General features: G+C 72.3%; 47 protein-coding genes and 1 pseudogene (1 of these 48 cut by a window edge). 32 read left to right on the forward strand and 16 right to left on the reverse strand.

Annotated features, from left to right (window positions below):
• Positions 1–576 carry the 3' portion of a metalloregulator ArsR/SmtB family transcription factor gene (locus tag ACFZB3_RS40120; protein ID WP_391385849.1) on the forward strand. Its footprint begins 192 nt before the window's first position, so the window shows 576 of its 768 coding nt (coding positions 193–768); its start codon lies off the left edge, out of view; the stop codon is at positions 574–576.
• Between the two features lie 76 nt (positions 577–652).
• On the opposite strand, the gene ACFZB3_RS40125 is transcribed toward ACFZB3_RS40120, so the two are convergent.
• On the reverse strand, positions 653–1093 hold the full coding sequence (locus ACFZB3_RS40125) for an SPW repeat protein (RefSeq protein WP_391385853.1): 441 nt from the start codon (positions 1091–1093) through the stop codon (positions 653–655).
• 89 nt (positions 1094–1182) lie between these two features.
• Positions 1183–2574: an FAD-binding domain-containing protein gene (locus ACFZB3_RS40130; protein WP_391385856.1), complete on the reverse strand. Its 1392-nt coding sequence runs from the start codon at positions 2572–2574 to the stop codon at positions 1183–1185.
• A 172-nt stretch (positions 2575–2746) separates the two neighbouring features.
• On the opposite strand from ACFZB3_RS40130, the gene ACFZB3_RS40135 reads away from it, so the two are divergent.
• Positions 2747–2950: a hypothetical protein gene (locus ACFZB3_RS40135; protein ID WP_391385859.1), complete on the forward strand. Its 204-nt coding sequence runs from the start codon at positions 2747–2749 to the stop codon at positions 2948–2950.
• Here the strand turns inward: ACFZB3_RS40135 and ACFZB3_RS40140 are convergent.
• Complete coding sequence (locus ACFZB3_RS40140; protein ID WP_391385862.1) at positions 2936–5422, reverse strand: SpoIIE family protein phosphatase; 2487 nt, start codon at positions 5420–5422, stop codon at positions 2936–2938. The genes ACFZB3_RS40135 and ACFZB3_RS40140 overlap by 15 nt on opposite strands.
• A gap of 280 nt (positions 5423–5702) precedes the next feature.
• On the opposite strand from ACFZB3_RS40140, the gene ACFZB3_RS40145 reads away from it, so the two are divergent.
• The 4 genes from ACFZB3_RS40145 to ACFZB3_RS40160 all read left to right on the forward strand — a co-directional run bounded on the left by ACFZB3_RS40145 (position 5703) and on the right by ACFZB3_RS40160 (position 9761).
• Positions 5703–6791 carry an S-(hydroxymethyl)mycothiol dehydrogenase gene (locus tag ACFZB3_RS40145; RefSeq protein ID WP_391385864.1) on the forward strand — a complete coding sequence of 363 codons (1089 nt, stop codon included), beginning with the start codon at positions 5703–5705 and terminating at the stop codon, positions 6789–6791.
• A gap of 261 nt (positions 6792–7052) precedes the next feature.
• A complete protein-coding gene (locus ACFZB3_RS40150) occupies positions 7053–7415 on the forward strand; it encodes a bifunctional 3-phenylpropionate/cinnamic acid dioxygenase ferredoxin subunit (RefSeq protein ID WP_361302361.1) in 363 nt (120 codons plus the stop codon).
• Positions 7412–8575 carry an FAD-dependent oxidoreductase gene (locus ACFZB3_RS40155; protein ID WP_391385867.1) on the forward strand — a complete coding sequence of 388 codons (1164 nt, stop codon included), beginning with the start codon at positions 7412–7414 and terminating at the stop codon, positions 8573–8575. Before ACFZB3_RS40150 ends, ACFZB3_RS40155 begins: the two co-directional genes overlap by 4 nt.
• A 52-nt stretch (positions 8576–8627) precedes the next feature.
• Positions 8628–9761: an SRPBCC family protein gene (locus ACFZB3_RS40160; protein WP_391385870.1), complete on the forward strand. Its 1134-nt coding sequence runs from the start codon at positions 8628–8630 to the stop codon at positions 9759–9761.
• 123 nt (positions 9762–9884) lie between these two features.
• On the opposite strand, the gene ACFZB3_RS40165 is transcribed toward ACFZB3_RS40160, so the two are convergent.
• Entirely contained in the window at positions 9885–10682 is a 798-nt protein-coding gene (locus ACFZB3_RS40165; RefSeq protein WP_391385873.1) for an IclR family transcriptional regulator C-terminal domain-containing protein, read from the reverse strand.
• A gap of 149 nt (positions 10683–10831) precedes the next feature.
• Here ACFZB3_RS40165 and betA point away from each other — a divergent pair, with 149 nt between their 5' ends.
• The 11 genes from betA (at position 10832) to ACFZB3_RS40220 (ending at position 28132) form a co-directional block, all read left to right on the forward strand.
• Positions 10832–12502 (forward strand): choline dehydrogenase, encoded by a 1671-nt coding sequence (gene betA / locus ACFZB3_RS40170; protein WP_391385876.1) that lies wholly within the window; start codon positions 10832–10834, stop codon positions 12500–12502.
• A gap of 3 nt (positions 12503–12505) precedes the next feature.
• Entirely contained in the window at positions 12506–13342 is an 837-nt protein-coding gene (locus tag ACFZB3_RS40175) for a 5,10-methylenetetrahydrofolate reductase (protein ID WP_391385879.1), read from the forward strand.
• Positions 13343–13484: 142 nt separating this feature from the next.
• Positions 13485–14954 (forward strand): aldehyde dehydrogenase family protein, encoded by a 1470-nt coding sequence (locus ACFZB3_RS40180; protein WP_391385883.1) that lies wholly within the window; start codon positions 13485–13487, stop codon positions 14952–14954.
• A gap of 21 nt (positions 14955–14975) precedes the next feature.
• Entirely contained in the window at positions 14976–16067 is a 1092-nt protein-coding gene (locus ACFZB3_RS40185) for a betaine/proline/choline family ABC transporter ATP-binding protein (protein WP_391385886.1), read from the forward strand.
• Complete coding sequence (locus ACFZB3_RS40190; RefSeq protein WP_391385889.1) at positions 16067–18040, forward strand: ABC transporter permease subunit; 1974 nt, start codon at positions 16067–16069, stop codon at positions 18038–18040. The genes ACFZB3_RS40185 and ACFZB3_RS40190 overlap by 1 nt, the downstream gene beginning before the upstream one ends.
• A gap of 13 nt (positions 18041–18053) precedes the next feature.
• Positions 18054–19019 (forward strand): glycine betaine ABC transporter substrate-binding protein, encoded by a 966-nt coding sequence (locus ACFZB3_RS40195; RefSeq protein ID WP_391385892.1) that lies wholly within the window; start codon positions 18054–18056, stop codon positions 19017–19019.
• 222 nt (positions 19020–19241) lie between these two features.
• Positions 19242–21680 (forward strand): FAD-dependent oxidoreductase, encoded by a 2439-nt coding sequence (locus tag ACFZB3_RS40200; protein ID WP_391385895.1) that lies wholly within the window; start codon positions 19242–19244, stop codon positions 21678–21680.
• 117 nt (positions 21681–21797) lie between these two features.
• Complete coding sequence (glyA, locus tag ACFZB3_RS40205) at positions 21798–23081, forward strand: serine hydroxymethyltransferase (RefSeq protein WP_391385898.1); 1284 nt, start codon at positions 21798–21800, stop codon at positions 23079–23081.
• Positions 23078–24310, forward strand: coding sequence for a sarcosine oxidase subunit beta family protein (locus ACFZB3_RS40210; RefSeq protein ID WP_391385901.1), 1233 nt, complete (start codon positions 23078–23080; stop codon positions 24308–24310). The genes glyA and ACFZB3_RS40210 overlap by 4 nt, the downstream gene beginning before the upstream one ends.
• A gap of 11 nt (positions 24311–24321) precedes the next feature.
• Entirely contained in the window at positions 24322–27537 is a 3216-nt protein-coding gene (locus tag ACFZB3_RS40215) for a sarcosine oxidase subunit alpha family protein (protein ID WP_391385904.1), read from the forward strand.
• Complete coding sequence (locus ACFZB3_RS40220) at positions 27530–28132, forward strand: sarcosine oxidase subunit gamma family protein (protein WP_391385907.1); 603 nt, start codon at positions 27530–27532, stop codon at positions 28130–28132. The genes ACFZB3_RS40215 and ACFZB3_RS40220 overlap by 8 nt, the downstream gene beginning before the upstream one ends.
• Positions 28133–28190: 58 nt before the next feature.
• Here ACFZB3_RS40220 and purU read toward each other — a convergent pair whose 3' ends face one another.
• Positions 28191–29063, reverse strand: a complete 873-nt coding sequence (gene purU, locus ACFZB3_RS40225) for a formyltetrahydrofolate deformylase (RefSeq protein WP_391385910.1) — start codon at positions 29061–29063, stop codon at positions 28191–28193.
• 144 nt (positions 29064–29207) lie between these two features.
• The gene (locus tag ACFZB3_RS40230; protein ID WP_391385912.1) at positions 29208–30257 is read right to left on the reverse strand and encodes an acyl-CoA dehydrogenase family protein; all 1050 of its coding nucleotides are present in this window, start codon (positions 30255–30257) and stop codon (positions 29208–29210) included.
• A gap of 228 nt (positions 30258–30485) precedes the next feature.
• On the opposite strand from ACFZB3_RS40230, the gene ACFZB3_RS40235 reads away from it, so the two are divergent.
• The 7 genes from ACFZB3_RS40235 (at position 30486) to ACFZB3_RS40265 (ending at position 37501) form a co-directional block, all read left to right on the forward strand.
• On the forward strand, positions 30486–31940 hold the full coding sequence (locus ACFZB3_RS40235) for an aldehyde dehydrogenase family protein (RefSeq protein ID WP_391386158.1): 1455 nt from the start codon (positions 30486–30488) through the stop codon (positions 31938–31940).
• Between the two features lie 221 nt (positions 31941–32161).
• Positions 32162–32872 carry a glycoside hydrolase family 19 protein gene (locus ACFZB3_RS40240; RefSeq protein WP_391385915.1) on the forward strand — a complete coding sequence of 237 codons (711 nt, stop codon included), beginning with the start codon at positions 32162–32164 and terminating at the stop codon, positions 32870–32872.
• Between the two features lie 58 nt (positions 32873–32930).
• The gene (locus tag ACFZB3_RS40245) at positions 32931–33836 is read left to right on the forward strand and encodes an oxidoreductase (protein WP_391385918.1); all 906 of its coding nucleotides are present in this window, start codon (positions 32931–32933) and stop codon (positions 33834–33836) included.
• 692 nt (positions 33837–34528) lie between these two features.
• Entirely contained in the window at positions 34529–34909 is a 381-nt protein-coding gene (locus ACFZB3_RS40250; RefSeq protein ID WP_391385920.1) for a BlaI/MecI/CopY family transcriptional regulator, read from the forward strand.
• The gene (locus ACFZB3_RS40255; RefSeq protein ID WP_391386161.1) at positions 34909–35841 is read left to right on the forward strand and encodes a M48 family metalloprotease; all 933 of its coding nucleotides are present in this window, start codon (positions 34909–34911) and stop codon (positions 35839–35841) included. The genes ACFZB3_RS40250 and ACFZB3_RS40255 overlap by 1 nt, the downstream gene beginning before the upstream one ends.
• 158 nt (positions 35842–35999) lie before the next feature.
• Complete coding sequence (locus tag ACFZB3_RS40260; RefSeq protein WP_391385922.1) at positions 36000–36392, forward strand: VOC family protein; 393 nt, start codon at positions 36000–36002, stop codon at positions 36390–36392.
• A 38-nt stretch (positions 36393–36430) separates the two neighbouring features.
• Positions 36431–37501 (forward strand): adenosine deaminase, encoded by a 1071-nt coding sequence (locus ACFZB3_RS40265; protein WP_391385925.1) that lies wholly within the window; start codon positions 36431–36433, stop codon positions 37499–37501.
• On the opposite strand, the gene ACFZB3_RS40270 is transcribed toward ACFZB3_RS40265, so the two are convergent.
• Both ACFZB3_RS40270 and ACFZB3_RS40275 read right to left on the reverse strand, forming a co-directional pair.
• Positions 37483–37998, reverse strand: a complete 516-nt coding sequence (locus tag ACFZB3_RS40270) for a DinB family protein (RefSeq protein WP_391385928.1) — start codon at positions 37996–37998, stop codon at positions 37483–37485. The two genes, ACFZB3_RS40265 and ACFZB3_RS40270, sit on opposite strands and share 19 nt — an antisense overlap.
• Before the next feature lie 145 nt (positions 37999–38143).
• Positions 38144–39058, reverse strand: coding sequence for a LysR substrate-binding domain-containing protein (locus tag ACFZB3_RS40275; RefSeq protein WP_391385932.1), 915 nt, complete (start codon positions 39056–39058; stop codon positions 38144–38146).
• A 110-nt stretch (positions 39059–39168) separates the two neighbouring features.
• Here ACFZB3_RS40275 and mgrA point away from each other — a divergent pair, with 110 nt between their 5' ends.
• Entirely contained in the window at positions 39169–40161 is a 993-nt protein-coding gene (gene mgrA, locus ACFZB3_RS40280) for an L-glyceraldehyde 3-phosphate reductase (protein ID WP_391385936.1), read from the forward strand.
• A gap of 59 nt (positions 40162–40220) precedes the next feature.
• On the opposite strand, the gene ACFZB3_RS40285 is transcribed toward mgrA, so the two are convergent.
• Complete coding sequence (locus ACFZB3_RS40285) at positions 40221–40388, reverse strand: DUF1905 domain-containing protein (protein WP_391385939.1); 168 nt, start codon at positions 40386–40388, stop codon at positions 40221–40223.
• 749 nt (positions 40389–41137) lie between these two features.
• On the opposite strand from ACFZB3_RS40285, the gene ACFZB3_RS40290 reads away from it, so the two are divergent.
• The 4 genes from ACFZB3_RS40290 (at position 41138) to ACFZB3_RS40305 (ending at position 45442) form a co-directional block, all read left to right on the forward strand.
• The gene (locus tag ACFZB3_RS40290) at positions 41138–41548 is read left to right on the forward strand and encodes a hypothetical protein (RefSeq protein ID WP_391385941.1); all 411 of its coding nucleotides are present in this window, start codon (positions 41138–41140) and stop codon (positions 41546–41548) included.
• A 69-nt stretch (positions 41549–41617) separates the two neighbouring features.
• Complete coding sequence (locus ACFZB3_RS40295; RefSeq protein ID WP_391385945.1) at positions 41618–43957, forward strand: FHA domain-containing protein; 2340 nt, start codon at positions 41618–41620, stop codon at positions 43955–43957.
• Between the two features lie 7 nt (positions 43958–43964).
• Positions 43965–44513: a hypothetical protein gene (locus ACFZB3_RS40300; protein ID WP_391385949.1), complete on the forward strand. Its 549-nt coding sequence runs from the start codon at positions 43965–43967 to the stop codon at positions 44511–44513.
• Positions 44513–45442 (forward strand): protein kinase, encoded by a 930-nt coding sequence (locus tag ACFZB3_RS40305; RefSeq protein ID WP_391385950.1) that lies wholly within the window; start codon positions 44513–44515, stop codon positions 45440–45442. The genes ACFZB3_RS40300 and ACFZB3_RS40305 overlap by 1 nt, the downstream gene beginning before the upstream one ends.
• A gap of 25 nt (positions 45443–45467) precedes the next feature.
• Here ACFZB3_RS40305 and ACFZB3_RS40310 read toward each other — a convergent pair whose 3' ends face one another.
• A complete protein-coding gene (locus tag ACFZB3_RS40310) occupies positions 45468–46760 on the reverse strand; it encodes a streptophobe family protein (RefSeq protein WP_391385953.1) in 1293 nt (430 codons plus the stop codon).
• A 195-nt stretch (positions 46761–46955) separates the two neighbouring features.
• Here ACFZB3_RS40310 and ACFZB3_RS40315 point away from each other — a divergent pair.
• Both ACFZB3_RS40315 and ACFZB3_RS40320 read left to right on the forward strand, forming a co-directional pair.
• Positions 46956–48197 (forward strand): annotated as a pseudogene (locus ACFZB3_RS40315) (DUF6777 domain-containing protein); the annotation flags it as partial.
• Between the two features lie 440 nt (positions 48198–48637).
• Positions 48638–49090: an ATP-binding protein gene (locus tag ACFZB3_RS40320; protein WP_391385956.1), complete on the forward strand. Its 453-nt coding sequence runs from the start codon at positions 48638–48640 to the stop codon at positions 49088–49090.
• A gap of 89 nt (positions 49091–49179) precedes the next feature.
• Here the strand turns inward: ACFZB3_RS40320 and ACFZB3_RS40325 are convergent, their stop codons facing one another.
• From ACFZB3_RS40325 to ACFZB3_RS40335, 3 genes are all read right to left on the reverse strand, one after another.
• Positions 49180–50067 (reverse strand): SigB/SigF/SigG family RNA polymerase sigma factor, encoded by an 888-nt coding sequence (locus ACFZB3_RS40325; RefSeq protein ID WP_391386166.1) that lies wholly within the window; start codon positions 50065–50067, stop codon positions 49180–49182.
• A 206-nt stretch (positions 50068–50273) separates the two neighbouring features.
• Positions 50274–51086: a methyltransferase domain-containing protein gene (locus ACFZB3_RS40330; protein WP_391385960.1), complete on the reverse strand. Its 813-nt coding sequence runs from the start codon at positions 51084–51086 to the stop codon at positions 50274–50276.
• Between the two features lie 54 nt (positions 51087–51140).
• Entirely contained in the window at positions 51141–52346 is a 1206-nt protein-coding gene (locus ACFZB3_RS40335; protein WP_391385963.1) for an alpha/beta fold hydrolase, read from the reverse strand.
• A 190-nt stretch (positions 52347–52536) separates the two neighbouring features.
• Here ACFZB3_RS40335 and ACFZB3_RS40340 point away from each other — a divergent pair, with 190 nt between their 5' ends.
• On the forward strand, positions 52537–53019 hold the full coding sequence (locus ACFZB3_RS40340) for a VOC family protein (protein WP_391385965.1): 483 nt from the start codon (positions 52537–52539) through the stop codon (positions 53017–53019).
• 60 nt (positions 53020–53079) lie between these two features.
• Here the strand turns inward: ACFZB3_RS40340 and ACFZB3_RS40345 are convergent, their stop codons facing one another.
• Genes ACFZB3_RS40345 through ACFZB3_RS40355 form a run of 3 tightly spaced genes read right to left on the reverse strand, consistent with a single transcriptional unit; the run spans position 53080 to position 56526 of the window.
• Positions 53080–53964: a geranyl diphosphate 2-C-methyltransferase gene (locus ACFZB3_RS40345; protein ID WP_391385968.1), complete on the reverse strand. Its 885-nt coding sequence runs from the start codon at positions 53962–53964 to the stop codon at positions 53080–53082.
• 49 nt (positions 53965–54013) lie between these two features.
• Positions 54014–55066 (reverse strand): family 2 encapsulin nanocompartment cargo protein terpene cyclase, encoded by a 1053-nt coding sequence (locus tag ACFZB3_RS40350; RefSeq protein WP_391385971.1) that lies wholly within the window; start codon positions 55064–55066, stop codon positions 54014–54016.
• 17 nt (positions 55067–55083) lie between these two features.
• Positions 55084–56526: a family 2B encapsulin nanocompartment shell protein gene (locus tag ACFZB3_RS40355; RefSeq protein ID WP_391385974.1), complete on the reverse strand. Its 1443-nt coding sequence runs from the start codon at positions 56524–56526 to the stop codon at positions 55084–55086.
• Positions 56527–56710 lie beyond the last annotated feature (184 nt).

The following is a 56710-nucleotide window of genomic DNA, read 5'->3' on the forward strand; positions in this document are numbered from 1 at the left end:
CTGCACTACCTCAACCCGGTGCCGCTCCACGAGATCCAGGAGCGGTGGATCGACAAGTTCGAGCGCCCGCGCCTGCGTGCGCTCGGCGACCTGAAGCGACGAGCCGAGGAAGCCATGAGCGACCAGCCCAGCTATGTCTACGTCACCTACATCGCCAGCACCCCCGAGAAGGTCTGGGACGCCCTCACGGACGCCGACCTGACCGCCGTCTACTGGGGGCACTCCAACGTCTCCGACTGGCGGCCGGGCTCCCGCTGGGAGCACCGGCGCACCGACGGCTCCGGGATCGCCGACGTGGTCGGCACCGTCGTCGAGAGCGACCGCCCGACCAGACTGGTCACCACCTGGGCCGCGCCCGCGGACGAGGGCGACCGGAGCAGGCACTCCCGGGTCACCTTCGACATCCGCCCGCACGCCGACATCGTCAAGCTCACCGTCACCCACGAGGACCTCAACGACGAGGGCGAGCTCCGGGACATCTCGTCCGGCTGGCCGGCCGTGCTCTCCAACCTGAAGTCCCTCATCGAGACCGGCAGCCCGCTCCCGCAGGAGCCCTGGCTGGTCCCCGGCCGCTGAGCGGGCACGCGGCGGGGCCGGTCCGCCGTCACCGGACCGGCCCCGCGTCCTCCCTTCCAGGGGAAGTCCGGTGTGCCTAGGTCACAGGCGTCCGCTTGGCCGCCGAAGCGGCGCACACCAGCCCGAGGCAGAGGGCCAGTGCGCCGATGATGACGTTGTTGATGATGACGCCCTTGTCCGGGCTGGTGCCGACCACCCAGGGGGCGATGATCATCCAGATGCCCAGCGCGCACATGGCCCAGCTGAGGCCGTACATGCGCTCCGGTGCCCTGGTGAAGCCCAGTGCCAGCAGGCCTATCGCTATGCCCATGATCAGGTTGTGGGTCACGAGCGCCGGCTGGCTCGCCGTGTAGTGGAGGATCCACGGGGACGCCGCGCAGTACAGACCGAGCAGGAACACCGGTCCGTCCACGAGCGCCACATCACGGCCGCCGAGCATGCGGGCGTAGCGCTCCCGCATCTCGGAGACATCAGGGTGGCTGGATATGTCACTTCTGCCGTGCGAGACGTTGGCCATGACTCGTCTCCTTCTCGACTTGCAGGCCTGACCGCGTCTGGTGCGTGCGGTTATACGCCGCTAGACAGCATTCTGCTCTTATTTCTTCTTTATGTGTAGTTCTCGGCCCGGTCGCGCTCCCGGGCCTGCCGGAACCGGGCGAGACCGTCCGCCAGGTCGACGACCGGCTCCGGATAGCCGAGCGCCGCCCGGTCCGGGCCGCCGAGCTTCCACGGCTCGTGCGCCCGGGCCCCCGGCAGCGCCGCCAACTCCGGCACCCAGCGCCGGACGTACGCGCCGTCGGGGTCGTAACGCTTCGCCTGGGCCACCGGGTTGAGGACCCGGTTGGGGCGGGTGTCGGTGCCGGTGCCCGCCACCCACTGCCAGTTGAGCTGGTTGTTCGCCACGTCCCCGTCCACCAGCAGCTCCAGGAAGTGCCGGGCGCCCACCCGCCAGTCGACGTACAGCGTCTTGGCCAGGAAGCTCGCCGCCAGCAGCCGGCCCCGGTTGTGCATCCAGCCCTCGTGGCGCAGCTGGCGCATCGCCGCGTCCACGACCGGGTAGCCGGTGCGCCCCGCCCGCCACGCCTCGGCGTCCTCGTCCGCGGCGCGCCCGGTGCGCCAACGGTCGTGCTTCGTCCGGTAGTCGGCCGAGGCCGCCGCCGGCCGCGCGGCCAGCACCTGCCGGTGGAAGTCCCGCCAGGCGAGCTGCCGTACGAACGCCTCGGCGCCCGGACCGCCCGCCTGCCGGGCGCGGTGGACCAGCTCGACGGTGGAGAGCGTCCCGAAGTGGAGGTGCGGCGAGAGCCGGGAGGTCGCGTCGCCCGCCAGGTCGTCGTGGCGGTCCTCGTACGACTCGATGCCCGCGCGCAGCCAGGCCGCCAGCCGCCTGCGGCCCTCCGCCTCGCCACCGGCGGCCAGGCCCGCCGAGACACCGGACAGCCGGTCCCGGACCGGCAGCGGCTCGGACCCGACCCCGTCCGGCACCCGGACCCGGCGCGGCGCGGCCACCGCCTCCCGCAACGGCTGTCGCGACCACTGCCGGAAGTACGGCGTGAACACCGCGTAGTGGTCCGAGGCGGCCGGGGTCACCGCACCGGCCGGGACCGCCGAGGTCACCGCGTCGTGGACGTGCAGCCGCCGGCCGTCCGCCTCCAGGGCACGGCGCAGCCGCTCCTCCCGGCGCTGCGCGAGCCCGCTCACGTCGGCCGCCAGGTGCACCGCACCGGCGTCCGCCTCGGCCGCCGCCTTGCACACCTCCTCGACGAGGTCACCCGAACGCACCACCAGCCGGCCGCCGCGCTCGCGCAGCCCCGCGTCCAGCTCGCTCAGGCAGTCGGCGAGGAACGCCAGCCGGTTGGGCACGGCGAACCCGGCCCGGTCCACCGCGCGGTCCCGCACGAACAGCGGCACCACCTCGTCCGATCCGTCCAGGGCCGCCCGCAGCGGCGGATGGTCGTGCAGACGCAGGTCGGCGGTGAACAGGACGACCGAGACGTTCATGGGGCGGCTCCGGGGCGGTGCGACGGCATGCTGCAAAGTCCCCACGCTCCCACTTCCCCGGGCCCGCGCGACGGACCGGCGGCCCGCGCCCTTCCGGCGTTTCCGGCATGTCCGCGTCGATCGGGGGCAGCCGTGTGGAAAGGCGAGAACCGGCTCGGGAGGTGCGGGACCTATGTGCGCGAGGGTGCTGGAGCGATTTCCCGCCGGGGCTCCCCGGGGCTCGTGGCCGGCCGAGGAGTACGCGGCGCGGTGCCGGGCCGAGGGCGGCCGGGCGACCGTGGTGATGGACCTCGGCTCGGACGCCTTCCTGGTCGTCGAACCGGGCCCGGACGACGACCGGCCCCGCTCCGCGGCGGGCGCCTCAGCCGGGAAGTGACTGCTCGGCCCAGATGGTCTTGCCCCGCGCGTTGTACCGCGTCCCCCAGTTCTGGGCGAGCTGGGTGATGAGGTAGAGACCGCGGCCGCCCTCGTCCGTGTCCCGGGCGCGCCGTACGTGCGGCGAGGTGCTGCTGCCGTCGGAGACCTCGCAGATCAGGCTCCGGTCCCGGATCAGGCGCAGCGTGATCGGCGCACCGCCGTACCGCAGCGCGTTCGTCACCAGCTCGCTCACGATGAGCTCGGTGGTGAACGACTCCTCAGCGAGCCCCCACCGCGCCAGCTGGCGCGCCGTCAGCTCCCGCGCCCGGCCGACCATTCTCTCCCGTGCCTCGATCTCCCAGGTGACATGGGAGTCCGGGGCCAGACCGCTCATCCGGGCCACCAGGACGGCCACGTCGTCCTGGTGGCCCGGCGGCAGCAGCTCGCTGACCAGCGTGTCGCACACCTCCTGCGGAGCGGCGGACGCGGGGGTGCGGGAGAGCGTGGCGCGCATCCGGCGCAGCCCGGTGTCGAAGTCCTGCGCACGTGACTCCAGCAGCCCGTCCGTGTAGAGGACCAGGAGGTCCCCGTCGGCGAGGGCGATCTCGCGTTCCTCGAACACGACGCCGCCGAGGCCGAGGGGCGGGCCGCCGGGCAGGTCCACCAGGTCGACCGAGCCGTCCGCCGAGACGACCGCGGGGGGCGGATGGCCGGCGCGCGCCAGCTGGCACAGCCGCGACACCGGGTCGTACACCGCGTACAGGCAGGTGGCCCCCGTCACCAGGGACGCCTCGTCGCCGCGCTCGTCCAGGAACCGGTTCATCTGGTCGTCCAGGTGGGCGAGGAGTTCCACGGGCGACAGGTCGAGGTCCGCCAGGGTGCGGACCGCACCGCGCAGCCGGCCCATGGTGACCGCCGACTGCAGACCGTGCCCGACCACGTCGCCCACCACGAGCGCCACCCGCGCCCCGGACAGCGGGATCACGTCGAACCAGTCCCCGCCCAGCCCGGTGTGCTCGCTGGCCGGCAGATAGCGGGACGCCGTCCGCACCGCCGACGGCGACGGCAGCCGCTGGGGGAGCAGACTGCGCCGGAGGGTCCGGGCCGTCGTCCGCTCCCGGTGGTAGCGGCTGGCGTTGTCGACGCAGACCGCGGTGCGGGTCACGATCTGCTCGGCGAGCAGCACGTCCTCGGGCTCGAACCGGCGGGGGCTGCGCGAACGCATGAAGACGGCGGTACCGAGGGCGACACCGCGCGCGAGCATCGGGACGAGCAGCCAGGAGTGCACTTCCGGACCGGCGCCCGGTGCCCGGCGGGGATCGGCGGCGGCCGGACGCAGCTGCTCGTCCGCGAGGAGGACGGACTCGCCCTGCGCCAGGGCGTCGAGGAACGGCGAGCCGGGCGCCGTCGCCACCGTGTCGAGGTCGCCCACCCGCACCGCCCGGTTCCCGCCGGTCCCCGTGTCCTCGGCCGCCGCGCCGTCGGAGGCGGCCCGGCGCAGCAGCGGGTGGCGCGGCCGTGCGCCACCGGCCGGTTCCCCGCCGTCCCCGGTGTCGCCGCTGTCCCCGCCGTCCCCGCTGCCCCCGCTGTCCAGGTCGTCTGTGTCGGAGAAGACGGAGTCCAGCAGGTCGACGTGGCAGGAGTCGGCGAACCACGGCACCGCCACCTCGGCCAGTTCCCGGGCCGTCTGCCACAGGTCCAGGGTGGTACCGATCCGGGCGCCGGCGTCGTTGGCCAGCACCAGCCGTTCGCGCGAGCGGACCCGCTGGGTCACGTCGGAGATCACATGGGCCAGGGCGATCACCGTCCCGGACGGGTCCCGGAGCGGCAGGATGGACTCCGACCACACGTAGTCGTCGGGCGAACCGGGTACGGGGTGGCCGACGACCTCGGTGTCGAGCAGCGCCTTGCCGGTCTCCAGCACCCGCCGCTGCCGTTCCTCCAGCGCGTCGATGTCCAGCAGGCCGGGCGGGGCCATCTCGCGCATGGTGTGCCCGGAGTACTGGGCGTCCCGGAACACCCCGGCGCGCCGCTGCGCGAGGTTCTGGGCGATGAACCGCTGCCGCGTGTCGAAGAGGTCGATGTGGAAGGGGACGTCGGTGAACAGCCCCTGCAGCAGGGCACGACCGAATTCGAACGTGCGGTACGACTCCGCCCCGGCCGCCTGGACGAGCCACCGCTGCCCACCGTCCGCGGCGGTCAGGGAGCGCACCCAGACCTGGACCTCGACCGGTTCCCCGCCGCGCCGCCGCAGCACCAGCGGCCCCTGGCGGACCCCCTCCGCCCACCGCCGGACCACGCGCGCGGACTCGGCGGGGTCGTGCAGCAGGCCGCCCGCGGGCCGGCCGAGCACCTCCCGCGCCGGGTGACCGAGCAGCGCCTCGGCGCCCGGACCCCAGGCCGCCACCCGGCCCTGTGCGTCCAGCAGTGCCTCCGCCTCGCCCCCGGGCTCCGGGAGCTCGCCGCGGCCGTCGAAGGTGATGTCGCGCATCCTCACCTCGGGCACATCCGTGCCGGACTCGGGATGTGGGGGTTTGTAGGTTTTGCGCAATAAATGATACCTGCGGGTGCGGTGCCGGCCCCCTGTGCATGGCCTCTCCGCGTGCCTGCGTGGCCTCTGCGCATGCCGTGGAGCCCCTGGGCGCGGCCGGTGCCGGGCCGCCGACGGATCCTTGACCCCCGCTTCGGCCTCCGCGATGCTGTGTTGCGAAACACGAGATGCGTGCCGCATTGGGCAACGTCTCGCCACCTCTTTCAGCCGAGGAGTGGCCATGTCCCAGCAGGTCCGTGCCGTCGTCGCGCGAAGCAAGGGCGCCCCTGTCAGCCTGGAGACCATCGTCGTGCCCGACCCCGGCCCGGGCGAGGCGGTGGTCAGGATCGAGGCCTGCGGGGTCTGCCACACCGATCTGCACTACCGCGAGGGCGGGATCAGCGACGACTTCCCGTTCCTGCTCGGCCACGAGGCGGCGGGCGTCGTCGAGACGGTCGGCGACGGGGTCACCGACGTGGCGCCCGGTGACTTCGTGATCCTCAACTGGCGTGCCGTGTGCGGCCAGTGCCGGGCCTGTCTGCGCGGCCGGCCCTGGTACTGCTTCAACACGCACAACGCCAAGCAGAGGATGACCCTGGCCTCGACCGGGCAGGAACTCTCCCCGGCGCTGGGGATCGGCGCCTTCGCCGAGAAGACGCTGGTGGCGGCCGGGCAGTGCACCAAGGTCGACCGACGTGCGTCCGCGGCGGCCGCCGGGCTGCTGGGCTGCGGCGTGATGGCGGGCATCGGCGCCGCCCTCAACACCGGCAACGTCGGCCGTGGCGACAGCGTCGCCGTGATCGGCTGCGGAGGCGTCGGCGCGGCCGCCGTCCTCGGCGCGAAGCTGGCTGGCGCGGCGCGGGTCATCGCCGTGGACATCGACGACCGCAAGCTGGACACCGCGCGCGGGCTCGGCGCCACCCACACGGTCAACTCCAAGGAGACCGACGCGGTCGAGGCGGTCCGCGAGCTGACCGGCGGCTTCGGCGCCGACGTCGTCATCGAGGCGGTCGGCCGCCCGGAGACCTACCGGCAGGCCTTCTACGCCCGCGACCTCGCCGGCACCGTCGTCCTGGTCGGCGTACCCACCCCCGACATGAAGCTGGAACTGCCGCTCCTCGACGTCTTCGGCCGCGGCGGCGCCCTCAAGTCGTCCTGGTACGGCGACTGCCTGCCCTCCCGCGACTTCCCGATGCTGATCGACCTGTACCTGCAGGGCCGCCTCGACTTGGACGCCTTCGTCACCGAGACCATCGCCCTGGACGAGGTCGAGAAGGCCTTCGAGCGCATGCACCACGGTGACGTCCTGCGCTCGGTGGTGCTCCTGTGACGGACGGCCGCGGTCTCTGACCGCCCCGCGGACGAAGCGGCCCTGCCCCGGTCACGGCACCGGGGCAGGGCCGTGGCCGCACTCTGCGCGGGCCTGTTCGCCCTGCTCACGCACGCTTTCGAGGGTGCTTCGGCATGGCCGTGGAACCGCTGTCGGAGGCCGTGCAAACCGGCGGCAGAACTCCTTGACAACGCTTCGCGGCGGCCCGCAGACTGGCGTTGCGCTAACCGCAATCCGTTTCGCTATACGCACCGAGGTGTCATGATGATTCCCGCGTGCCGTCTCGCGGATCTGCCGCGAGGCGAGGCCCACCGGCTCGACATCGAACCGCCCGTCTCGGTGTTCCACACCGACGACGGGGAGCTCTTCGCCATCGACGACACCTGCACCCACCAGGACGCCTCGCTCGCCGACGGCTGGCTGGAGGGCTGCGAGGTCGAATGCCCCCTGCACGCCTCCAAGTTCGACCTGCGCACCGGCGCCGTGGACGCACCCCCGGCCAAGCGCCCGGTCCGCACCCACGAGGTCGTGGTCGAGGACGGCACGGTCTACGTCCGGCTGTCCGCCGAACCCCCCAACCTGCCGCCGTGCGTCAGCGCCCGTCTGGCCGGGGGCGCCGCGTGAGGACGGTCGCCGTGGTGGGCGCCTCGCTGGCCGGACTGTCGGCCGCGCGCTCGCTGCGGCAGCGGGGGTACGACGGCCGGCTGGTCGTCGTCGGCGACGAGCCCCACCGCCCCTACGACAGGCCGCCGTTGTCCAAGGAGTTCCTGGCCGGCACCCTCGGCGAGGCCGACCTGGCGCTGGAGCGCGAGGACGAGGAACTGCACGCCGAGTGGCTCCTGGGGACCCGCGCCACCGGGCTCGACCGCACCGCGCGGGCCGTCCGGCTGGCCGACGGCCGCGAGGTCCGCGCCGACGGCCTGGTCATCGCGACCGGCGCCGCCGCCCGTACCCTGCCCGGCACCGAGGGCCTCACCGGGGTCCACACGCTGCGCACCCTCGACGACGCCCGCGCGCTGCGGGCGGACCTCGCGAAGGGCGGCCGCCTGGTCGTGATCGGCGGCGGGTTCGTCGGCGCCGAGGTCGCCTCCACCGCGTACGCCCTCGGCCTCGACGTCACCGTGATCGAGGCGGCGCCGACCCCGCTGGCCGGACCGCTCGGCGAGGCCATGGGCGCCGTCGTCTCCGCGCTCCATGCCGACCACGGGGTCCGGCTGCTGTGCGGGGTGGGCGTCAAGGGGCTGAGCGGCGAGCGCCAGGTGGCCGCGGTCCTGCTGGAGGACGGCCGCAGCGTGCCCGCCGACACCGTCGTCGTCGGCGTCGGGGCACGCCCCTGCGTCGACTGGCTGGCGGGCTCCGGCATCGCGCTCGACAACGGCGTGCAGTGCGGCGCCGACGGCCGCACCAGCGTGGCCGGGGTGGTCGCCGTCGGCGACTGCGCCAACTGGTACGACCCGCACACCGGCGACCACCGCAGGGTCGAGCACTGGACCGGTGCGCTGGAACGGCCGGACACCGCCGTCGCCACGCTGCTCGCGCACGGCGCGCGGGAACCGGGGACGCCCCGGCCGCCGTACTTCTGGTCCGACCAGTACGGCGTGAAGATCCAGTTCGTCGGCCACGCGGCCGGGGCCGACAGCGTGACGGTCGAGGAGGGCTCGACCGACGACCGCAGCTTCCTCGCCGTGTACCGGCGGGCGGGCCGGCAGGTCGCCGTGCTCGGGATGAACCAGCCGCGGCTGTTCACCCGTGCCCGCAAGCAGTTCGGCACCGCCGCGTCCTGACCCGGCGCCCACGCCACCCCACCGATCCACGACGTCCTCCGAGGAGTGCAGCGTGACCTCGACCAGCCTGCCGGACAGCCTCATCGCCACCCTCCCCGGCTCCGCCTACACCGATCCCGGGATCTTCGCCCAGGAGCAGGAGCGCATCTTCGAGACGATGTGGTTCTGCGTCGCCCGCGCGGCCGACCTGCCGAAGCCCGGTGCCTTCCGCACCGTCGACGTGGGCCGCGAGAGCATCCTCGTGACCCGGGCCCGGGACCATTCGATCCGCGCCTACTTCAACGTCTGCCGGCACCGCGGCGCCAAGCTCTGCACCGAGGAGACCGGCGAGGTCGCCCGCGCCTTCCAGTGCCCGTACCACGCCTGGACCTACGGCCTGGACGGCAAGCTGGTCGCCGCGCCCAACCTCACCAAGATGCCCGACGTCGGCCGCACCGAGTACGGCCTGGTCGGCGTGGCCGTGCGGGAATGGCTCGGCTATGTCTGGGTGTGCCTCGCGGAGAACCCGCCGTCCTTCGAGGAGGACGTGATCGGGGCGGCGGTCGAGCGGCTGGGCGACGTCGAGTCGATCGAGCACTACGGCGTCGAGGACCTCTTGGTCGGCAGGCGGATCGTCTACGACGTCAAGGCCAACTGGAAGCTCATCATCGAGAACTTCATGGAGTGCTACCACTGCGCCACCATCCACCCCGAACTCACCGAGGTGCTGCCCGAGTTCGCCGACGGCTACGCGGCGCAGTACTACGTCGGGCACGGCGCCGAGTTCGGCGCGGACGTCCAGGGCTTCACCGTGGACGGCTCCGAGGGGCTGGACCGCATTCCGGGTGTCGCGGAGGACCAGGACCGGCGGTACTACGCGATCACCGTCAAGCCGCAGGTGTTCATCAACCTGGTTCCGGACCACGTGATCTTCCACCGGATGTACCCGGTGGCCGCCGACCGCACGATCGTCGAGTGCGACTGGCTCTACCTCCCGCACGTCGTGGCGAGCGGCAAGGACGTCAGCCGGTCCGTGGAGCTCTTCGACCGGGTCAACCGCCAGGACTTCGACGCCTGCGAGCGCACCCAGCCCGGCATGAGCTCACGGATGTACGCCAAGGGCGGGGTGCTGGTGCCCAGCGAGCACCACATCGGCGCCTTCCACGACTGGGTCAACGAGCGGCTCGGCACCAAGCAGCCGGAGTGACGGCGCCCGCGCCCTGAAGGGGCGCGGGGCTGTATCGATCTGCGGCTCCGCCGCCTGGGCGCGACCGGCCACGACGCCGCCGCAGCCGGCAGCCGGCGGATCACGGCGCTTCCAGCGGAGCGTTCAGCCCAGGAACCCCATCCGGTGGCTGATCTCCTCCGCACCCTTCACCAGCACCGGAGCCAGCTCGTGCATGCGCTCCTCGGTGAACCGGTAGGAGGGCCCGGAGGCGCTGATCGCGGCGATGACCACGCCGTCCCGGTCCCGGATCGGCGCCGCCATGGCGTGCAGCCCGATCTCCAGCTCCTCCAGCGTCCAGGCGTAACCGCGCTCCCGGGCGTCGGCGAGGTTCTTCTCCAGCTTCGCCTTCGAGGAGATGGTGTGCGGGGTCAGCTTCTTCAGGCCGCCCTCCGCGATCAGCGCGGCGCGCTCCTGGGCCGGCACGTGGGCCAGCATGATCTTGCCGCTGGAGGTGGCGTGCAGCGGGGTCAGCTGGCCGACCCAGTTGTGCGCCGTGACGGCGGCCGTGCCGCGCACCTGGTAGAGGTTGATCGCGTAGTGCTCCTGCATCACCGCGATGTTGACCGTCTCGCCGATCTCCTCGGCCAGCCGCTCGCACACCGCCCGGCCCTGCTGGGTGACGTCGATGCGTCCCGTCACGGCCCCGGCGAGGCGTACGATGCCGAAACCGAGCGAGTACTTGCCCCGCTCGCCCGACTGCTCCACGAGACCGCGCGCCTCCAGGGCGCCGAGCAGCCGGAACGCGGTCGACTTGTGAACATCGATCTCGGCGGCCACCTCGCTCACCCCCGCCTCGCCGCGCTGGGCCAGGATCTCCAGGACGCTGATGGCGCGGTCGACGGACTGCACGCCACCAGAAGATGAGCCGTTCGTTTCGGTATCCGGACTGAAGTTGCTCATAGCGAAACTATACGCGCAGTAAACAACACCCTCCAAGTAACGCGATGTGAACAAAGATCTTACAAGTTGCGTGGTTCGCAACCTGGTGCGTATAGCGATACCCGTACTAGCATTCCGCGCAATCGACGGCGCGAGCGAGACGAGGCACCATGGCTCCCTTGCAGTACGACTTCGTCATCGTCGGCGGCGGCTCGGCCGGCAGCGCACTGGCGAACCGGCTCTCCGCGGACCCCGGCAACCGGGTGCTCGTCCTGGAGGCAGGCCGCCCCGACTACCCGTGGGACGTGTTCATCCACATGCCGGCGGCGCTGACCTACCCCATCGGCAGCCGCTTCTACGACTGGAAGTACGAGTCCGAGCCCGAGCCCCGGATGGGCGGCCGCCGCATCTACCACGCCCGCGGCAAGGTGCTCGGCGGCTCCAGCAGCATCAACGGCATGATCTTCCAGCGCGGCAACCCGCTCGACTACGAGCGCTGGGCCGCCGACCCCGGCATGGCCGGCTGGGACTACGCGCACTGCCTGCCGTACTTCCGCCGGATGGAGAACTGCCTGGCCGCCGACCCGGACGACGAGTTCCGCGGCCACGACGGCCCGCTGGTCCTGGAGCGCGGCCCGGCCACCAACCCGCTCTTCTCCGCCTTCCTCAAGGCGACCGAGGAGGCGGGCTACGCGCCCACCGACGACGTCAACGGCTACCGGCAGGAGGGCTTCGCCAAGTTCGACCGCAACGTGCACCGCGGCCGGCGCCTGTCGGCGTCCAAGGCGTACCTCAAGCCCGCCCGCAAGCGCCCCAACCTCACCGTGAAGACCCGCGCCCTGGTCACCCGCGTCCTCTTCGAGGGCAAGAAGGCCGTCGGCGTCGAGTACCGGCGCGGCAAGGGCGCCCTCCAGGAGGTCCGGGCCAAGGAGGTCATCCTCTGCGGCGGCGCGATCAACTCCCCGCAGCTGCTCCAGCTCTCCGGCGTCGGCAACGCGGAGGAGCTGAGCGCCCTCGGCATCGACGTCGTCCACGACCTGCCGGGCGTCGGCGAGAACCTCCAGGACCACCTTGAGGTCTACATCCAGTACGCCTGCAAGCAGCCCGTCTCCGTCCAGCCGTACCTGGCGAAGTGGCGGGCCCCCTTCATCGGCCTGCAGTGGCTGTTCCGCAAAGGCCCGGCCGCCACGAACCACTTCGAGGCCGGCGGCTTCGCCCGCAGCAACGACGACGTGGACTACCCCAACCTGATGTTCCACTTCCTGCCCATCGCGGTCCGCTACGACGGCTCCGTACCCGCGGGCGGCCACGGCTACCAGGTGCACGTCGGGCCCATGTACTCCGACGCCCTCGGCTCGGTGAAGATCAGGAGCAAGGATCCCCGCGAACACCCGGCGCTGCGCTTCAACTACCTCTCCACCGAGCAGGACCGCCGCGAGTGGGTCGAGGCGATCAGAGTCGCCCGCAACCTCCTCAACCAGCCCGCGCTCGCCCCCTACAACGACGGGGAGATCTCACCCGGCCCGTCCGTGGCGACGGACGAGGAGATCCTCGCCTGGGTCGCCAAGGACGGCGAGACCGCCCTGCACCCGTCCTGCACCTGCAGGATGGGCACCGACGAGATGTCCGTCGTCGACCCGACGAGCATGCGGGTGCACGGCGTCGAAGGGCTGCGCGTGGTGGACGCCTCGGTGATGCCGTACGTCACCAACGGCAACATCTACGCCCCGGTGATGATGATCGCGGAGAAGGCGGCCGACCTCATCCTCGGCAGGGAGCCGCTGCCGCCGTCGGAGGCCGTGTACTACCGGCACCGCGACGCCCAGAAGCAGGCCGGGTAGACCATGGGTGCCGAGGCGCTGCGGGCGCTGCTCGCCCGGGTCCGCTACGAGGTGCTGCCGGCGAGGGCGACCGAGGAGAAGGTCCTCGCCCACGTGCCCCGGGACGTCGTGGTCACCGTCACGGCGTCACCGGTCAAGGGCCTGGAACCGACCCTCGCCCTCACCGAGCGGCTCGCGGCGCACGGCTACCGTGTCGTCCCGCACGTGCCCGCCCGGCTGGTCCGGGACGACACCCACCTCAAGGACGTCACCGAGCGGCTGCGCGTGGCAGGCGTCGACGACCTCTTCGTCCCGGCGGGCGACGCCGATCCGCCCGCCGGGCCCTACGACGGCGCTCTGCCGGTGCTGCGCCGGCTCACCGAGATGGGCAGACCCTTCGCGGAGACGGGGATCACCGGCTATCCGGAGAGCCATCCGCTCATCCACGACGACCTCACCATCCAGGCGATGTGGGACAAGCGGGCGCACGCCACCTACATCGTCAGCAACCTCTGCTTCGACGCGCGCGTGCTCGGCGACTGGCTCGCCCGGATCCGGCGCCGTGACGTCACCCTGCCCGTGTACCTCGGCGTCGCCGGGCCCGTCCAGCGGGCCAAGCTGCTGGCCATGGCGACGAAGATCGGGGTGGGGGAGTCGACCCGCTTCCTCACCAGGCACGCCTCCTGGTTCCTGCGCTTCGCGACACCGGGCGGCTACGACCCGGAGCGACTGCTCACCCGGGGCGCGGCGGCGTTCACCGAGCCGTCGGCGGGTGTGGCGGGCCTCCATCTGTTCACGTTCAACCAGGTTGCCGAGACGGAGCGGTGGCGCCGTGCGCTGCTGGACCGGCTGGGCGGCTGACCCACCCCCGAGGGCGCCGTTTTCGCGGCCGAATCGGGATACGCGGAGCCCTTGACGGCTGTCCGTACATTCGGTCAGGGTGTTCCACCAAAAGCAATCCAATGCACAATGCGCAACGAATTCGGGCTCGAAGGGCGCGGCCGTGGCAGATCTGTATGTGGATGGTAAATGGCGCGCCGCGGTGGCCGGCGGTCACCGCGAGATCCGCTGTCCGGCGGACGGCACCCTCGTCGCGACGGTCTCGGAGGCGACGCGCCCCGACACGGAGGCGGCGATCGGTGCGGCCCGGCGCGCCTTCGACGAGGGCCCCTGGCCGCACACCCCCGAGCGCGAGCGCGGCGCCCTGCTGCTGCGCACCGCCGACATCATCGAGCGCGACGCCAAGGAATTCGCCCGCGCCGAGTCCCTGGACACCGGCAAGCGGCTGGTGGAGAGCGAGTACGACATCGCCGACGTCGTCTCCTGCCTCCGCTACTACGGCGGCATCGCGGGCACCGACGCCGGCCGGGTGATCGACACCGGACGTGCGGACGCCGTCAGCCGCGTCGTCTACGAGCCGGTCGGCGTGTGCGGACTGATCACCCCGTGGAACTACCCGCTGCTGCAGGCCAGCTGGAAGGTCGCACCGGCCCTGGTCGCGGGCAACACGTTCGTCCTCAAGCCCAGCGAGCTGACCCCCTCCACCGCGATCCTGCTGCTGAAGGCGCTGGAGGAGGCCGGACTCCCGCCGGGTGTCGGCAACCTCGTGCTCGGCGCCGGACCCGAGGCAGGCGCCGCGCTCTCCGAGGACCCCGCCGTCGACCTGGTGTCCTTCACCGGCGGCCTGGAGACCGGCAGGCGGATCATGGCCACCGCCGCGGCGACCGTGAAGAAGGTCGCGCTGGAGCTGGGCGGCAAGAACCCCAACGTGGTCTTCGCCGACGCGGACTTCGACACCGCGGTCGACTTCGCGCTCACCGCCGTCTTCCTGCACTCCGGGCAGGTCTGTTCGGCCGGCGCCCGGCTGATCGTCGAGGACTCGGTCCACGACGCCTTCGTCGACGAGGTCGTGCGCCGCGCCCGGCTGATCCGCCTGGGCGGCCCCTTCGACCCCGAGGCCGACACCGGCGCGCTGGTCTCCGCACAGCACCGCGAGAAGGTCGAGGCGTACGTCGCCGCCGGCATCGCCGAGGGCGCCGTACTGCGCTGCGGCGGCAGCCGCCCCGACGACCCCGCACTGGCGAACGGCTTCTACTACCCGCCGACCGTCCTCGACGAGTGCACGCAGGACATGCGCGTGGTGCACGAGGAGTCCTTCGGGCCCGTGCTCACCGTCGAGCGCTTCCGGGACGAGGACGACGCCGTCCGCATCGCCAACGACACGGAGTACGGCCTCGCCGGAGCCGTCTGGACGCAGGACGCGGGCAAGGCCCAGCGGGTCGCCCGCAGGCTGCGCCACGGCACCGTGTGGATCAACGACTACCACCCCTATGTGCCGCAGGCGGAATGGGGTGGTTTCGGGCACTCGGGCGTAGGCCGCGAGCTGGGACCGACCGGCCTGGACGAGTACCGAGAGCCCAAGCACGTCTGGCAGAACATCCAACCCCGGCCGCAGCACTGGTTCCGCGGCTGACGCCGAAGAGAGGTCCCCACCATGCCCCCAGCCCAGACCGAGGCGTCGCAGCTGCGCGACACGTCCGAGGAACCCCGGGACCGCACCCCGGTCATCTCCGTGCGCCGGCTGTGGAAGGTGTTCGGGCCGAAGGCCGACGAGGTGCCCGGCTCCGAGGAACTGTGCGGGCTCACCCGCCGCGAGCTGATGGACCGCACCGGCTGCACCGCCGCCGTCCGGGACGTCAGCTTCGAGGTGTCGCCCGGCGAGGTCTTCGTCGTCATGGGCCTGTCCGGGTCCGGCAAGTCCACCCTGGTGCGATGTCTGACCCGGCTGATCGAACCCACCGCAGGCGAGATCGTCTTCGAGGGCGAGGACATCCGGGACGCCGACGCCCGGCGGCTGCGCGAGCTGCGGCGCAGCAAGTTCTCCATGGTCTTCCAGCACTTCGGCCTGCTGCCGCACCGCAAGGTCGTCGACAACGTGGCGTTCGGCCTGGAGATCCGGGGCATGGGCAAGGCCGAACGCGTGAAACGCGCGATGGAGACCGTCGAACTCGTGGGCCTCGCCGGCTACGAGAACTCCTACCCCGACCAGCTCTCCGGCGGCATGCAGCAACGCGTCGGCCTGGCCAGGGCGCTGGCCGGTGACCCGGACGTCCTCCTCTTCGACGAGCCGTTCTCCGCGCTCGACCCGCTGATCCGCCGCGACATGCAGAGCGAGGTCATCCGCCTGCACCACGAGGTCGGCAAGACCATGGTCTTCATCACCCACGACCTCTCCGAGGCGCTCAAGCTCGGCGACCGCATCCTGATCATGCGGGACGGCAAGACGGTCCAGTGCGGAACCGGCGACGAACTCGTCGGCGCCCCGGCGGACGACTACGTACGGGACTTCGTCAAGGACGTACCGCGCGGCGACGTCCTGACCCTGCGCTGGATCATGCGGCCCGCCGAGCCCGACGACGCCCTGGACGGACCGGAGCTGGGCCCGGACGTCGTGGTCCGCGAGGCGACCCGGGCGGTGCTCGCGGCCGAGAAGCCGGTCAAGGTCGTCGAGAACGGCAAGCTGCTCGGCATCGTCGGCGACGAGGAGATCCTCGCGGTCGTCGCCGGGCAGGAGGGCGGCGCCTGATGGCCGCCGTCGCCGACGCGACCGCGCCGGTCGCGACGCTGCGCAAGAAGGTCAGCCGCCCGATGGTGGTGGCCGCGATCCTGGTCGCCTGGCTGGTGCTCTTCGCCGCCCTGCGCGGCCGGCAGACCCTGACCCTGGCCGCCGCCGACCTCACCGGCCTGCACCGCTGGCTGAACGACGTCAACGACAGCATCGGCGCCAACCGCAACTCCAACCCGGTCTTCCTCTACTTCTTCAACGAGATCCGGCTGGCCATCGACAACCTGGTCACCTTCGTCCAGTCGCTGATCTCCCAGCCGAGCGACGGCCGCCCGGTCCCGCAGATCGGCTGGCTCGGCGTCGTCGGCATCGCCGGCTACGTCTCCTGGGCCGTGGGCAACTGGCGGGTCGCCCTGCTGGCCGTCGCCGGCTTCACCTTCTTCGGGCTCCAGGGCCTGTGGCAGGAGAGCATGGACACCCTGGCGCTGACCCTGTCGGCGGTCCTGGTGGCGCTGCTCATCGGCATCCCGCTCGGCGTGTGGGCGGGGCTCTCCGACCGGTTCAACCGGATCATGACGCCCTTCCTGGACTTCATGCAGACGATGCCGACCTTCGTCTACCTCGCCCCGCTGACCCTGATCTTCCTGATCGGCGGCGCCTCCGCGGTGATCACCACGGTGATCTACGCGGCCCCGCCCGCCATCCGCATCACCGCGCACGCGATCCGCTCCGTCCCCGAGACGACCGTCGAGGCGGCCGACTCGCTCGGCACCACCCGCACCCAGCAACTGGTGAAGGTGCTGCTGCCGATGTCGAAGCGCACGGTCGTCATGGGCGTCAACCAGACCATCATGGCCGCCCTGGCCATGGTCACCATCGCCGCCCTGATCGACGCGCCCGGCCTCGGCAAGACCGTCGTCCAGGCCCTCCAGTCGCTGGACGTCGGCACCGCGTTCAACGCCGGCCTCGCCATCGTCGTCATGGCGATCGTGCTCGACCGGGTCACCACCGCGGCGGCCGCCCGCACCGAGACCCGCCGCACGGACGGGCGGTTCCTCAGGTGGCGCCGCCCGCTGCTCGGAGCCGGTGGAGTCGCCGCCGTCGTCCTGGTCTACCTCTCCCACACCTACGTCTGGGCGGCCGAGTTCCCCGGCGACGGCACCGCCGGCAGCCACATCGCCAGCGCCGCCGACACCGCGACCACCTGGATGCAGGACCATCTCTCCGGCCTCACCAACGCCCTGCGGGACGCCCTCACCAACGGCCTGCTCAACCCCTTCCAGACCCTGCTCACCGACTCCCCGTGGTGGCTGGTCGGCGCCGTCCTGGTCGCGCTCGGCGCGGTCCTCGGCGGCTGGCGGGCCGGCGTCACGGCGGGCGTGTGTGTCGGGCTGCTGGTCGGCACCGGACTCTGGTCGGACAGCATGACCACCCTCGCCTCGACCGCCGTGGCCACCGTGCTGGTGATGCTGGTCGGCGTCGTCTTCGGCGTGTGGATGGGCCGCAGCATGCTGGTGGACCGGCTGATCCGGCCCACCCTGGACGCGGCACAGGTCATGCCGCCGTTCGTCTACCTGGTGCCGTTCCTGGCGCTCTTCGGCGCCACCCGCTTCACGGCGATCATCGCGGCGGTCGTCTACGCGGCACCCGTCGCCGTCAAGATCATCGCGGACGGGGTGCGGAACGTCTCCGCGCCCACCGTGGAGGCGGCCACCTCGGCCGGGTGCAACACCTGGCAGATCATCACCAAGGTCCAGCTGCCGATGGCACGCAGCGCCCTGACCCTCGCGACCAACCAGGGCCTGATCTACGTGCTGTCGATGGTTGTGGTGGGCGGCCTGGTAGGGGCCGGCGCCCTCGGCTACGACGTCGTGGCCGGTTTCTCGCAGGGCGAGCTGTACGGCAAGGGGCTGGCGGCAGGGCTCGCCATCGTACTGCTCGGAGTCATGTTCGACCGGATCACTCAGGCTGCGGCACGACGCACCAGGGCATAAGGAGCTCGACACCATGGCACAACACTGGCGAGCCGGCGCGGCCGGCCTGGCCGTCCTCGGCCTCACCCTCACCGCCTGCGGCGGGGCGAAGGTCGGCGACAGCAGTTCCGCCGGCTCGACGTCCTCGGGCGGCAAGTGCGGCACCTTCAACCTGGCCGTCAACCCCTGGGTGGGCTACGAGGCGGACGCGGCGGTCGTCGCGTACGTCGCCCAGCACAACCTCGGCTGTACGGTCAACAAGAAGGACCTGAAGGAGGAGATCGCCTGGCAGGGCTTCGGGACCGGCGAGGTCGACGCCGTCCTGGAGAACTGGGGCCACGACGATCTGAAGAAGAAGTACGTCGCCGGCCAGAAGACGGCCGTCGAGGCCGGCTCGACGGGCAACAAAGGCATCATCGGCTGGTACGTGCCGCCGTGGCTGGCCAAGGCGCACCCCGACATCCTCGACTGGAAGAACCTCAACAAGTACGCGTCCAACTTCAAGACGTCCGAGTCGGGCGGCAAGGGCCAGCTGCTGGACGGCGACCCGTCGTACGTCACCAACGACGCCGCCCTGGTGACGAACCTGAAGCTGGACTTCAAGGTGGTGTACGCGGGCAGCGAGACCGCGCTCATCCAGGCCTTCAGAACGGCCGAGAAGAACAAGCAGTGGCTCATCGGCTACTTCTACGAACCGCAGTGGTTCCTGTCCGAGGTGCCGCTGAAGAAGGTCTCCCTGCCGAAGTACACGACGGGCTGCGACGCCGACGCGGCGAAGGTCGCCTGCGACTACCCCGTCTACGACCTCGACAAGATCGTCAGCGCGAGCTTCGCCAAGTCGGGCAGCCCGGCCTACGACCTGGTGAAGAACTTCAACTGGACCAACGACGACCAGAACACCGTGGCCAAGTACATCGCGGTGGACAAGCTGTCGGACGACGCGGCGGCCAAGAAGTGGGTCGACGCCAACCCCGACAAGGTCAAGGCCTGGCTGAAGTAGCGAGGACCGCGGGAGGAACCGTTCCGGGACGCCCGGCGGGCGGTGCGCAGCTGTGCGCGCCGCCCGCCGGGCGTTGCCGTTCCGCAGGCCGTGCCACGGTCCGTTCCGCCGGATCACCACCCTCTTGACACCCCTCCTCGGCGACGGGCACATTGAGTTGCGCAGCCTGAATCACGTTGCGCACAAAGCAACTGCACCGGTCTCAAGTTCGGAGGTTGGGCGATGGCGGGACCCCGAGTGGTCATCATCGGAGCGGGCGTCGTGGGAGCGGCCCTCGCGGACGAGATCTCCGCGCGCGGATGGACCGAGGTGACCGTGGTCGACCAGGGCCCCCTCCCGGCCACGGGGGGCTCCTCCTCGCACGCCCCGGGCCTGGTCTTCCAGACGAACCCCTCGAAGACCATGACTGAGCTGGCCCGCTACACCGTCGAGAAGTTCTGCTCCCTTGACGTCGACGGCAAGCCCTGCTTCCTCCAGGTCGGCGGCCTCGAAGTGGCCACCACCCCGGAGCGCCTCGCCGAACTCCATCGCCGGCACGGCTGGATCACCGCCTGGGGCATCGAGGCGCGCCTGCTGACCGCCGACGAGTGCGTGGCACAGCACCCGCTGGTCAACCGCGACCGGGTCCTCGGCGGCCTGCTCGTCCCCACCGACGGCCTCGCCAAGGCCGTCCTCGCCGTCGAGGCCCAGATCCGCCGGGCCACCGAGCGCGGCGTCCGCTTCCTCGCCCGCCACGAGGTCCTCGACGTCCGGCAGAGCGAGGGCCGCGTCACCGGCGTCCTGACCGACCAGGGCGAACTCCCCGCCGACATCGTCGTGTGCTGCGCCGGCATCTGGGGCCCGAAGATCGCCCGCATGGTCGGCATGAACCTCCCGCTCACCCCGCTCGCCCACCAGCTCGCCTGGACCGGCCCGGTCCCCGCCCTGGCCGGCCGGACCGAGGAGGCGGTCCGCCCGATCCTGCGCCACCAGGACGCCGACCTCTACTACCGCGACCGCTTCGACGCCATCGGCATCGGCTACTACGGCCACCGCCCCATGCCGGTCTCCGCCGACGACATCCTCTCCGTCGACGAGGCCGACCAGATGCCCTCCGTCCTGAAGTTCACCGAGGACGACTTCGAGGACGCCTGGACGGAGACGCAGTCCCTCCTCCCCGCGACCCGCGAGGCCAAGATCGAGGAGGGCATCAACGGTCTCTTCTCCTTCACCACCGACGGCTACCCGCTGCTCGGCGAGTCCCCGGACGTCAAGGGCTTCTGGGTCGCCGAGGCCGTCTGGGTCACCCACTCCGCGGGCGTCGGCCGCGCGGTCGCCGAATGGCTGGTGGACGGCCACTGCTCGTCCTTCGACCTGCACGAGTGCGACGTCAACCGCTTCGAGCCCCACCAGCTCGCCCCGGAGTACGTCCTGGCCCGCGACTGCCAGAACTTCGTCGAGGTCTACGACATCCTCCACCCCCTCCAGCCCTCCGGTAAGCCGCGCCCCATCCGCACCAGCCCCTTCCACGCCCGCCAGCAGGCACACGGCGCGTTCTTCCTGGAGGCGAACGGCTGGGAGCGCCCCCAGTGGTACGAAGCCAACGCGGACCTGCTCGAAGGCCGTTCGATCCCCACCCCCAACGACTGGGCCGCCCGCTACTGGTCGCCGATCGTCGGCGCCGAGGCCCAGGTCACCCGCGAGACCGTCGCGATGTACGACATGACCGCCCTCAAGCGCCTGGAGATCAGCGGCCCCGGCGCCGCCGACTTCCTGGAGGGCCTGGTCACCGGCAAGGTCGCCAAGTCGGTCGGCTCGGTGACGTACACCCTGCTCCTCGACCACGACGGCGGCATCCGCAGCGACATCACCGTGGCCCGCCTGGCCCGTGACCTCTTCCAGGTCGGCGCCAACGGCAACCTCGACCTCGACTGGTTCACTCGCCACCTCCCCGCCGACGGCACCGTCCAGGTCCGCGACATCACCCCCGGCACCTGCTGCATCGGCCTGTGGGGCCCCCTCGCCCGCGAGGTCCTCCAGCCCCTCACCGACGAGGACTTCTCCAACGAGGGCCTCAAGTACTTCCGCGCCAAGCGCGCCTACATCGGCTCGGTGCCGGTCACCGCGATGCGGCTGTCGTACGTCGGCGAACTCGGCTGGGAGCTGTACACCACCGCCGACCAGGGCCAGAAGCTCTGGGACACCCTCTGGCAGGCGGCCGAGCCGCTCGGCGGCATCATCGCGGGCCGCGGCGCCTTCAACAGCCTCCGTCTGGAGAAGGGCTACCGCTCCTTCGGTACCGACATGACCTACGAGCACGACCCCTACGAGGCCGGCGTCGGCTTCGCCGTCAAGCTCGACAAGGGCGACTTCGTCGGCAAGCCCGCGCTGGAGCGGCGCAAGACGGACGTACGGCGCCGGCTGAGCTGCCTCACGATCGACGACCCGCGGGGCGTCGTGATGGGCAAGGAGCCGGTGTACGACGGTGACCGTGCGGTGGGTTACGTGACCAGCGCGGCGTACGGCTACACGGTCGGCAAGGGGATCGCGTACGCGTGGCTGCCGGCGGAGCTGGCGGTGCCGGGGACCGGGGTCCAGATCGGGTACTTCGACCAGCGGGTGGACGCGGTGGTGGCCGAGGAGCCGTTGTTCGACCCGGGGATGAGCCGGCTCCGTGGGTGACGGATCCGGGTGGCGTCGTTGTTCGGCTGCGGGCTCGTCGTGGCTGGTCGCGCAGTTCCCCGCGCCCCTTTGGGGCGCGCCCATCGCCCCGACAGTCGAAAGGATCGCGGAACCCGTATGAACGCGCTGAACACACCCCTGGCCGAGCTCGACCCCGAGGTCCATGCCGCGCTCCGTGCCGAGCTGCACCGGCAGCAGTCCACCCTGGAGATGATCGCCTCCGAGAACTTCGCGCCCACCGCCGTGATGGAGGCGCAGGGCTCGGTGGCCACCAACAAGTACGCCGAGGGCTACCCCGGGCGCCGCTACTACGGCGGCTGCGAACACGTCGACGTCACCGAGCGGTTGGCGATCGAACGGGTCAAGTCCCTCTTCGGGGCCGGGTTCGCCAACGTCCAGCCGCACTCGGGCGCCCAGGCCAACACCGCCGTCTTCTTCGCCCTCCTCAAGCCCGGCGACACCATCCTCGGCCTCGACCTCGCGCACGGCGGCCACCTCACCCACGGCATGCGCATCAACTACAGCGGCAAGATGCTCAACGTCGTGCCGTACCACGTCTCCGAGACCGACAACCTGGTCGACCTTGACGAGGTGGAGCGGCTCGCCAAGGAACACCGGCCGAAGATGATCATCGCGGGCTGGTCGGCGTACCCGAGGCAGCTGGACTTCGCGGCCTTCCGCCGGATCGCCGACGAGGTCGGTGCCCTGCTGATGGTCGACATGGCGCACTTCGCGGGCCTGGTGGCGGCGGGCCTGCACCCGAGCCCCGTCCCGCACGCCCACGTCGTGACCACCACCACGCACAAGACCCTCGGCGGCCCCCGCGGCGGGGTCATCCTCACCAACGACGCCGACCTCGCCAAGAAGATCAACTCGGCGGTCTTCCCCGGCATGCAGGGCGGCCCGCTGGAGCACGTCATCGCGGCGAAGGCCGTCTCCTTCAAGGTCGCCGCGTCACCGGAGTTCACCGAGCGCCAGGCCCGCACCCTGGCCGGCGCCCGCATCCTCGCCGAACGCCTGACCCGGCCCGACGCGGCCGCGGCCGGCGTGAAGGTGCTGACCGGCGGTACGGACGTCCACCTCGTCCTCGTCGACCTGCGGGAGTCCCCGCTGGACGGCCGGCAGGCCGAGGACCTCCTCCACGAGATCGGCATCACCGTCAACCGCAACGCCGTCCCCTTCGACCCGCGCCCGCCCATGGTCACCTCCGGCCTGCGCATCGGCACCCCCGCGCTGGCCACCCGGGGCTTCACCGAGGAGGACTTCGCAGAGGTCGCCGACGTGATCGCGCTCGCCCTCCGGCCCGAGCCGGACACCGCCGCCCTGCGCGCCCGCACCGAGGCACTCGCGGCCAAGCACCCGCTCTACCCGCACCTCTCGCACGACGGAGACGTCCGATGAGCCCCAGCACCCCAGGCGCCGACCTCCCCGACCACCCGGAGTTCCTCTGGCGCACGCCCGAGCCCAGGCGGTCGTACGACGTCGTCATCGTCGGCGGCGGCGGACACGGCCTGGCCACCGCCCACTACCTGGCCAGGAACCACGGCATCACCAATGTCGCCGTCCTGGAGAAGGGCTGGCTGGCGGGCGGCAACATGGCCCGCAACACCACGATCATCCGCTCCAACTACCTGTGGGACGAGAGCGCCGGCATCTACGAGCACGCGCTGAAGCTCTGGGAGGGCCTGGAGGAGGAACTCGACTACCCGATCCTCTTCTCCCAGCGCGGCGTCCTGAACCTCGCCCACAGCCTCCAGGACGTCCGCGACAGCGTCCGCCGGGTCGAGGCCAACCGCCTCAACGGCGTCGACGCCGAGTGGCTGGACGCGGACGGGGTCAAAGAGGTCTGCCCGATCGTCAACACCTCGCCCGAGGTGCGCTACCCGGTCCTCGGCGGCACCTACCAGCCCCGCGCGGGCATCGCCAAGCACGACTACGTGGCCTGGGGCTTCGCCCGCTCCGCGGACGCGGCCGGCATCGACATCATCCAGAACTGCGAGGTCACCGGGCTGGACGTGGTGGACGGCCGGGTCGTGGGCGTCCGGACGACCCTCGGCCCGATCGCGGCCGGCAAGGTGGCCCTGTGCTCGGCCGGCCACACCTCGGTCCTGGCGGCCATGGCCGGCATCGAACTCCCGCTGCAGAGCCACCCGTTGCAGGCCCTCGTGTCGGAGCTGCTGGAGCCGGTCCACCCCACGGTGGTCATGTCGAACGCGGTGCACGTATACGTGAGCCAGGCGCACAAGGGCGAACTGGTGATGGGCGCGGGCATCGACGCGTACAACTCGTACACCCAGCGCGGCGCGTTCCACATCATCGAGGAGCAGATGGCGGCGGCCCTCGAACTCTTCCCGGTCTTCGCCCGCGCCCACGTCCTGCGCACCTGGGGCGGCATCGTCGACGTCAGCCCCGACGCCTCCCCGATCGTCGGCCTCACCCCGGTGGACAACCTCTACCTCAACTGCGGCTGGGGGACCGGCGGTTTCAAGGCCACCCCGGGAGTCGGCTGGGTCTACGCCCACACCATCGCCCACGACACCCCTCACCACCTCAACGCCCCCTTCTCGCTCGACCGTTTCACCACCGGCGCGCTCGTCGACGAGCACGGCGCTGCCGCGGTGGCCCACTAGGGAGCCCAACCATGCTGCTCATCCCCTGCCCGTGGTGCGGGCCCCGCGACGAGACCGAGTTCCACTACGGCGGCCAGGCCCACGTGCCGTACCCGGAGGACCCGTCGTCGCTCACCGACGAGGAGTGGGCCCGGTACCTCTTCTTCCGCGACAACCCCAAGGGCCCGTTCGCGGAACGCTGGAGCCACGCGGCAGGCTGCCGGAGGTGGTTCAACGCGGTCCGCGACACCTCGACGAACGAGATCCTGACGGTGTACAGGGCAGGAGAGCCGCGTCCGACGCCGCCGCCTCTTTCAGCCCGTCCGGCGTTCGAGGACGAGGCCGTCCAGGCCGAAGCGGGGTCCGGGGGCGCAGCCCCCGGCGGGGTCGAAGGGGCAGCGCCCCTTCAGGACGGGACGGGTAGGGGCGGCGGGGGCGACCTCCCTCTCCGCACCCCCACCGGCGGCCGAATCGACCGCACCACCCCCCTCACCTTCACCTTCGACGGCACCGAATACCAGGGCTACCGAGGCGACACCCTCGCCTCCGCCCTCCTCGCCAACGGCGTCATCCAGGCCGCCACCAGCATCAAGCTCGGCCGCCCCCGCGGCATCTTCTCCGCGGGCGTCGAGGAGCCCAACGCGGTCGTCCAGATCGAGGCCCCCTTCCCCGAGCCGATGCTCCCCGCCACCACCGTCGAACTCCACGACGGCCTGGTCGCCACCAGCCTCCCCGGCCAGGGCCGCCTCGCCACCACCCCCGACCCGGCCCGCTACGACGCCGTACACGCGCACTGCGACCTCCTGGTGGTCGGCGCGGGCCCGGCCGGCCTCGCGGCAGCCGCGGCGGCAGCCGCCGGCGGCGCCCGCGTCATCCTCGCCGACGACCAGCCCGAACCCGGCGGCAGCCTCCTCGGCACCGGCGAGCACCTCGACTGGGTCGCGGCCACCCGCGCCCGCCTCGAAGCCGCCCCCGAGGTACGCGTCCTGCCCCGCACCACCGTCTTCGGTCACTACGACGACAACCACCTCCTCGCCGTGGAGCGCCGCACCACCCACCTCGGCGCCGACGCCCCGCCGCACGTCTCCCGCGAACGCGTCTGGCGGATCCGCGCCCGGCACGTCGTCCTCGCCACCGGCGCCCACGAACGCTCCCTCGCGTTCGGCGACAACGACCGCCCCGGCGTGATGCTGGCGACCTCGGCCCGCACCTACCTGCACCGGTACGCCGTGCTCCCCGGCCGCCGGGCCGTCGTCTTCACGACCAACGACAGCGCCTACGCCGCCGCCCTCGAACTCGCGGCGGCCGGAGTCGCCATCGCCGCGATCGTCGACACCCGCCCCGAGCCGGGGGAGTGGGCCGAGCGCGCCCGGTCCGCCGGCACCGAGGTGCTGGCCGGCCACGCGGTCACCGGCACGGAAGGCCCGGACCGGCTCACCGCCGTGACCGTCGCCCCGTACGAAGGCAGCGGCGCGCAGCGGGAGTTCGCCGCCGACCTGCTCCTCGTCTCCGGCGGCTGGAACCCGGTCGCGCACCTGTTCAGCCAGGCGGGCGGCAAGCTCCGCCACGACGAGGAACTCGGCACGTTCGTGCCCGACAGCTGCCGTCAGGCGGTGGCGGTCGCGGGCGCCGCGAACGGGGCGTTCGACCTCGCCACGGCCCTTGCCCAGGGCGCGGCGGCCGGTACCCGCGCGGTGGCGGCGGAGGGATACACCGCCGAGCCCCCCGCCCTGCCCGCCGTGGCCCCGCAGCCGTACACCCCGCCCATGCACGTCTTCACGGTCCCCGGCGAAGCCCCCCGGTTCGTCGACCTCCAACGCGACGTCACGGTGGCCGACCTGACCCGCGCGACCGGCGCGGGCCTGCGCTCGGTGGAGCACACCAAGCGGTACACCACGGCCGGCACCGCCAACGACCAGGGCCGGACCGGAGGCGTGCTGGCGAGCGGGGTCGTCGCCGAACTCCTCGGCGTGGACATCTCGGCGCTCGGGCTGCCCACCTTCCGGCCGCCGTACACCCCCGTCTCCTTCGCCGCCCTCGCCGGCCGTGACCGGGGAGCCCTGCTCGACCCGGTCCGCACCACGGCCCTGCACGGCTGGCACGTGGAGCACGGCGCGCTCTTCGAGAACGTCGGGCAGTGGAAGCGGCCCTGGTACTACCCGCGGGACGGCGAGGACATGGAGACCGCCGTGCTCCGCGAGTGCCGTGCCGCCCGCGAGGGCGTGGCCTTCATGGACGCCTCCACCCTCGGCAAGATCGACGTCCAGGGCCCGGACGCCGCGCGCTTCCTGGACCTGCTCTACACGAACATGATGAGCACCCTGAAGGTCGGCATGATCCGCTACGGCGTGATGTGCCGCCCGGACGGGATGGTGTTCGACGACGGCACGGTCATCCGGCTCGCCACCGACCGGTTCCTGGTCACCACCACGACCGGCAACGCGGCGGCCGTCCTGGACTGGATGGAGGAGTGGCTCCAGACCGAGTGGCCGGAGCTGCGGGTGCACTGCACCTCCGTCACCGAGCATTGGGCCACCGTCGCGCTGGTCGGCCCGGAGTCCCGCGCGGTCCTCGGCTCGCTCGCACCCGGACTCGCCGTGGCCAACGAGGACTTCCCGTTCATGGCCTGGCGGGAGACCTCCGTCGCCGGCATCGACGCCCGGGTCTGCCGGATCAGCTTCTCCGGCGAACTCGCCTACGAGATCAACGTGTCGCCGTGGCAGGCCGTCGCGCTGTGGGAGGCGCTGTACGAGGCGGGCGCGCCGTACGGCATCACCCCGTACGGCACCGAGACCATGCACGTGCTGCGCGCCGAGAAGGGCTACCCGATCGTCGGCCAGGACACCGACGGCACGGTCACCCCGCAGGACCTCGGCATGGGCTGGGCGGTGTCGAAGAAGAAGCCCGACTTCATCGGGAAGCGCTCCTACGCGCGCGCCGACGCCGTGCGCCCCGACCGCAAGCACCTGGTCGGCCTGCTCACCGACGACCCCGGCGCCTTCCTCCCGGAGGGCACGCAGCTGATCGCCGACGGCGAACTGCCCGCCCCGCCCGTGCCGATGCTCGGCCACGTCACCTCCAGCTACCGCAGCGCCGCCCTCGGCCGGACCTTCGCGCTCGCCCTGGTCAAGGGCGGCCGGGACCGTATCGGAGAACGCCTCTACGCCCCCGTCGGCGAACAGCTGCTGCCGGTGACCGTCGCAAGCCCCGTCCTCTACGACCCCGAGGGAGCCCGCCGCGATGGCTGACACCGCCCTGACCGCACGGCCGCGCAGCCCCCTGGCCGACGCCGCGCCCCGCCTGGCCGCCCTGACCCGCTCCTCCAGGGGCGCGCTCCGGCTGGCCGAACTCCCGTTCCTGGCCCAGGTGAACGTCCGCCTCGACGCCAAGAGCCCGGCGGCGGACGCCGTCGGACTGGCTCTCGGGCTCCAACTGCCCCTGGAACCCGACACCGTGGTGCACGCGGGGGAGGTGACCGCGGTGTGGCTCGGCCCCGACGAATGGCTGGTGGTCGGCCGGCCGGACACCGAGCGGGAGCTGGAGGACCGGATCCGCGCGGCCGCCGGGGACGAACCGGTCGCCGTCACCGACGTCTCCGCCCAGCGCACCACCCTGTTGGTCGGCGGCCCGCGCGCCCGCGACCTGCTCGCCCACGGCTGCGCCCTGGACCTGCACCCCCGTGCCTTCGGCCCGGGCCGCTGCGCCCAGACCACGCTGGCCCGCACCCAGGTCGTGCTGGTCGCACGGGACGAGACCAGGGCCGGCTTCTGGGTGCTGGTGCGCTCGTCCTTCGCCGGCTACCTGGTGGACTGGCTGCTGGACGCGGCCGTGGAACACGTCTGAGGCAGCACGAACCGCGGGCCCGCACCCCGACTGGGGTGCGGGCCCGCGGTTCGTGGGGTCAGCGGAAGACGACCGTGCAGCGGCCGTTGACCAGCACCCGGCTCTCGCTGTGCCACCGCACGGCGCGGGCGAGCACCTGGGCCTCCACGTCCCGGCCCAGCGCCACCAGCTCGTCAGGGGCGTGCGAGTGGCTCACCCGGACGACGTCCTGCTCGATGATCGGACCCTCGTCGAGGTCGGGCGTCACGTAGTGCGCCGTGGCGCCGACGAGCTTGACGCCGCGGTGGTGTGCCTGGACGTACGGCCGGGCCCCCTTGAAGCTCGGCAGGAAGGAGTGGTGGATGTTGATGGCCCGGCCGTCGAGCTGCTTGCACAGGTCGTCGGAGAGGATCTGCATGTAGCGGGCGAGCACCACCAGGTCGACGTCCAGCTCGCCGACCAGACGCAGCAGCCGGGCCTCAGCCTCCGCCTTGGTGTCCCGGGTCACGGGGATGTGGTGGAAGGGGATGCCGTAGGTGCGGGCCAGCGGCTCGAAGTCGCGGTGGTTGGAGACGATCGCCGGGATCTCGATGTTGAGCGCGCCCGTGGACCTGCGGAACAGCAGGTCGTTCAGGCAGTGGCCGAACTTCGAGACCATGATGAGGGTGCGGGTCGGCGTCGAGGCGTCGTTCAGCCGCCAGGTGATCCGGTGCTCTTCGGCGACCGGCACGAAACCGGCGCGCAGTTCCTCCAGCGAGACCGCGCCGTCCGGGACGTCGAAGTGCACCCGCATGAAGAAGCGGTCCTCCAGCCGGTCGTCGAACTGCTGGCTCTCCAGGATGTTGCCGCCGTGGCCGACCAGGAAGCCGGTGACGGCATGGACCAGACCGGCCCGGTCGGGACAGGACAGGGTGAGGACGAACTCGCGGCCGGGCTGCGGTCGAGGAGACATGAACATCCTCCCTGATGCGCATTGCGCAACAATGTGAGTGATACGCAACATGGTCCAGCCAAGAGGGGCGACGGGTCAAGAGGTCACGTTCTACTTGGCGCATCGCTTTGTATGATGCGCAACGCCCATCAGCCGCTGATCGCTTCACCTGCCGGAGTGGTGCGGCTCCGCGAGTCCCGTCAGATGCGCCGCACGCGACTCGCTCGTCTGTCCCTGGACCAGCAGGAACAGACCCTCCCTGGCCAGCCGTTGGGCGCGGTGGTCCAGCGACATCGCCCGGCCGCCGCCCGTCACCACCGCCGCGGTCGTGACCGCACGCATCAGCGTGAACGCCTCCGTCCGCACCGCCAGCCGCTCCGCCACGTGCTCGTCCGGCACCGGATGGTCGGCCAGCGCGTAGGCCCGGCGGCGGATCTCCGCCAGGCGGCCCCGCAGCACGGCCGCGTACTCCTCCGCCACCAGCGCCAGCGCGGCCTCCGCGATCCCGAAGACCGCCGGGTTGGCGTTGCGGGTCTTCGGGCGGTCCGCCGCCGCCCACCGCGCGAACGGCATCCGGAGCGCGACCGCCTCCTCCGGCACCCGCAGGCCGTCCAGGTCCAGGGAGACCGTCCGGGACGCGGTGAGCGCGGCCAGCCGCATCGGCTCCGACGGCCGCAGACCCGGCTGCTCCCGTGCCTCGACGAAGGCGAACAGGGCCTCGTCGTCCTCGGTCACCCCGGCCAGCAGCAGGACGTCGTTCAGGCCCCAGCCGGTGAACCAGGGCACGGTGCCGGAGAAGAGCCACCCGCCCGCGTCCCGCCGGACCCGGACGGGGACCCGCGGATACGACCGCAGATGCGCGTAGGCCACCCCCGACAGCAGCTCACCGCGCGCCAGCGGGCCCAGCAGGCGCTCCCGCACCGGCAGGTCGGTTCCCGCCAGGGTGAGCACCGGTGTCTGGTGCTGCGTCTGCACGAACCAGGTCGAGCAGCACGCCCCGGCCAGGATCTCCGCCGTCTCCCGCACCACGGCCGCGGGCGCCGCCGAGCCGCCGTAGGCCACCGGCGCGTTCAGCCCCAGCAGGCCCGAGCGCTTGACCGCCTCGATGTGGCTCGGGGGAACGCCCTCCTGGTCGACGCGCTCGGCGGCGGGGGAGAGGAGCCCGTCGGCGAGTTCCCGGGCACGGGCGACGAGCGGATGCGCGGCGATGGTCATGGCGAAGATTCTTTCGCCTTCCCGGCGCGCGGTGTCGATCCGGCGGCCCGCCGTTCGTGTCGAAGGCGGGATCACCCCACGGGTCTCCCCGCGGGTCTTCCCGCAGGACATCTCGCGGCACGCCTCACGGCGGTGGCCGAGGACGACGCGGCCGTCGCGCCCGCCGGCCGCCTGCCCGAACGGGTACACCTCGAACGGCGGCGGTGCGGACTCACCGGCCGAGCGGATGTGACCTTCGTCAAACCCAGTAGTTTCGGGCTGCCGGAATTTACTTCGGTCCATGAAAGGTTGCAATATGCATCTGATCGTCGAGACCCCGGTCGGGCCGTGCGGCCCGAGCGCATCACCAGCGAGGCATCCGTGAACCAGCCCACCCCCGAGCAGCCCGCCGACACCGTGGCCCGGCTGCGCGCCACCTTCCGCTCCGGCCGCACCAAGCCCGTCGAGTGGCGCACCGGCCAGCTCCGTCGGCTGCGCGCCCTGCTCACGGAGCGCGGCGACGAGATCGCCGCGGCCCTCCACGCGGACCTGGGCAAGAGCACGCGCGAGGCCTACGGCTCGGAGATCGACTTCACCGTCCGGGAGATCGACCACACCCTCGACCACCTGGCGGAGTGGCTGCGCCCCGAGTCCGCGCCGGTCCCCGAGCACCTGGGCGGCGACGCGTCCGCCTGGACGCAGTACGACCCGCTGGGTGTCGTCCTCGTGATCGCCCCGTGGAACTACCCGGCCCAGCTGCTGCTCGCCCCCGTGGCCGGCGCCCTCGCCGCCGGCAACGCGGTCGTCGCCAAGCCCAGCGAACTGGCCCCCGCGACCTCGGCCGTGCTGGCCCGGCTGCTCCCGGCCTACCTCGACACCGAGGCGGTCGCCGTCGTCGAGGGCGGCATCCCGGAGACCACGGCCCTGCTCGCCGAGCGCTTCGACCACATCTTCTACACCGGCAACGGCGTGGTCGGCCGGATCGTCATGCGCGCCGCCGCCGAGCACCTCACCCCGGTCGCCCTCGAACTCGGCGGCAAGTCCCCGGCGTTCGTCGACCGCGACACCGACCTCGCCGTGGTCGCGCAGCGGCTGGCGCGCGGCAAGTTCCTCAACGCCGGGCAGACCTGCGTGGCCCCCGACTACGTCCTGACCGACCCTGAGACGGCCGCGGCCCTGGAGCCCGCCCTGGCCAGAGCCGTCGAGGGGCTGTTCGGCGGCGAGCCCAAGGAGTCCGGCGAGTACGGCCGGATCGTCAACGAGCGCCACTTCGACCGGCTCAGCGCACTGCTCGGCTCGGGCCGGGTGGCCGTCGGCGGCGACACCGACCGCGCCGCCAAGTACATCGCGCCCACCGTGCTCGCCGACGTCGACCCGAAGTCCCCCGTGATGCAGGAGGAGATCTTCGGCCCGATCCTGCCCATCGTGACCGTCCCGGACCTCGACAGCGCGATCGGCTTCGTCAACGACCGCGACAAGCCCCTTGCGCTCTACGTGTTCAGCGGATCCGACGCCACCCGGGAGCGGTTCGCCGCCGAGACGTCCTCCGGTGCCCTCGGGCACGGCCTGCCGCTCGCCCATCTCACCGTCTCCGACCTGCCGTTCGGAGGGGTGGGGGAGAGCGGCATGGGCAGCTACCACGGCCGCTACTCCATCGAGACGTTCAGCCACCGCAAGGCGATCCTCAGCAAGCCCCTGAGCTGACCCGCGCCCACCCTCCGGGCCCGACCGCACCGACGCGGCCGGGCCCGGTTTCCGTGTTCCCTGGCGCAAGCGCGGTTGCCACGGCCCGGGGGCCGACGGCCGGTTGACTGGTCTACACCCTTGACTGGTACAGACCAAGGCAGTTGAGTGTGCCCCACACCCCCCACCGCGGCCGCACCCCCTCCGAGGGGCGCGGCCGTGCTCCGCAAAGGAGTTGACCCGTGTTGAGGCGCCGTATCGCCGCACTCCTGACCTCGCTGGCCATAGGCGGCTCCGTCCTGGTGCTCCAGGCGGCCCCCTCGGCCTCCGCCGCCGGCTTCGTCGTCAGCGAGGCGCAGTTCAACCAGATGTTCCCGAACCGGAATTCGTTCTACAGCTACAGCGGTCTCACCGCCGCCCTCAGCGCCTACCCGGCCTTCGCCAACACCGGCAGCGACACCGTCAGGAAGCAGGAGGCCGCCGCCTTCCTCGCCAACGTCAGCCACGAGACCGGCGGACTCGTCTACATCGTCGAGCAGAACACCGCCAACTACTCGCACTACTGCGACCGGAGCCAGTCCTACGGCTGCCCCGCAGGGCAGTCCGCCTACTACGGACGCGGTCCCATCCAGCTCAGCTGGAACTTCAACTACAAGGCCGCGGGCGACGCGCTCGGCATCGACCTCCTCAACAACCCCTGGCAAGTGCAGAACAACTCCGCCGTGGCCTGGAAGACCGGCCTCTGGTACTGGAACACCCAGAAGGGCCCCGGCACCATGACCGGCCACAACGCCATGGTCAACCAGGCCGGCTTCGGCCAGACCATCCGCTCCATCAACGGCTCCCTGGAGTGCGACGGCAAGAACCCGGCGCAGGTGCAGAGCCGGGTCAGCGCCTACCAGAAGTTCACCCAGATCCTCGGCGTCCCGGCCGGCAGCAACCTCTCCTGCTGACCCCGCAGTCAGGATCGTCCTCGGGGACGTCGTCAGGATCGTGTGCCAGACTCCGTCGATGACCTCCGAAACGATCACCGCGGACGCCTCCGGCACCTGGAAACTCGGCGACCTGCCCGTCCACCGCCTCGGCTTCGGCGCGATGCGGCTGACGGGCAGCGCCGCCTTCCACCACGGCACGCCGAGCGACCGCGACCGCTCGATCGCCGTCCTGCGCAAGGCCGTCGAACTCGGCGTGAACCACATCGACACGGCGGCCTTCTACTTCTCCGCCCTGCGCTCCGCCAACGAACTCATCAACACCGCCCTGTCCCCCTACCCCGACGACCTGGTCATCGTCACCAAGGTCGGCCCCTACCGCGACTACCACGGGGAGTGGGGCACCTCCGCCCGCCCCGACCAGCTGCGCGGCCACGTCGAGGAGAACCTGCGCCAGCTCGGCCGCGACCACCTCGACGTCGTCAACCTCCGCCGGATGCGCCAGGACTCGATCGCCGAGCACTTCGGCGCCCTCGCCGAACTGCGCGAGGCGGGGCTGATCCGGCACCTCGGCGTCTCCGACGTCGAACCGCGCCATCTCGACGAGGCGCTGGCCATCGCGCCGGTGGTGTGCGTGCAGAACCGCTGGGGACTCGACGCGGCGAACCCCGCCACCGAGGAGGTCGTGCGCATCTGCGGCGAACGGGGCATCGCCTTCGTGCCGTTCTTCGCCGTGGCCGGGGACGCCGGGGCGCTCGGCGCCACCGCCGACCACGACGACGAGGTCCTCGCCGTCGCCCGCGCCCACGACGCCACCCCCGCCCAGATCCGCCTCGCCTGGACCCTGCACCAGGGCCCGCACGTCCTCGCCATCCCCGGCACCGGCAACCCGGACCACCTGGCCGAGAACGTGGCGGCCGGCGCCGTCCGGCTCACCGAGGACGAGCTCACCCGGCTGAACGCCGTCCACGCCAAGGCCGGTTGACGTCCCGGCCCGGACCGCCCGCACCCCGTCCCGCACCAGGTGCCGACCGCGCAGCTGGCGCTCCCCGTGCCGGGCCCGCACCGGGTACGGCCGGATCCGGCGGAACGCGTACGACGGGCTGTCCCGGCGCGGGTCCCGGCCCGTCCGCGCTCGCAGCGCCCCGGCCGCCGCCCCGGCACGTCGGCCGGGGCGAGGACGGCCGCCTCCCCGTCGGGCAGCACGACGTCCCGCCCGTCCCCGTCCCCGAGCCCGAGCCCGAGCAGGGCCCGGCCGCCGTCCCGCGGGTCGCGCCCGGCCGGGGTCGGCGGGGGCGGACAGCCGCACCGCGTCCGCGCGCCGGACGAACCGGAACGGGACGGGACAGGGCGGCCCGTCGCCGTCCGCCGTGGCCACCCCGATGTCCGTCTCCGGCTCCAGAGAGGGCGAGGGCGCCGAGCCTGCGAGACTCGGGGGACGGGCCGGGTCCGCGCTCTTCATGGCCGCGAAGCCGTCGGCCGGGCCCGCTCCGCGCCTCGGGCCCGCCTCCCAGCCCCGGCAGCGCATGCCCTGTGACGGTTCCCCGGTCTGCGGTCGGGCCACCTCGCGCGGCGGGCTCCCCATAATGGATTCACGGGCGGTGGCCGCCGCCGGGCTGACTACACTGCCGTAGACGGTCTGCGGACCGAGGACGAAGAAGGGGTGAGGGACCTTCCATGGCCGACCCGAAGGACGAACGCCGGCCGGCCGGCGAACTGGAGGCGAGCGTCATGGCGGCGCTCTGGGCCGCCGGTGCGCCCCAGACCCCCGGGCAGGTGCAGCTGCGCCTCGGCACCGACCTGGCCCGCACGACGGTGACCACGATCCTGACCCGGCTGCACGACAAGGGCGTGGTCGAACGGCACCGGCAGGGGCGCGGCTACGCCTACGTCCCCGTCCAGGACGCGCAGGGCCTCACCGCGAAGCGGATGCACACCGAACTCGACCGGGACGCCGACCGGGAGACCGTGCTCGCCCGCTTCGTCGCCCAGCTCAACCCCGACGACGAGCGCGTACTGCGCGGCCTGCTCGAAGCCGACGAGCAATCCGGTGGATGATGATCGCACTCCTGGTCCTGCCGCTGCTGCTGCCGTTCGCCCTGCCGCCCCTGGCCCGCCGGGCGCTCGACCGGCTGGCCCCGGCCGTCGCGCTCCGGGCGATCACCGGCTCGGCCGTCGTCCTCGCGGGGTGCTCGCTCGCCGCGCTCGGCGCGTTCGTCCTCACCGGGCTGTTCAAGCTGCCGTTCTTCGCCGCGCTCGGCGAGCTGATCCGGCCACTGCACACCGCCTCCGACCGCTACGTGCTGCCGCTGGCCGCGGTGTCGGTGGGCGGCCTCGCCGTATGCGCCTGGACGCTCGCACGGACGGTGCTCAGGCAGGTCCGTGCCTTCCGCGCGGCCCGTACGGAGGCCGGGCGCGGGCCCACGGCGGGTGACCTGTGCGTGGTCGACTCGCCGTGTGCGGACGCGTACGCGCTGCCCGGCAGGCCGAACCGGATCGTGGTCACCACCGGGATGCTGCGCAGCCTCGACGGGAGCGAGCGGGAGGCGCTGTTCGCGCACGAACGTGCGCACAACGCGGGCGGCCATCACTACTACCTCGCCGCGGCCGAGCTCGTGGCGCACTGCCATCCGGCGCTGCGCGGGGTCCGGGACGTCATCCGGCTGGCCGTGGAGCGGGCCGCCGACGAGGCCGCGGCGAGCGCGGTGGGCGACCGGCGGCTGACGGCCCGTGCGATCGCCAGGGCCGCGCTGGCGGGGCAGGGCGGGGGCGTCGAGCGGCCGGCGTTCGTGCCGGGGGCCGCGTCGGGGCCGGTGCCGCAGCGGGTGCAGGCGCTGCTGGCCGCTCCGCGGGTACGGCGGCGGGCGGGGGTGTGGGGCGCCGTGCTGCTGCTGGTGGCTTGCGCGGGGCTCTCGTGTGCCGCTTCCGCGACCGGGATGATCGACTTTCATCACCGGGTGGAGGTCGCGCAGGGAGAGGCGGAGCGGTAGGGGCCGTGCCGGCGGTCGGCTGCGGGCCGGTGGGGGCTGGTCGCGCGGTTCCTCGCGCCCCTTGCAGGGCGCACCGGTGAGGTTTCCGCACGGGCGACTGGCATCCCCGTAGTTTTACGTATAACCTCTCCCGCTAACCGCTCCACCGAAAGGCCCCCATGCGACGCGTCGCCCTGGTCACCCTTGTCGTCCGCGACTACGACGAGGCGCTCCGCTTCTACACCGGGGCTCTCGGCTTCCGGCTGGTCGAGGACACGCCGCGCCCTGACGGCTCCCGCTGGGTCGTCGTGGCGCCCGGCGGGGAGGGGGACGGCCCCGGGCTGCTGCTCGCCCGCGCCAAGGACGAGGAGCAGCGGGCCCGCGTCGGCGACCAGACGGGCGGCCGGGTCGGGTTCTTCCTGCACACCGACGACTTCGCCCGCGACCACGCCCGGATGACCGCCGCCGGCGTGACCTTCCTGGAGGAGCCGCGGCACGAGCCGTACGGCAGCGTCGCCGTCTTCCAGGACCTCTACGGAAACCGCTGGGACCTGCTCCAGCCCGCCGCCTGACCGACCGCTCCGAACCACCTGCCGAGGAAACCCCCACCATGACCGCTACGCGCGTAGACGCAGCCGTGATCCGTCGCCTCCCCAAGGCCGTCCTCCACGACCACCTCGACGGCGGCCTGCGCCCCGCCACCCTCGTCGAGCTCGCGGCCGAGGTCGGTCACACCCTGCCCGCCACCGACCCCGACGAGCTGGCCGCCTGGTTCTTCGAGGCCGCCAGCTCCGGCGACCTGGTCCGCTACATAGCCACCTTCGAGCACACCCTCGCCGTGCTGCAGACCAAGGAGGGGCTGCGGCGGGTCGCCGAGGAGTACGTCCTCGACCTGGCCGCCGACGGTGTGGTGTACGGCGAGGTGCGCTACGCCCCGGAGCTGAACGTCAGGGGCGGGCTCACGCTGAACGAGGTCGTGGAGAGCGTGCAGGAGGGGCTCGCGGCCGGTATGGCGAAGGCCGCTGCCGCCGGCACGCCCGTCCGTGTCGGCACGCTGCTGTGCGGGATGCGGATGTTCGACCGGGTCCGCGAGGCCGCCGAGACGGCCGTCGCCTACCGGGACGCCGGTGTCGTCGGCTTCGACATCGCCGGCGCCGAGGACGGCTTCCCGGCCGCCGACCACCTGGACGCCTTCCGGTACCTGCGCGACGAGAGCGTGCCCTTCACCATCCACGCCGGTGAGGCCTACGGCCTGCCCAGCATCCACCAGGCGGTCCAGGCCTGCGGCGCCCAGCGGATCGGGCACGGTGTCCGCATCACCGAGGACATCGTGGACGGCAAGCTCGGCCGGCTCGCCGGCTGGGTGCGCGACCGCCGGATCGCCCTGGAGATGTGCCCCACCTCCAACCTGCAGACCGGCTGCGCCACCTCCATCGCCGAGCACCCGATCACCGCGCTGAAGGAACTGGGCTTCCGGGTCACCCTCAACACTGACAACCGGCTGGTCTCGGGGACGACGATGACCCGGGAGATGTCCCTGCTGGTCGAGGAGGCCGGCTGGACCGTCGAGGACCTGCGCACGGTCACGGTGAACGCCCTGAAGAGCGCGTTCATCCCGTTCGACGAGCGCAGGGCCCTCATCGAGGACGTCGTCCTGCCGGGTTACGCCGCCGCGCTCTGAAGCAGCCCCCGCAGGTAGGCCGCCTGTCCGACGTGCTGGAGGTCGTCGGACAGGACGCTCACCAGGCGTACGCCCAGCGTGACCGGCGGATCCCAGCGGATGTCGACGATCCGTTCGAGGGCCGTCGCGGGAAGTTGGCGCAGCACCCCCAGGGTCTGCTCGTGCACCGCGTCGTAGTAGCCGGTCAGCAGGTCGCCGGAGTCCACCGTGACCTTCGCGACGTCGGCGGGCGTGTGGCCGTACCCGTGGTCATGGGGCGGCAGGTCGAGGCCGAAACGCTTCTCCCAGCCCTGGGCCAGCCACACCTGGTCGAGGTCGAAGGCGTCGGCGATGTGGTCGTCCTGGATCCGGGTGAGGTGCCAGACGAGCCAGGTGATGGAGTTGGCACCGGGGGCAGGGAGCTTGTTGAGCAGGTCGGGGCCGACGCCGTCGAGGGCGGCGTGGACTTCTTCCTGGATGCGGCCGAAGCCGTCGATGAGGATGTCCCTTGCATGCATGCGACCACGATCGCGCATCGCCGGTCGTCATGCGTCCGGAATCCGGCTTCCGTGGAAGCCCGGCGGCACCCGGCCCGGCAGGTGCACCCGGGCCACCGGCTCGCCGGTCGGACCTCCGCGAGTCCGCGGCGACCGGCAGCCGGGGTCAGGAGGGACAGGCCTCGTCCGCGGGTGTGGCCAGGCCCCCTGTTTCGAGCAGGGTCATCAGCGCCCGGGCCGCCGGGCTGGTGGCCGTCTCGGGCGGCAGCAGGGCGACCGTCTCGTACGCCGTCTCGTCGGTGTCCTTGAGCGCGAGCGCGGTCAGTGTGGGGCGCTTGTGGCGGAAGTGGCGGGGTACGACGGCGACGCCGAGGTTCTCGTCGACCAGGTCGAGGAGGCTGTGCACGTCGTTGACCTCCAGGGCGACCGTCCGCCGCACCCCGGCCGACGCGAAGGCCGCGTCGGTGGTGCGGCGCGGGCCCCAGTCCGGGTGGAAGTCGACGAACACCTCGCCGCCGAGGTCCTCCGGGGTCACGGCCACGCCCGCCGTCGCCAGCCCGTGGCTGGGATGGCACAGCACGGTCATCGGCTCGCCGGTCAGGGCCACCGAGCGCAGCTGGTCGGTGTCGTCCTGGGTGCGGTAGGCGAAGGCCAGGTCGAGCCGGCCCGCATCCACCTCCTCGCCGAGCGCGCCCGAGCCGGCCTGCCGCAGCCGGATCTCCACGTCCGGGTGGCGGCGCCGGAACGCGGCGAGCAGCCCCGCCACGTGCACCCCGGCGATGCACTGCTCGGTGCCCAGCGCCAGTGTCCCGCGCAGCACGCCCTGCACCGCCGCCACCGCCTCGTGCGCCGACCGGACCTGGGCGAGGATGCGCTCCGCCTCGCCGAGCAGCGCCCGGCCCGCCTCGGTCAGCGTCACCCGGCGGGTGGTGCGCACGAACAGCGGCGCCCGCAGCTCCCGCTCCAGGGCCCGGATGGACGCGGACAGGCCGGACTGGGACACCATCAGCCGCTCGGCGGCCCGGGTGAAGTGCTGGTCCTCGGCGACGGCGACGAAGTGCTGGAGGTGGCGCAGTTCCATGATTGAGCAGCCTAGCCGCACAATTCCATCGGATTCTCCTGTTGGACCGCTTCCCGCGGCTCGGGAAAGAGTGGCACCGGTAGACCTGTGCCCACCCCTCTGGAGTCGCGTTGTACACCGCACACCCCGACCGCTACGCCGACATGCCCTACCGCCGCAGCGGCCGCAGCGGCCTGAAGCTTCCCGCGCTGTCGCTCGGCCTGTGGCACAACTTCGGGCCCGACCGGCCCGTGACGACCCAGCGCGCCATCCTGCGCCGCGCCTTCGACCTCGGCGTCACGCACTTCGACCTCGCCAACAACTACGGCCCGCCGCCCGGCGCCGCCGAGTCCGCGTTCGGTGAGGCACTGAAGGCCGACTTCGCGGCCTACCGGGACGAGCTGATCATCTCCACCAAGGCCGGCTACCTGATGTGGCCCGGCCCGTACGGCGAGTGGGGTTCGCGCAAGTACCTGCTGTCCTCGCTGGACCAGTCCCTGACCCGGATGGGCCTGGACTACGTCGACATCTTCTACTCGCACCGCCCGGACCCGGAGACTCCCCTGGAGGAGACGATGGGCGCCCTGCACTCCGCGGTCCAGCAGGGCAAGGCGCTCTACGTCGGCATCTCCAACTACTCGGCGGAGCAGACCCGCGAGGCCGCCCGGATCCTCGGCGAGCTCGGCACCCCGCTCCTCATCCACCAGCCGCGCTACTCGATGCTGGACCGCCGCCCGGAGACCGAGGGCCTGCTGGACGCCCTCGACGAGCTCCAGGTCGGCTCCATCGTCTTCTCCCCGCTGGAGCAGGGCCTGCTCACCGGCCGCTACCTCGACGGCATCCCCGAGGGGTCGCGGGCCGCGAGCGACAGCCCGTTCCTGAACTCGGACGCGGTCACCGAGGACCTGGTCGCCCAGCTGCGCGACCTCGACGAGGTCGCCAAGGGCCGCGGCCAGACCCTGGCCCAGCTCGCCCTGTCCTGGGTGCTGCGCGGCGGCCGGGTGACCTCGGCGCTGATCGGCGCCAGCAGCCCGCAGCAGGTCGAGGACTGCGTCGGCGCCGTCGGGAACCTCGACTTCGACGCGGAGGAGGTGGCGCGGATCGACGCGATCGTCAACCGGTGATCGAGGCGACCGGCGCCCGGTGGCCGACCCGAATCGTCACCCGGTGACCGGCTCGATCGTCAAACGGTGAACCGTTCGGCGAGGCGGACGCACACCGCGTCCCCCTCGCCCTTTCCGATCGCCCTGCGGACGTCGGCCCGCACGGGGAGCTTGTGGGTGCCGCCCTTCGCCGGGCCGCGGCGCAGTACGGCGGTGAATTCCACGTCCAGCAGTGTGGTCGTACTCATGAGGGTCCTTTCCTCGCGGTGGTCGCTCTCGGCCGGGCGACCGCCGCGAGCGCGTGCACTCATCGCGAGCGCGTGAACCAGTCGCGGGCGCCGGCTCACGCCCCGGCCGTGCTCACTGAGCGTGACCCGCGCCAAAACCGGCCACCGGAGCGCGGCCTTCCGCCTGGGGCACCGGTTCCCGGCCGAAGCGGGCGGTGTCGTGGTGGCCGTCGACGACCCGGGGCGGACCGGGGTCGAACCCGGGGACTGCCGGAGCGCCGCCGCGGGCACGGCCGTGAGCTGCGCGGATTCGGTGCCCCTGCTCGGGGAGGGCGGGTGTGACCGCCCTCCGGGGCGCAGGCCCCGGCGACCGGCCTGCCCGGCCCCTCCGGCCCGGTGGTGTTCCAGGCCGTGAAGCGGCGGGCGGCGGCGGCCCGGTGACGGTCGGTGTTCACGGACCGGGCGCATCGGCCTCCACCGGGGTCGTCGCCGCTGGTCAGGGACGGGCGGCGGCTTGCGGCGGTCCGCCGGCCCCACCGTGCCCCGGTCCGCGTGCCGGGCCGGTCGCCCCTCGGGTAATGAAGGCAGCTCTACGCAGCTCGCGCATATCGGCCAATTCGCAGGGGGAATATGCCAAGAGACTGGCTGGAAAGGTGTGGTGACAGTGTTTCGAAAGTGAACATACTCGAATGTCAGGAGCACTTCACCGCACAGGAGCCGCACGGAAACCCGGCCGCGACGGCACACCGGCGAGCTACGGGGGAGTGATCGTGCACGACGAATTCCTGTGCCATGTCACGGCATACGGCACGTGCGGCGGGCAACGCATCGGCGTCCCGCTCGGCACCTACCGTGCGCCGACCCTGGCACTGGCGCTGTGGTGGTTACGGGACCGGGCCACCTGGATCGCGGAACGCCTCGACCCCTTACCCGAGAACCCCCGGTTCCCGCAGGGGGCGCTCGTCCCGGTCGCGGAGACCGTCTCCGACGTGCCCGGCCTGCTGCGCGCCTGGTGCGCCGACACGGCCCGGCAGGAACTGGTCGCCGACGAGCTGGCCGACGGGCGGCTGGTGCGGATCGCGCTCCAGGACGACACCACGGAGTACGAACTGCTCGCCGAGTCCATCGACGCCCTGAGGATGCAGCGCACCATCCCGGCCCTCGTCGTCCCCGTCGCCTGACGCGTGACAGCCGCCGCCCGGGCGGCCACGACCAGGCGCGGAAGGGGACCGATCGGTAGAATTCTGCTCATGGCGGAGTGGCCGGTCGCCTCGACGGCGCCCGAACTCGTCCTGGAGACCGACACGGGATCCACGGTGATGAGCCCGGGCCGCGACTACCACGTCGGGCGGGACCCGTTGAGCGACATCGTCATCGACGATGCCCGGGTCTCGTGGCACCACGCGGTGCTGCGGCCCGACGAGGGCCACTGGACCCTTGAGGACGAGCAGAGCACCAACGGCACCTACGCCGACGGCCGCCGCATCCGCGAGTGGGAGGTCGGACCGGGCACCGTGATCCGCTTCGGCAGCCCCGCCGACGGGCCGTCCGCCGTCCTGAGCGGCCGCCCCGCACCCGCCGCGGACCGCCCCTCCGCCGTCTCCATGCCCGCCCGGACCGGCACCTTCCGGCAGCCCTCCTCGGTACGGCGGCTCCCGGCCCGCACGGTCCGCATCGGCCGGGCCACCGACAACGACATCGTCCTCGACGACCTGATCGTCTCCCGCCACCACGCCGAACTGCGCACCCACCCCGACGGCAGCCACGAGATCGTCGACCTCGACAGCCACAACGGGACCTACCTCAACGGCCGCGCCGTCGGCCGCGCCCCGCTCGGCCCGCGCGACGTCGTCGGCATCGGCCACTCGGCGTTCAGCCTGGTCGACGGCGAGCTGCAGGAGTACGTCGACACCGGCGAGGTCTCCCTCGACGTCCAGGAACTCACCGTCGCCGTCGACCACGGCCGCAAGATCCTGCTGGACCACGTCTCCTTCCCGGTCGGCGAGAAGTGCCTGCTGGCGGTGGTCGGACCGAGCGGCGCCGGCAAGTCCACCCTGCTCGGCGCCCTCACCGGCCAGCGCCCCGCCGAGCACGGCACCGTCCTCTACGACGGCCGCGACCTCTACCGCGACTACGCCGAACTGCGCCAGCGCATCGGACTGGTCCCGCAGGACGACATCCTGCACGTCCAGCTGACCGTGCGCAGCGCCCTCACCTACGCCGCCGAACTGCGCTTCCCCGAGGACACCGCGAAGGCCGAGCGCCGGCAGCGGGTCGACGAGGTCATCCGGGAACTGGGCCTCGAACAGCGCGCCGAACAGCCCGTGCACAGCCTCTCCGGCGGGCAGCGCAAGCGGGTCAGCGTGGCCCTGGAGCTGCTGACCAAGCCGTCCCTGCTCTTCCTGGACGAGCCGACCTCGGGGCTCGACCCCGGGATGGACCGCTCGGTGATGAACATGCTCCGCGGCCTCGCCGACGACGGCCGTACCGTCATCGTCGTCACCCACAGCGTGCTCAGCCTCGACGTCTGCGACCGCCTCCTGGTCCTCGCGCCGGGCGGCCGGACCGCCTACTTCGGACCGCCCGGCGACGCCCTCGGCTTCTTCGGGTTCGACGAGTGGCCCGAGGCGTTCGAGGCGTTCGAGCGGGACACCGGCCGGGACTGGGCGGGGGAGTACCGCGCCTCGTCGTACCACCGGAAGTACATCGTGAACTCCAGCGCCCAGCCGGTGGTGCCGCGCTCCGGGCCGGTGGCCGCGGCCCCGCCGCCGCGACCGCGCAGCTGGAGCGCCCAGTTCTCGACGCTGGTGCGCCGCTATGCGGCCGCGCTCGCCGCCGACCGGACCTTCCTCGCCATCATGATCGGGCTGCCGTTCGTGATGGGCGCCATGGCCCGCGCCGTCGCGGGCAACAAGCTCACCTTCGACACCGCGACCAACGCGCTGCTCACCCTGTGCGTGGGCGGGGTGCTGACCGGCGCCGCCAACGCCGTGCGCGAACTGGTCAAGGAACGGGTCATCTACCAGCGCGAGAGAGCCGTCGGCCTGCCCAGATCGGCGTACGTGATGTCGAAGGTCGTCGTCCTCGGCGCCATCACCGTGCTCCAGGCGGTCGTGCTCACCCAGGTCGGCCTGGCCGGCGTCGACCTGAACGCGCCCGGCGGCGACGGGGTGCTGATGCCGCCCCTGCTGGAGATCACCGTCGCCGTGGCCGTGCTCTCCTTCACCGCGATGATGCTCGGCCTGCTGATCTCCGCGCTGGTCCGCAAGGAGGAGGTGACGATGCCGCTGCTTGTGCTGCTCACCGTCGTCCAGGTCGTCTTCTGCGGGACCCTGCTGAAACTGAACGGCGTGCCAGGACTCGAACAGGCCGCCTGGCTGGTGCCCTCGCGGTGGGCGCTCGGCGCCATGGCCGGCACCGTCGAACTGCACCGGATCGTGCCCGGCACCCTCACCGCCGACCCCCTCTTCCGGCACTCGGCGGGCGTCTGGCTGCGGAACATGGTCATGCTGGTGGTGCTGGCGGTCGTCTTCGGCTGCGTGCTGTCCCGGCTGCTGCGCCGCCACGAACCGGCCGTGATGCGGAAGTAGGCGACCGATGACGACGACGCCAGGATTCCGGCCCACCCATGTCGTCCCCGGCGACGGCATGCCCGCCTGGGAGGCCCCCGACCCGGCCCGGCCCACCGTCCCCCTCGACGCGCTGCTGCCCGTCCAGCTCGTGGAACGGCACGGCGACTGGGCGCGCATCAGCTGCGCCAACGGCTGGTCCGCCTGGGTCGACGGCCGCTACCTCGTCGCCGTACCCCAGGACCCGCCCGTCACCGGTGGCCTGCCCACCGAGGCCACCGACCCGCGCCCGCTCCTGACCCGCGCCGCCGAGGCGCTCACCGGCTACCGGGCCGCCGTCGAGGAACTGGCCGTCGGCGGCCTCGACGGGGAGTCCTTCCGCGGCCGTACCCACGGGCTGCGCATCGGCGTGGTGGTCGACGGGGAGTCGGTGTGGCTCTACGACCCCGCCGAGGGACGCTGGCTGTACGGCGACGGACGGCGGCTGTCCACGTACGTCACCGACCGCGCGGAGCCGGGCGGCGACCGCCCCGGGCACGATCCGACCAGGGTGGTCACCACCGACGGTGACCGCTGATGTCCGGCAGCGCCGCCGAACTGCTGGCCGAACCCGTCGGCAGGGAGGTCGCCGGCTACCGGATCGAGGGCCGGCTCGGCCGCGGCGGCATGGCCGTCGTCTACCGCGCCCGCGACCTGCGCCTGGACCGCACGGTCGCGCTGAAGCTGCTGGCTCCCGAACTCGCCCGCGACGACACCTTCCGCCGGCGCTTCACCCACGAGTCCCGGGCCGCGGCCGCGATCGACCACCCGCACATCGTGCCGGTCTTCGAGGCCGGCGAGACCGACGGCGTCCTCTACATCGCGATGCGCTACGTGGACGGCCGCGACCTGCGCCATCTCCTCGACCGGGAGGGCCCGTTGGCGTTCCCGGTGGCGGTGCGGATCGCCGCCCAGGTGGCGTCCGCGCTGGACGCCGCCCACGACCACGGCCTGGTCCACCGGGACGTCAAACCGGGCAACATCCTGGTCGCCCGGGGCACCGACAGCGACCACCCCGAGCACGTGTACCTCACCGACTTCGGCCTCACCAAGAAGTCCCTGTCCCTGACCGGCTTCACCTCCGTCGGCCAGTTCGTCGGCACCCTCGACTACGTGGCCCCCGAACAGATCGTCGGCCGGCCGGTCGACGGCCGCTGCGACCAGTACGGCCTCGCCTGCGTCGTCCACGAGACCCTGACGGGCCGTCCGCCGTTCGTCCGCGAGGACGACACGGCCGTGCTGTGGGCCCACCGCAACGAAGAGCCGCCTGCCGTCACCGCCTCGCGTCCCGACCTCGACCGGGCCGTCGACACGGTCTTCGCGAAGGCCCTCGCCAAGGCGCCCGACGACCGCTATCCCACCTGCCTCGCCTTTGTCGCCGCCCTGCGCACGGCGACGTCGCGCGACGAGCGGCCCCCGACCCGGCCGCCGCCGCCCTGGGCGGGCCCGGTCTTCCGGGGCCGTTAGGGCATCCGGAGCCGCCCGGCGGCCCTCAGCCGGCCGCCACCTCGCCCCGCCGGTGCACCGGGCGGGCAAGGAGTGCGCCCAGGAACCCGGCGACCAGCCCCCACAGCGCGCCCAGGCCCACCGCCGACCACAGCGCGGGCTCCAGCAGCAGTTCGCCCGACAGGTTCCCGCCCAGGTCGCCGATGCCGAGCAGGGAGAGGCCGTAGTGGGCGGAGATCCGCCCGCACAGGCACAGCGTCAGCATCGTCAGCGCCAGGGCGACCGCCAGGTGCAGGGCGTGCTGCCAGGCGCGGATCCGGGCCGGGGAGCGGGCCGCCATCAGGACCGCGGCCGCGAGCAGCAGCACCGCGGCCACCCCGGCCAGCCACCACCAGCGGCCGTCGTGGGCCGTGACGGTACGCAGGTTCAGGGTCGAGACGTCGGGCGTGCGCAGCACCTCCGCGAGCACCTTCGGCACCGGCAGCCCGAACGGGCCGTCGACCCTGCCCCTCCAGGTGGCGCCGAGCCCGAGCGTGAGGGCGAGCCAGGCCAGGTTGGGCAGCCCGAGCAGGATCACCGCGAGAGTCTCCCTGGCGTGCCCGCGGGACACCATCGCGGCCAGGGCGATCACCAGGGCCAGCACGACGTACGCCAGCACGAGCACGACCATCGCGTAGGCCGCCGGGCGCACCGAGGCCTGGAAGCGCAGCAGGCGCCCCGGCAGCGGCGCCCCGCGCGACACCAGCAGCGCCAGCAGCAGGATCCCCGCCAGCCACAGCAGCCCGAACCCGGCCGACTGCGGCACATCGGTCGTGAAGCCCGCCCGCGGTGCCGCGCCGAGCGCGTCGGTGAGGTCGCTGAGCACACCGCTGCCCACGTCCACGGCGAAGGTGTGCCGGGCGCCGAACGCGAGACCGGTCAGCGCGAGCAGCCACAGCACCGCGATCCGGGCCGCCCACCCGGCGAGTTCCCCGGCCCCGGCCACCGCCCGGTGCCGCAGCGGCCGCAGGAAGCCCCCGGCGGCGACCAGCGCCCCGACCAGCGTCACCGACAGCGGTACGACCGTCAGCCCGGTGTTCGTGCGCGCCAGTTCGCCCGCGTTCCCCGACAGCTCGACGGCACCGCCGACCGCCGTCACCACGGTCGCGAGGACGACCGGCAGGAACGCGCCCTTCGGCAGGTCCGCCGCGCCCGCCGCCCACAGCCCCACGGCGGCCACCACGAGCATGGCGACCGACGCGGCCAGCACCACGGCCAGGGCCGGCGGCCAGCCGTGCCGGGCCACGGTCCGGCCGGCCGGCACGGCCACCGGGCGCTCGGAGGCGGTTCGGGGGCGCACGCTGCCACGCTAGGCAACCCCCGGACCCGCCGCCTGCCGGGTGGTCCGTCCGCGTCGGCCGACGCGGACGGACTCGGCCGCCATCGGCTCCGCGTCGGCTTGCGGACGGTACCGGACCGGCGCACATTGGGCTCGATATGCCCCAAATGAGGCATTTTTCATGAATGCCGTTTACCGCACTGGGGAGATGAGCGCGTGAGCGTCGAACCGCCGTCGTCCGGCCGTCCCACAGGACCCCCCTCCGGCCCCCTGTCCGGGCCCTCCGGGCCACCCCCCGGACCTCCCTCGCAGCCGCCCGGAGGCGGCGACGGCCAGGGCGGGGAACCGCACCGGCCGTGGTGGAGGTCGGTGCCCCGGGTCGCGACACTCACCACGGCCGTGGTGGTCGCCGCCGCCCTGGTCGTGGTCCTCACCCGTTCGGGCGACAGCTCCGGGAAACGCGGTGAGGTCTTCCTGCAGGCCGCCAACAGCTCCGGCCAGGACCCGTTCACCGAGTCCACCGCCAAGAAGGGCTCCGCGGCGCCGCTGTCCGCGGCCCCGGCCGCGTCGGCCGCGCCGGCGAACGAGGTGCGGGGGGTCGACGGCGGGGCGCCCGGCCTCTACAGCGGCACGAAGGACAGCGGCAGCTGCGACGTGGAACAGCAGATCAAGTACTTCCAGGCCTCGCCCTCGCGCAACAGGGCGTTCGCCTCGCAGGTCGGCGTCCAGCCGTCCGGCGTCCCCGCCTACCTGCGCTCCCTCACCCCCGTACAGCTGCGCGCGGACACCCGGGTGACCGCCCACGGCTACCGCGAGGGCAAGGCGACCACTTACCAGTCCGTCCTCCAGACGGGTACCGCCGTCCTGGTCGACGGGCACGGCGTGCCCCGGCTGCGGTGCGCCTGCGGCAACCCGCTGGCCCCGCCGGTCGCGCAGCGCACCACCCCGAGGACCACCGGTACCGCGTGGGCCGCGTACCGGCCCGCGAACGTGGTCGTCGTCGCCCCCGCCGCGCAGGTCATCAAGGTGTTCGTCGTCTTCGACCACGAGCACGGCGACTGGTTCGGCCGCCACCGGGGCGACCACACCGGGCACCACGACCGCCCGGCCAGGCCCCCGGCCAACCCGGACCCCATCAACCCGCCCGGTCACCAGGGCTGCCCGCCCGCGTCCGGGAAACCCGGGAAACCCGGCACCGCGCCGTGCCCGCCGGTCTCGTCCGGCCCGTCGACGCCGGCGAGCCCCGGGAACGGCTCCAAGCCCCCGTCGCCGAACTCGCCGTCGTCGAGCCCGCAGTCCCCGAACTCGCCGTCGCAGTCGCCGCCGTCCGGGAAGCCGTCCGAGAAGCCGTCGTCGAAGCCGCCGTCGTCCGAGTCGCCGTCCGGCAGGCCGCCGTCCGCGCAGTCACCGGGCTCGAAGCCGCCGTCCTCAGAGCCTCCGAAGTCGGAGCCCCCGAAGAACGAGTCACCGAAGTCCGAGCCTCCGAAGTCCGAGCCTCCGAAGTCGGAACCCCCGAAGTCAGAGCCTCCGAAGTCCGAGCCACCGAAGTCGGAGCCTCCGAAGAGCGGAAACGAGTCCCCGAAGAGCGAGGCGCCGCCGTCACGTCCCCCCGAGTCGCCGGGGCCCGTCTCCCCGGGGCCGCCTTCCTCGGCGCAGCAGCAGGGACCGCCGTCCCCGGCGTCGCCCGGCCCCCGGTCCGCGCTGTCCCCCGCAGCCCCGGGGTCCCCGGCCCAGCAGGCACCCCCCGGCTCGGCCGGCGCCGGCTCGCCGGGACTGTGACCTGCGCGACGTGAGGTGTGCGCGGTCGGCGAACACTCCTGGGGACTGCCGGAGCCCGCTCGGGGTACGAGCATGGATGCAACAGTGACCGGCCGGGCCGGCCTCCTGGAGAGACACGCATGATCGAAAACCTGGGCGGGGCAGTGATACCGACTGGCTTCGACGTACCCGTGGAGCCGCTGCGACGCGCGGCGCACTACACCGGCGAGCCCGGCTGCATCGCCGAGGCCCGGGACTTCGCGGCCGGTTTCCTGGAGCAGCTCAGGACCGAGTGGTGCGCCGCGATCGACCCCCGGGCCGACGGCGAGCTGCTCCTCGTGGTGAGCGAGCTGGTCACCAACGCGGACCGGCACAGCAACGGCCCGTACATCCTCGAACTGGAGGGCACGGACAGCGCGGTCCTGGTCTCCGTGTACGACAGCAGCGGCGCCCTGCCCCGGCGCTTCCCCAAGGACCCCGAGCGGGTCGGCCGGCACGGGCTGGAGATCGTCCATGCCCTGGCCGCGGAGGTGGTCGCCGAACGGGTACCGGTCGGCAAGCGGGTGCGCGCACTGGTGCGATTCCCCCGCTGAGCCGATGGGGCCGCCGAGCCGGTGAATCGGTGAGTCACCACGGGCGCCGCCCCACGCGCCGGTGCGGGGCAGCGCCCGTGGTCCCGCCGTCAGGCGCAGCCGAGCTCGCCCAGCATCCCCTGACGCAGCCGCGTGATGATCCGCTTGATCAGGCGGGAGACATGCATCTGGGAGCAGCCGAGCCGCTCGCCGATCTCCGCCTGGGTGGCCTCCTCCACGAACCGCAGGTGGATGATCTCCCGGTCCCGTTCGCTCAGTTCGGCCATGAGCGGGGCCAGCGACTGGAAGTCCTCCACGAGCCGCAGCCCGTCCTCCTCGACCCCGATGAAGTCGGCCAGCACCGCCTCGCCGTCCTCCGGGCCGTCCCCGGTCAGCGCGGCGTCCAGGGAGGAGGAGTTGTAGCCGTTGGCGGCCAGCTGGCCCTCGACCACCTCGTCCTCGGACAGGTTCATGAGCGTGGCCAGCTCGGCGACGCTGGGTTCCCGGTCCAGGCGGCTGGAGAGCTCCTCGCGCGCCTTGGCCAGTTCCACGCGCAGCTCCTGGAGGCGGCGCGGTACGTGCACCGCCCAGGTGGTGTCACGGAAGAACCGCTTGATCTCGCCCACGATGTACGGCAGCGCGAAGGAGGTGAACTCGACCTCGCGCGACAGCTCGAACCGGTCGATGGCCTTGATCAGGCCGATCATCCCGGTCTGGACGATGTCCTCCATGTCGTCGCCGCGGTTGCGGAACCGTCCGGCCGCGAACCGCACCAGCGACATGTTCATCTCGATGAGCGTGTTGCGGGCGTACTGGTACTCGGGCGTGCCCTCCTCCAGCTCCCCGATCCGCTGGAAGAACTGACGGGACAACGCGCGTGCGTCGCGCGGGGCGACGGTCCTCGGGTCCTCGATTCCTGGCAGTGCCCCCTCCGGCGTCCACGCCTCGACGGGGTGAGCGGTGTTCACTGCTTCCGACCGGATCCCGGCGGTGTTCATGTCCTCTCCCAGGTCACTCACGTTGCGGCGGCTGCCTCTTCGGCCGGTGTCGTCCCGGCCCTGTCCAGGTGTCGCCCTGGCCCGGGTACCCGGAACCGGACGTCTCATGCGTGCCTCGACCCTCGGGTACCCGGGGTGACGCGACGCATGCGTCCGGTTGACCGCCCTGGCGGAAAACCGCCGTTGGCGGTCCGCGGACGAGGCGGCTACGGGCCGACGCGTACGGCGGTGACCAGCTCGTGCCAGTACCGCTTGGTGACCACACCGCCGTACCGGGCGCCGATCAGCTCACGGATGCCCGTGAGCAGCCCGTTCCGGGCGGTCTCCGGGAGCGCGCGGTGGTTCGAGTAGGTGAGCAGCAGGTCGATGTACTGGTCGGTGGTGTACGTGATCTCCTGGGCGTGGCCGTGTGCGGCGACGTCGGTGAAGTACGGGGAGCCGGTGAACTCGCTCCGGTCGGTCGCGAGATCGGACTCGCGGGTCGGGCGCAGCCCCGGCGGGGTGGCCGGATCCCATCGCTCGTAGCACTCCTGGACCTCGGCGAAGAAGTCCTCGGTGCCGCCCGCCACATGGTGGGTGGCGACGACACCGAGCAGCCCGCCGGGGCGCAGTGCCCGGGCTGCCTTCGGTACCCGGACCGACGGGTCGAGCCAGTGGAAGGCGGTCGCGCAGACCACCGCGTCGAACGGCCGCGGCGGCAGCTCCCACTCCTCGAAGGCGGCCACCACCACGTCCGCCTCGGGAAACGCGGCCAGTTGCCGGCGGGCCACGGCGGCCATGCCCGGGCCGATCTCCACGCCGGTGATCGAACAGCCGGACCCCGCCAGGTCGACGGTGAGCTTGCCGGTGCCCGGGGCGATCTCCAGCACCCGGCTGCCCGGCCCTGCCCCCGTGACCCGGACCAGCTCCTCGACCAGCGCGGCGGGGTAGCGGGGCCGGGCCCGCTCGTACCGCTCGGCGTCCTGGTCGAAGATGTCCCGCAGCGTCGGGTCCTTCACCCTGAATTCCAGTGCGTCCACGCAGGGCAGGATGCCGATGCCGGTGCGTCGGGGCCAGCGCTTTTCGGCGGCACCTCAGCCCTTGCCCTGCTCCCGCAGCTGCCGGAAGAACGCCCGGACGTCGCCCACCAGCAGATCCGGCTCCTCCATCGCCGCGAAGTGCCCGCCCCGGTCGAACTCCGTCCACCGGACGATGTTCTCCGTGCGGTCCGCCTTGTGCCGCAGCGGACGCTGGGGTTCGGCCGGGAACAGGGCGAGGGCGGTCGGCGCCGTGGACGGTTCGGCGGGGGCGGTGGCCCGGGCGCCGGTGGCGTGTGCCCGCTCGTAGTAGATGCGGGCGGAGGAGGCGGCCGTGCCGGTGAGCCAGTACAGCATCACGTTGGTGAGCAGCCGGTCCCGGTCCACCGCCTCCTCGGGCAGCTCCGCGGAGTCCGTCCACTCCCGGAACTTCTCGACGATCCAGGCGAGCTGACCCACCGGCGAGTCCGTGAGCGCGTACCCGGGCGTGTGCGGGCGGGTGCTCTGCAGGACCGCGTACCCGGTGCTCTCCTTGGTCCAGGCGGCCCAACGGCGCCAGGAGTCAAGGGTGCGGGCCCGCTCCTCGGCGTCCAGCGCGGCCAGCTCCGCCGCCGTCGGCTCGGTGGCCTGCTGGGCCCCAGGCAGCAGATTGAGGTGCACGCCGATCAGCCGGCCGGGATGGGCGCGGCCCAGCTCCCGGGAGATCGCCCCGCCCCAGTCACCGCCCTGCGCGCCGAACCGCTCGTAGCCCAGCCGGTGCATCAGCTCCGCCCAGGCGTCCGCGACCCGCCCCGCCTCCCAGCCGGACTCGGCGGTCGGCCCGGAGAACCCGAACCCCGGGATGCTCGGCAGCACCACGTGGAAGGCGTCGGCAGGGTCCCCGCCGTGCGCCGCCGGGTCCGTGAGCGGTCCGACCACGTCCAGGAACTCCACGATCGAGCCCGGCCAGCCGTGGGTGACGATCAGCGGGGTGGCGTCCGGCTCGGGGGAGCGGACGTGGGCGAAGTGCACGTTCGTGCCGTCGACCGTGGTGGTGAACTGCGGCCACGCGTTGAGCTCCGCTTCGGCCGCGCGCCAGTCGTAGTCGTGGCGCCAGTACCGGGCCAGTTCCCGCAGATACGGCGTCGGTACGCCGTACGCCCAGCCTGCGCCGGGAAGCTCGGCCGGCCAGCGGGTGCGGTCGAGGCGGGCGTGGAGGTCGTCGAGGTCGGTCTGGGGGATGGAGATGCGGAAGGGGGTGATGTCGGGCGACGGAGAGGTCATGTCGGTGATGCTAGGTGCGGTTGCCGGTTGCCGGTTGGCTGCGGCTTCGTGGGGGCTGGTCGCGCAGGTCCTCCCCCAGCCTTCGGCCGGGGGTACCCCCAGCGCCGCCGAAAGAGGCGCGCCGGGCGATTAGTTTCTTGGTGAGCGGGGGTCGGTACAGATGACCCGTTCGCGCTCCCAGGAGGTACCCATGACCACCGACGGATTCACCACGTGTCTCTGGTTCGACGGGCAGGCCGAGGAGGCCGCCCACTACTACGTGTCGATCTTCAAGAACTCCAGCATCGGGAAGGTCGGCCGGTACAACGAGGCCGGGCCGGGGGAGGCGGGGTCCGTGCTGGCCGTCGACTTCACGGCCAACGGGCAGAAGTTCGTCGCCATCAACGGCGGCCCGCAGTTCAGGTTCACCGAGGCGATCTCCTTCCAGATCTACTGCGACGGGCAGGAGGAGGTCGACCACTACTGGGCCAAGCTCACCGAGAACGGCGGCGAACCCGGCCCGTGCGGCTGGCTCAAGGACCGGTACGGCCTGTCCTGGCAGGTGATCCCGGACGGGCTGATCGAGATGATCGGCGACGCCGACCCGGAGCGGGCCGCGCGCACCACCCGGGCCATGTACGGCATGGGCAAGCTCGACATCGCCGCGCTGCGGAAGGCGTACGCGGGGGAGTGAGCCGTACGCGGAAGGGGGCGGTGTCCGCGGACACCGCCCCCTCGTGGATCCGCCGCCGGATCAGACCCGGTCGGCCACGATCAGCAGGTACTGGAAGCTGCCGTTCTTGTACGCGGTGAGGAACGCGTCCTCGATCCCCGTCACCAGGTGGTCGGCCTGCTTGCGCAGTTCCCAGTACGGGATCGTCGCCGCGGTGAGGTCCTCCACGTGGACCGGGACCAGGCGGTTGGCGGCCATCGCCCGGAAGTACTCCGAGCGCGGATGGATGTCGCAGATGTAGTGCGCGTTGATCAGGGACACCTCGCGGGAGGCCTGCCCGTAGGCGTTGTTGTAGCAGCCGGTGATCGTCACGTAGCGGCCGCCGCGGCGCAGCAGCCGGGAGTGCTCGGCGAACAGCAGCTCCAGCTCGACGTACATCGTGGACTCGTTGTTCCACGAGGCCGCGTACGCGCCCGTCTCGAAGCCGGTGTCCAGCATGTTCCGGTGGTGGTAGCGGACCTTGTCGCCGACCTCGCGCTTGCGGGCCATCTCGTTGGCGAAGTCGGCCTGCTTGGCGGAGATGGTCACCCCGTCGGAGTGGCAGCCGTAGCGCAGGTTCGCCACGATGCTCCCGCCGCCGCGGCCGCAGCCCGCGTCGAAGACCCGGTCGGCCGGCGTGAGGGCGCCGAGGTGGGAGGCGAGCAGCTCGGCCTGGGCGTGCTCCAGGCGGTGCAGTTCACTGGTGATGCGCTCCTTGCGCAGCGCGGGGTCGCTCTCGTCGAGCACCGACCAGTCGGCCTCGCCGATGCCGTAGTGGTGGTGGTACAGGTCGTCGATCTTTCCGAGTTCGAGGTTGACCGGGTTCTCCTCGGCGTTCCAGTACTCCGCGACGCTGTTCTGGTACCTCGACTGGGTCGGCACCGGGGCTGACGGGGTGGTCTTCCGAGCGACAGGGGCGGTCGTCAACAGTTGCTCCTCGAAGTGTTTCTGACGGTGTTTCGGATTGGCTCGGTGGCTACCAGTAGTCGGGCAGGTGGTAGCGGCTGGTGTTGGTGGCGTGCCACTCGTGGTTGCCGGCGACCCAGGCGGCGAGCCCCTCGGCGTAGCGCGCGATCAGCGGCGAGGTGGCGGCCAGGGCGGCCGACTCCTCCTCGAAGGCCTCCATGATCCGGTTGTGGATGCCGACCGACTTCAGATAGGCCGCCTTGAGCCCGCGCCGGTCGTTGGCGGCCACCACCTGGGGCAGGTTCAGGTGGTCCGGGTCGCTGGCCAGCTCCTTGGTGAAGGAGTACAGGTCGTTCATGACCGTGGTGGCGTTGCAGGCGAGGGCCGTGATCCGCTGGATCTCCGGGCGGGCGTAGAGCTGTTCGGGCAGCTCGTAGCCGTCCACCGCGTCGACGATCGACAGGCAGGGCCGGAAGTTGTTGAACTGCCGCATCACCAGGTACTCCCAGACCCGCGGCACGTACCCGGTCTCCATCCAGGCGGCCTCGCCGAGGTAGCCCATGTGCAGCCGGGCCATGTCGTGCACGAACCGGGCCGTCTGGCTGGGCGTGGCGAAGCCGGCGTAGTCCGCGAGGGCGTGGTGGTACGAGCGGAGCGGGCCGTCGGCCCGGATGCCCTCGCGCCACTCCTCCTCCAGCTCCGGGATGCCGTGGTAGGGGTCGAGCGCCGACTGGGCGATGATCAGCGGGCCGCCGAGGCCCCGCCGGGATCCGCCGCGTCCCTCGTCCTCCTCGCAGTAGCAGGAGTCCACGATGTTCTCGGCGAGCAGCAGCTTGCCGGCGGCGGTGAGCCGGTCGAGGTCGAGGCCGCCCGGATGCTGGAGGGCGACGGCCCGGCCGAACTGGAAGTCGGAGAAGTCCCCCTTCCAGGCCGCGGGGAACAGGTCCAGCTCGCGGGCCCAGGCCTCCAGCCGGCGGTCGAGCTCGGCGGCCTTCTCCGGGTCCGCGGGCACGGCCGGCCGGTAGTGCAGTCCGGGGACCGCCCCGGTGCGCCGGGCCGGGCGCAGCCGCTCCGCGATGTTCGGCGGCCCCGGCAGGGCGTAGGAGGTGGTGGTCGTGGTCATGGATGTGCTCCAGGCCGTCAGTCGGCGGTGCGGCCGAGCTGGACGTTCTCCAGGATCCCGGCCGCGTCGGGGACCAGGACGGCGAGCGAGTAGTAGGCGGTGACCAGGTAGTTGATGACGGCCTGCTCGTTGACGCCCATGAAGCGGACGTTCAGGCCGGGCTGGAACTCCTCGGGGATGCCGGTCTGGTAGAGGCCGATGACCCCCTGGTCGGCCTCGCCGGTGCGCAGCGCGATGATGCTGGTGGTGTGGTCGTCGCTGATCGGGATCTTGCTGCACGGGTAGATCGGGACCCCGCGCCAGGCCGGGATCTCGTGCCCGTCGACGTTGGTGGACGGGGGCACGAGGCCGCGCCGGTTGCACTGCCGGAAGAAGGCCGCGATCGCCTTGGGGTGCGCCAGGATCACCTTGGTCTTGCGGCGCATGGAGATCAGCTCGTCCATGTCGTCCGGGGTCGGCGGACCGGTGAAGGAGCTGATCCGCTGCCCGTAGTCGATGTTGTGCAGGAGCCCGAACTCCCGGTTGTTGACCAGCTCCCACTCCTGGCGCTCACGGATCTCCTCGACCGTGAGGCGCAGCTGCTGCTGGGTCTGGTCCATCGGGTGGTTGTAGAGGTCGGCGACCCGGGAGTGCACCCGCAGCACGGTCTGGGTGAGCGACAACTCGTACTCGCGCGGCGCGAGGTCGTAGTCCACGAAGCCGCCCTGGAGGGTCGGCTCGCCGGTGTGGCCGGCCTGCACCGGCACCTCGGCCTCGCCCTTGCGGTTCATCGGCAGCCGCTGCCGGTCGACGTAGGCCTGCAGGTGGGCGCCGAGCGACGGCACCCGGTCCATGATCTCCTCGGTGGCCGTCCAGGGCAGTGCGAGGACCACCCCGGCAGTCTCGGCCCGGACCGAGGTGAGCCAGAGCGGATCGGTCTGGCCGACCGCCTCGTCGCCCATCTGGTCGCCGTCGGTGACGACCCCGACGACCTCCTCCTCGCCGTACTTGCCGGCCGCGTACCGGATGAACCGGCCGTGCACCACCAGGTAGGTCTCGGTGACCGGCTGCCCCGCCTCGAACAGCACCTGCCCGGCGCGCACCTCGCGGGGCTGGAACCGGTCGGCGAGCTGGTTCAGCGCGTCCAGGTCGTCGTATCCGCGCAGGATCGGCAGTTCGGTGAGGGTCCCCGGGATGACCCGGATGTCGTCCCCGCCGTTGTGCTCGAAGCTCACCCGGCCCCGCCCGGTGCGCAGTTGGAGGCGCCGGTTGACCCGGTAGGTGCCGCCCTTCACGTCCACCCACGGCAGCGTCTTCAGCAGCCACCGGGAGGTGATGGCCTGCATCTGCGGTTCGGACTTGGTGGTCGTGGCGAGCTGGCGTGCCGCCCGGGTGCTCAGGCTGGTGAGCTGCCCGTCGGCGGTCGGATCCGGCTCGGGCTCGTCGACGGCGGAGCCGATGACGCTGTCCGGTGTGGACACATTCCCTCCAGCAGAGAGGTGAACAACGGTGACCCGGAGGGTCGGTGGTGTGCGAGGTGGTGGTGCGCACGGACAAGCCAAACAGCCCTGGTGATCTCCGGGTACGGCGCGAAAGGGGCGGTTGCATGCCTTAGTTGCGCAAACCTGGTGTTCGTGGTGGAAAGGGTGGTGTTCCCAGGTCGTG

This window comes from Streptomyces sp. NPDC008092 (genome assembly GCF_042957285.1).
GTDB lineage: Bacteria > Actinomycetota > Actinomycetes > Streptomycetales > Streptomycetaceae > Streptomyces.

What these genes read in the sequence shown, in the direction of transcription:
- ACFZB3_RS40125 (WP_391385853.1), bottom strand. Translation starts at nt 1,093, where the DNA reads ATGGCCAACGTCTCGCACGGCAGAAGTGACATATCCAGCCACCCTGAT.
- ACFZB3_RS40130 (WP_391385856.1), bottom strand. Translation starts at nt 2,574, where the DNA reads ATGAACGTCTCGGTCGTCCTGTTCACCGCCGACCTGCGTCTGCACGAC.
- ACFZB3_RS40135 (WP_391385859.1), top strand. Translation starts at nt 2,747, where the DNA reads ATGTGCGCGAGGGTGCTGGAGCGATTTCCCGCCGGGGCTCCCCGGGGC.
- ACFZB3_RS40140 (WP_391385862.1), bottom strand. Translation starts at nt 5,422, where the DNA reads ATGCGCGACATCACCTTCGACGGCCGCGGCGAGCTCCCGGAGCCCGGG.
- ACFZB3_RS40145 (WP_391385864.1), top strand. Translation starts at nt 5,703, where the DNA reads ATGTCCCAGCAGGTCCGTGCCGTCGTCGCGCGAAGCAAGGGCGCCCCT.
- ACFZB3_RS40150 (WP_361302361.1), top strand. Translation starts at nt 7,053, where the DNA reads ATGATGATTCCCGCGTGCCGTCTCGCGGATCTGCCGCGAGGCGAGGCC.
- ACFZB3_RS40165 (WP_391385873.1), bottom strand. Translation starts at nt 10,682, where the DNA reads ATGAGCAACTTCAGTCCGGATACCGAAACGAACGGCTCATCTTCTGGT.
- betA (WP_391385876.1), top strand. Translation starts at nt 10,832, where the DNA reads ATGGCTCCCTTGCAGTACGACTTCGTCATCGTCGGCGGCGGCTCGGCC.
- ACFZB3_RS40175 (WP_391385879.1), top strand. Translation starts at nt 12,506, where the DNA reads ATGGGTGCCGAGGCGCTGCGGGCGCTGCTCGCCCGGGTCCGCTACGAG.
- ACFZB3_RS40185 (WP_391385886.1), top strand. Translation starts at nt 14,976, where the DNA reads ATGCCCCCAGCCCAGACCGAGGCGTCGCAGCTGCGCGACACGTCCGAG.
- ACFZB3_RS40190 (WP_391385889.1), top strand. Translation starts at nt 16,067, where the DNA reads ATGGCCGCCGTCGCCGACGCGACCGCGCCGGTCGCGACGCTGCGCAAG.
- ACFZB3_RS40195 (WP_391385892.1), top strand. Translation starts at nt 18,054, where the DNA reads ATGGCACAACACTGGCGAGCCGGCGCGGCCGGCCTGGCCGTCCTCGGC.
- ACFZB3_RS40200 (WP_391385895.1), top strand. Translation starts at nt 19,242, where the DNA reads ATGGCGGGACCCCGAGTGGTCATCATCGGAGCGGGCGTCGTGGGAGCG.
- glyA (WP_391385898.1), top strand. Translation starts at nt 21,798, where the DNA reads ATGAACGCGCTGAACACACCCCTGGCCGAGCTCGACCCCGAGGTCCAT.
- ACFZB3_RS40210 (WP_391385901.1), top strand. Translation starts at nt 23,078, where the DNA reads ATGAGCCCCAGCACCCCAGGCGCCGACCTCCCCGACCACCCGGAGTTC.
- ACFZB3_RS40215 (WP_391385904.1), top strand. Translation starts at nt 24,322, where the DNA reads ATGCTGCTCATCCCCTGCCCGTGGTGCGGGCCCCGCGACGAGACCGAG.
- ACFZB3_RS40220 (WP_391385907.1), top strand. Translation starts at nt 27,530, where the DNA reads ATGGCTGACACCGCCCTGACCGCACGGCCGCGCAGCCCCCTGGCCGAC.
- purU (WP_391385910.1), bottom strand. Translation starts at nt 29,063, where the DNA reads ATGTCTCCTCGACCGCAGCCCGGCCGCGAGTTCGTCCTCACCCTGTCC.
- ACFZB3_RS40230 (WP_391385912.1), bottom strand. Translation starts at nt 30,257, where the DNA reads ATGACCATCGCCGCGCATCCGCTCGTCGCCCGTGCCCGGGAACTCGCC.
- ACFZB3_RS40245 (WP_391385918.1), top strand. Translation starts at nt 32,931, where the DNA reads ATGACCTCCGAAACGATCACCGCGGACGCCTCCGGCACCTGGAAACTC.
- ACFZB3_RS40250 (WP_391385920.1), top strand. Translation starts at nt 34,529, where the DNA reads ATGGCCGACCCGAAGGACGAACGCCGGCCGGCCGGCGAACTGGAGGCG.
- ACFZB3_RS40255 (WP_391386161.1), top strand. Translation starts at nt 34,909, where the DNA reads ATGATCGCACTCCTGGTCCTGCCGCTGCTGCTGCCGTTCGCCCTGCCG.
- ACFZB3_RS40260 (WP_391385922.1), top strand. Translation starts at nt 36,000, where the DNA reads ATGCGACGCGTCGCCCTGGTCACCCTTGTCGTCCGCGACTACGACGAG.
- ACFZB3_RS40265 (WP_391385925.1), top strand. Translation starts at nt 36,431, where the DNA reads ATGACCGCTACGCGCGTAGACGCAGCCGTGATCCGTCGCCTCCCCAAG.
- ACFZB3_RS40270 (WP_391385928.1), bottom strand. Translation starts at nt 37,998, where the DNA reads ATGCATGCAAGGGACATCCTCATCGACGGCTTCGGCCGCATCCAGGAA.
- ACFZB3_RS40275 (WP_391385932.1), bottom strand. Translation starts at nt 39,058, where the DNA reads ATGGAACTGCGCCACCTCCAGCACTTCGTCGCCGTCGCCGAGGACCAG.
- ACFZB3_RS40285 (WP_391385939.1), bottom strand. Translation starts at nt 40,388, where the DNA reads ATGAGTACGACCACACTGCTGGACGTGGAATTCACCGCCGTACTGCGC.
- ACFZB3_RS40295 (WP_391385945.1), top strand. Translation starts at nt 41,618, where the DNA reads ATGGCGGAGTGGCCGGTCGCCTCGACGGCGCCCGAACTCGTCCTGGAG.
- ACFZB3_RS40300 (WP_391385949.1), top strand. Translation starts at nt 43,965, where the DNA reads ATGACGACGACGCCAGGATTCCGGCCCACCCATGTCGTCCCCGGCGAC.
- ACFZB3_RS40305 (WP_391385950.1), top strand. Translation starts at nt 44,513, where the DNA reads ATGTCCGGCAGCGCCGCCGAACTGCTGGCCGAACCCGTCGGCAGGGAG.
- ACFZB3_RS40320 (WP_391385956.1), top strand. Translation starts at nt 48,638, where the DNA reads ATGATCGAAAACCTGGGCGGGGCAGTGATACCGACTGGCTTCGACGTA.
- ACFZB3_RS40325 (WP_391386166.1), bottom strand. Translation starts at nt 50,067, where the DNA reads ATGAACACCGCCGGGATCCGGTCGGAAGCAGTGAACACCGCTCACCCC.
- ACFZB3_RS40335 (WP_391385963.1), bottom strand. Translation starts at nt 52,346, where the DNA reads ATGACCTCTCCGTCGCCCGACATCACCCCCTTCCGCATCTCCATCCCC.
- ACFZB3_RS40340 (WP_391385965.1), top strand. Translation starts at nt 52,537, where the DNA reads ATGACCACCGACGGATTCACCACGTGTCTCTGGTTCGACGGGCAGGCC.
- ACFZB3_RS40350 (WP_391385971.1), bottom strand. Translation starts at nt 55,066, where the DNA reads ATGACCACGACCACCACCTCCTACGCCCTGCCGGGGCCGCCGAACATC.